Source organism: Streptomyces sp. NPDC046465, assembly GCF_040646035.1.
In the GTDB taxonomy this organism is placed as follows: Bacteria; Actinomycetota; Actinomycetes; order Streptomycetales; family Streptomycetaceae; genus Streptomyces.
The window spans coordinates 55174-105935 of sequence record NZ_JBEYZK010000029.1; the positions used below are offsets into that span (position 1 = coordinate 55174).

48 protein-coding genes and 3 pseudogenes (1 of these 51 running past the window's edge) are annotated in these 50762 nt (G+C 70.3%); 20 read left to right on the forward strand and 31 right to left on the reverse strand.

The window, feature by feature from the left end; translation table 11 throughout:
- Positions 1–653, forward strand: a pseudogene (locus ABZ953_RS33935) (LysR family transcriptional regulator); its annotated part reaches 241 nt to the left of the window's first position; the annotation flags it as partial.
- On the opposite strand, the gene ABZ953_RS33940 reads toward ABZ953_RS33935, so the two are convergent.
- Entirely contained in the window at positions 553–1518 is a 966-nt protein-coding gene (locus tag ABZ953_RS33940; protein WP_361732333.1) for a DMT family transporter, read from the reverse strand. The pseudogene ABZ953_RS33935 and the gene ABZ953_RS33940 sit on opposite strands and share 101 nt — an antisense overlap.
- A gap of 121 nt (positions 1519–1639) precedes the next feature.
- Here ABZ953_RS33940 and ABZ953_RS33945 point away from each other — a divergent pair, with 121 nt between their 5' ends.
- Positions 1640–2572 carry a 2-oxoglutarate and iron-dependent oxygenase domain-containing protein gene (locus ABZ953_RS33945; RefSeq protein ID WP_361732336.1) on the forward strand — a complete coding sequence of 311 codons (933 nt, stop codon included), beginning with the start codon at positions 1640–1642 and terminating at the stop codon, positions 2570–2572.
- A gap of 28 nt (positions 2573–2600) precedes the next feature.
- Here ABZ953_RS33945 and ccsB read toward each other — a convergent pair whose 3' ends face one another.
- From ccsB to hemL, 7 genes are all read right to left on the reverse strand, one after another.
- Entirely contained in the window at positions 2601–3701 is a 1101-nt protein-coding gene (gene ccsB / locus ABZ953_RS33950; protein WP_361732339.1) for a c-type cytochrome biogenesis protein CcsB, read from the reverse strand.
- Positions 3698–5446, reverse strand: coding sequence for a cytochrome c biogenesis protein ResB (locus ABZ953_RS33955; protein ID WP_361732342.1), 1749 nt, complete (start codon positions 5444–5446; stop codon positions 3698–3700). The genes ccsB and ABZ953_RS33955 overlap by 4 nt, the downstream gene beginning before the upstream one ends.
- 4 nt (positions 5447–5450) lie before the next feature.
- Positions 5451–6215, reverse strand: a complete 765-nt coding sequence (locus tag ABZ953_RS33960) for a cytochrome c biogenesis protein CcdA (protein ID WP_361732345.1) — start codon at positions 6213–6215, stop codon at positions 5451–5453.
- Complete coding sequence (locus tag ABZ953_RS33965; protein WP_361732348.1) at positions 6215–6850, reverse strand: TlpA disulfide reductase family protein; 636 nt, start codon at positions 6848–6850, stop codon at positions 6215–6217. The genes ABZ953_RS33960 and ABZ953_RS33965 overlap by 1 nt, the downstream gene beginning before the upstream one ends.
- Positions 6851–7056: 206 nt before the next feature.
- A complete protein-coding gene (locus ABZ953_RS33970) occupies positions 7057–8271 on the reverse strand; it encodes a hypothetical protein (RefSeq protein WP_361732351.1) in 1215 nt (404 codons plus the stop codon).
- Between the two features lie 184 nt (positions 8272–8455).
- A complete protein-coding gene (locus tag ABZ953_RS33975; RefSeq protein WP_361732354.1) occupies positions 8456–9160 on the reverse strand; it encodes a histidine phosphatase family protein in 705 nt (234 codons plus the stop codon).
- A complete protein-coding gene (hemL, locus tag ABZ953_RS33980) occupies positions 9157–10482 on the reverse strand; it encodes a glutamate-1-semialdehyde 2,1-aminomutase (protein ID WP_361732357.1) in 1326 nt (441 codons plus the stop codon). Before hemL ends, ABZ953_RS33975 begins: the two co-directional genes overlap by 4 nt.
- Positions 10483–10646: 164 nt before the next feature.
- Between hemL and ABZ953_RS33985 the strand changes: the two genes are divergently transcribed.
- The 3 genes and pseudogenes from ABZ953_RS33985 to ABZ953_RS33995 form a co-directional block, all read left to right on the forward strand.
- Complete coding sequence (locus ABZ953_RS33985) at positions 10647–11255, forward strand: hypothetical protein (RefSeq protein WP_361732360.1); 609 nt, start codon at positions 10647–10649, stop codon at positions 11253–11255.
- Positions 11256–11488: 233 nt separating this feature from the next.
- Entirely contained in the window at positions 11489–11995 is a 507-nt protein-coding gene (locus ABZ953_RS33990) for a GNAT family N-acetyltransferase (RefSeq protein WP_361732363.1), read from the forward strand.
- Positions 11996–12160: 165 nt separating this feature from the next.
- Positions 12161–12523: pseudogene (locus tag ABZ953_RS33995) on the forward strand (MFS transporter); the annotation flags it as partial.
- 73 nt (positions 12524–12596) lie between these two features.
- Here the strand turns inward: ABZ953_RS33995 and ABZ953_RS34000 are convergent.
- Positions 12597–12668: pseudogene (locus ABZ953_RS34000) on the reverse strand (MarR family transcriptional regulator); the annotation flags it as partial.
- Between the two features lie 69 nt (positions 12669–12737).
- On the opposite strand from ABZ953_RS34000, the gene ABZ953_RS34005 reads away from it, so the two are divergent.
- The 3 genes from ABZ953_RS34005 to ABZ953_RS34015 all read left to right on the forward strand — a co-directional run bounded on the left by ABZ953_RS34005 (position 12738) and on the right by ABZ953_RS34015 (position 14135).
- A complete protein-coding gene (locus ABZ953_RS34005; RefSeq protein WP_361732366.1) occupies positions 12738–13073 on the forward strand; it encodes a YnfA family protein in 336 nt (111 codons plus the stop codon).
- Positions 13074–13158: 85 nt separating this feature from the next.
- Positions 13159–13923 (forward strand): SDR family NAD(P)-dependent oxidoreductase, encoded by a 765-nt coding sequence (locus ABZ953_RS34010; protein WP_361732369.1) that lies wholly within the window; start codon positions 13159–13161, stop codon positions 13921–13923.
- A 2-nt stretch (positions 13924–13925) separates the two neighbouring features.
- On the forward strand, positions 13926–14135 hold the full coding sequence (locus ABZ953_RS34015) for a hypothetical protein (protein WP_361732476.1): 210 nt from the start codon (positions 13926–13928) through the stop codon (positions 14133–14135).
- 47 nt (positions 14136–14182) lie between these two features.
- Here the strand turns inward: ABZ953_RS34015 and ABZ953_RS34020 are convergent, their stop codons facing one another.
- Entirely contained in the window at positions 14183–15376 is a 1194-nt protein-coding gene (locus ABZ953_RS34020; protein ID WP_361732372.1) for an RtcB family protein, read from the reverse strand.
- 185 nt (positions 15377–15561) lie between these two features.
- Here ABZ953_RS34020 and ABZ953_RS34025 point away from each other — a divergent pair, with 185 nt between their 5' ends.
- The 7 genes from ABZ953_RS34025 to ABZ953_RS34055 all read left to right on the forward strand — a co-directional run bounded on the left by ABZ953_RS34025 (position 15562) and on the right by ABZ953_RS34055 (position 22467).
- Positions 15562–16587 (forward strand): DUF3558 domain-containing protein, encoded by a 1026-nt coding sequence (locus tag ABZ953_RS34025; protein ID WP_361732375.1) that lies wholly within the window; start codon positions 15562–15564, stop codon positions 16585–16587.
- A gap of 144 nt (positions 16588–16731) precedes the next feature.
- A complete protein-coding gene (locus ABZ953_RS34030) occupies positions 16732–17652 on the forward strand; it encodes a DUF3558 domain-containing protein (RefSeq protein ID WP_361732378.1) in 921 nt (306 codons plus the stop codon).
- Between the two features lie 185 nt (positions 17653–17837).
- A complete protein-coding gene (locus ABZ953_RS34035; protein ID WP_361732381.1) occupies positions 17838–19277 on the forward strand; it encodes a DUF2637 domain-containing protein in 1440 nt (479 codons plus the stop codon).
- Between the two features lie 271 nt (positions 19278–19548).
- A complete protein-coding gene (locus tag ABZ953_RS34040) occupies positions 19549–19857 on the forward strand; it encodes a hypothetical protein (RefSeq protein ID WP_361732384.1) in 309 nt (102 codons plus the stop codon).
- 9 nt (positions 19858–19866) lie between these two features.
- Positions 19867–20646, forward strand: coding sequence for an ATP-binding cassette domain-containing protein (locus tag ABZ953_RS34045; RefSeq protein WP_361732387.1), 780 nt, complete (start codon positions 19867–19869; stop codon positions 20644–20646).
- The gene (locus tag ABZ953_RS34050; RefSeq protein WP_361732390.1) at positions 20646–21860 is read left to right on the forward strand and encodes a hypothetical protein; all 1215 of its coding nucleotides are present in this window, start codon (positions 20646–20648) and stop codon (positions 21858–21860) included. Before ABZ953_RS34045 ends, ABZ953_RS34050 begins: the two co-directional genes overlap by 1 nt.
- Positions 21841–22467 carry a hypothetical protein gene (locus ABZ953_RS34055; protein ID WP_361732393.1) on the forward strand — a complete coding sequence of 209 codons (627 nt, stop codon included), beginning with the start codon at positions 21841–21843 and terminating at the stop codon, positions 22465–22467. The genes ABZ953_RS34050 and ABZ953_RS34055 overlap by 20 nt, the downstream gene beginning before the upstream one ends.
- A gap of 88 nt (positions 22468–22555) precedes the next feature.
- Here ABZ953_RS34055 and ABZ953_RS34060 read toward each other — a convergent pair whose 3' ends face one another.
- On the reverse strand, positions 22556–22753 hold the full coding sequence (locus ABZ953_RS34060; RefSeq protein ID WP_361732396.1) for a hypothetical protein: 198 nt from the start codon (positions 22751–22753) through the stop codon (positions 22556–22558).
- Positions 22754–22898: 145 nt separating this feature from the next.
- Positions 22899–24686: a lysine--tRNA ligase gene (gene lysS, locus ABZ953_RS34065; protein ID WP_361732399.1), complete on the reverse strand. Its 1788-nt coding sequence runs from the start codon at positions 24684–24686 to the stop codon at positions 22899–22901.
- A 171-nt stretch (positions 24687–24857) separates the two neighbouring features.
- On the opposite strand from lysS, the gene argS reads away from it, so the two are divergent.
- Complete coding sequence (gene argS / locus ABZ953_RS34070) at positions 24858–26627, forward strand: arginine--tRNA ligase (RefSeq protein WP_361732402.1); 1770 nt, start codon at positions 24858–24860, stop codon at positions 26625–26627.
- A 46-nt stretch (positions 26628–26673) separates the two neighbouring features.
- Here argS and ABZ953_RS34075 read toward each other — a convergent pair whose 3' ends face one another.
- The 3 genes from ABZ953_RS34075 to ABZ953_RS34085 all read right to left on the reverse strand — a co-directional run bounded on the left by ABZ953_RS34075 (position 26674) and on the right by ABZ953_RS34085 (position 30466).
- Complete coding sequence (locus tag ABZ953_RS34075) at positions 26674–27603, reverse strand: hypothetical protein (protein ID WP_361732405.1); 930 nt, start codon at positions 27601–27603, stop codon at positions 26674–26676.
- Between the two features lie 126 nt (positions 27604–27729).
- On the reverse strand, positions 27730–28962 hold the full coding sequence (locus ABZ953_RS34080) for a PLP-dependent aminotransferase family protein (RefSeq protein ID WP_361732408.1): 1233 nt from the start codon (positions 28960–28962) through the stop codon (positions 27730–27732).
- Positions 28963–29164: 202 nt separating this feature from the next.
- Positions 29165–30466, reverse strand: a complete 1302-nt coding sequence (locus ABZ953_RS34085) for a helix-turn-helix transcriptional regulator (RefSeq protein WP_361732411.1) — start codon at positions 30464–30466, stop codon at positions 29165–29167.
- A 180-nt stretch (positions 30467–30646) separates the two neighbouring features.
- Between ABZ953_RS34085 and ABZ953_RS34090 the strand changes: the two genes are divergently transcribed.
- Complete coding sequence (locus ABZ953_RS34090; protein WP_361732414.1) at positions 30647–31291, forward strand: DUF4232 domain-containing protein; 645 nt, start codon at positions 30647–30649, stop codon at positions 31289–31291.
- Between the two features lie 41 nt (positions 31292–31332).
- Here ABZ953_RS34090 and ABZ953_RS34095 read toward each other — a convergent pair whose 3' ends face one another.
- The 7 genes from ABZ953_RS34095 to ABZ953_RS34125 all read right to left on the reverse strand — a co-directional run bounded on the left by ABZ953_RS34095 (position 31333) and on the right by ABZ953_RS34125 (position 38985).
- Entirely contained in the window at positions 31333–32307 is a 975-nt protein-coding gene (locus ABZ953_RS34095; RefSeq protein WP_361732417.1) for a zinc-binding dehydrogenase, read from the reverse strand.
- Between the two features lie 115 nt (positions 32308–32422).
- Positions 32423–33412 carry a porphobilinogen synthase gene (gene hemB / locus ABZ953_RS34100; protein WP_361732420.1) on the reverse strand — a complete coding sequence of 330 codons (990 nt, stop codon included), beginning with the start codon at positions 33410–33412 and terminating at the stop codon, positions 32423–32425.
- Positions 33413–33499: 87 nt separating this feature from the next.
- The gene (locus tag ABZ953_RS34105; RefSeq protein WP_361732423.1) at positions 33500–35155 is read right to left on the reverse strand and encodes a uroporphyrinogen-III synthase; all 1656 of its coding nucleotides are present in this window, start codon (positions 35153–35155) and stop codon (positions 33500–33502) included.
- Positions 35152–36111, reverse strand: a complete 960-nt coding sequence (hemC, locus tag ABZ953_RS34110) for a hydroxymethylbilane synthase (RefSeq protein WP_361732426.1) — start codon at positions 36109–36111, stop codon at positions 35152–35154. Before hemC ends, ABZ953_RS34105 begins: the two co-directional genes overlap by 4 nt.
- A complete protein-coding gene (locus ABZ953_RS34115) occupies positions 36108–37637 on the reverse strand; it encodes a glutamyl-tRNA reductase (RefSeq protein ID WP_361732429.1) in 1530 nt (509 codons plus the stop codon). The genes hemC and ABZ953_RS34115 overlap by 4 nt, the downstream gene beginning before the upstream one ends.
- Positions 37634–38389 carry a redox-sensing transcriptional repressor Rex gene (locus ABZ953_RS34120; RefSeq protein ID WP_361732432.1) on the reverse strand — a complete coding sequence of 252 codons (756 nt, stop codon included), beginning with the start codon at positions 38387–38389 and terminating at the stop codon, positions 37634–37636. Before ABZ953_RS34120 ends, ABZ953_RS34115 begins: the two co-directional genes overlap by 4 nt.
- A 305-nt stretch (positions 38390–38694) precedes the next feature.
- A complete protein-coding gene (locus ABZ953_RS34125; RefSeq protein ID WP_361732435.1) occupies positions 38695–38985 on the reverse strand; it encodes a glutaredoxin family protein in 291 nt (96 codons plus the stop codon).
- Between the two features lie 92 nt (positions 38986–39077).
- On the opposite strand from ABZ953_RS34125, the gene ABZ953_RS34130 reads away from it, so the two are divergent.
- From ABZ953_RS34130 to ABZ953_RS34140, 3 genes are all read left to right on the forward strand, one after another.
- Positions 39078–40046, forward strand: a complete 969-nt coding sequence (locus ABZ953_RS34130; RefSeq protein WP_361732438.1) for an HAD-IB family hydrolase — start codon at positions 39078–39080, stop codon at positions 40044–40046.
- A 376-nt stretch (positions 40047–40422) separates the two neighbouring features.
- Positions 40423–41217, forward strand: coding sequence for an ECF subfamily RNA polymerase sigma factor, BldN family (locus tag ABZ953_RS34135; protein ID WP_361732441.1), 795 nt, complete (start codon positions 40423–40425; stop codon positions 41215–41217).
- A 279-nt stretch (positions 41218–41496) separates the two neighbouring features.
- Positions 41497–42759, forward strand: a complete 1263-nt coding sequence (locus ABZ953_RS34140) for a DUF5667 domain-containing protein (protein WP_361732444.1) — start codon at positions 41497–41499, stop codon at positions 42757–42759.
- A gap of 84 nt (positions 42760–42843) precedes the next feature.
- On the opposite strand, the gene ABZ953_RS34145 is transcribed toward ABZ953_RS34140, so the two are convergent.
- From ABZ953_RS34145 to ABZ953_RS34185, 9 genes are all read right to left on the reverse strand, one after another.
- Complete coding sequence (locus ABZ953_RS34145) at positions 42844–43935, reverse strand: lysophospholipid acyltransferase family protein (RefSeq protein ID WP_361732447.1); 1092 nt, start codon at positions 43933–43935, stop codon at positions 42844–42846.
- A gap of 14 nt (positions 43936–43949) precedes the next feature.
- Positions 43950–45005: an NAD-dependent epimerase/dehydratase family protein gene (locus tag ABZ953_RS34150; RefSeq protein WP_361732450.1), complete on the reverse strand. Its 1056-nt coding sequence runs from the start codon at positions 45003–45005 to the stop codon at positions 43950–43952.
- 180 nt (positions 45006–45185) lie between these two features.
- Complete coding sequence (locus ABZ953_RS34155) at positions 45186–45284, reverse strand: AURKAIP1/COX24 domain-containing protein (protein ID WP_003948845.1); 99 nt, start codon at positions 45282–45284, stop codon at positions 45186–45188.
- 147 nt (positions 45285–45431) lie between these two features.
- On the reverse strand, positions 45432–45641 hold the full coding sequence (locus ABZ953_RS34160) for a helix-turn-helix domain-containing protein (RefSeq protein WP_157869005.1): 210 nt from the start codon (positions 45639–45641) through the stop codon (positions 45432–45434).
- Between the two features lie 132 nt (positions 45642–45773).
- A complete protein-coding gene (locus ABZ953_RS34165) occupies positions 45774–46589 on the reverse strand; it encodes a phosphatase (RefSeq protein WP_361732453.1) in 816 nt (271 codons plus the stop codon).
- 133 nt (positions 46590–46722) lie between these two features.
- Positions 46723–47898 (reverse strand): acetoin utilization protein AcuC, encoded by a 1176-nt coding sequence (locus ABZ953_RS34170; RefSeq protein ID WP_361732456.1) that lies wholly within the window; start codon positions 47896–47898, stop codon positions 46723–46725.
- Complete coding sequence (locus ABZ953_RS34175; protein ID WP_361732459.1) at positions 47849–49069, reverse strand: MFS transporter; 1221 nt, start codon at positions 49067–49069, stop codon at positions 47849–47851. The genes ABZ953_RS34170 and ABZ953_RS34175 overlap by 50 nt, the downstream gene beginning before the upstream one ends.
- A 57-nt stretch (positions 49070–49126) precedes the next feature.
- Entirely contained in the window at positions 49127–49846 is a 720-nt protein-coding gene (locus tag ABZ953_RS34180; protein ID WP_361732461.1) for a VC0807 family protein, read from the reverse strand.
- A 146-nt stretch (positions 49847–49992) separates the two neighbouring features.
- Positions 49993–50637 (reverse strand): HAD family hydrolase, encoded by a 645-nt coding sequence (locus ABZ953_RS34185; RefSeq protein WP_361732464.1) that lies wholly within the window; start codon positions 50635–50637, stop codon positions 49993–49995.
- Between the last annotated feature and the right edge of the window lie 125 nt (positions 50638–50762).

The following is a 50762-nucleotide window of genomic DNA, read 5'->3' on the forward strand; positions in this document are numbered from 1 at the left end:
CGGTCGTCGGCGCCGAGGAGCCGTCCGGCACGATCGCGGTCGGCACCATGGAGTCCCTGACCTCCTACCGGCTGCCGCCGCTCCTCGAACTCTTCCACCACCGCTACCCGAAGGTGCGGCTCTCGCTGCGCCCCACGCTGGGCGACGAGACCCGGCAGGCGCTGCGGCAGGGGACGTACGACGTGGGCTTCCTGATGGAGCCGGAGACCGTGCACCAGGGCCTGGAGACCGAGGTCCTCGCCCGGGAGCCGCTGGTCCTGGTCTGCGCCCCGGTCCATCCGCTGGCCGCGGGCGGGACGCGGGAGCTGGCCACGGTGGACCTGGCGTCGGCGCAGCTCGTCGGCACCGAGCCCGGCTGCCCCTACCGTGACCTCTTCGAGGACGAGCTGCGCACCCGGACCGGGGCGCCGCCGCCGTTCATGGAGTTCGGCACCATCGAGGCGACGAAGCAGGGGGTGGCGGGCGGGCTCGGCGTCGCCCTCCTGCCCGCCGTGGCCGTGGCGCGGGAGCTGGCGGAGGGCACGCTCGTGCGGCTTGCGTGGGAGCCGCCGTTCACGCTGTGGACGCAGCTCGCGTGGCGGTCGGGGAAGCGTCTGCCGCCGCAGGTGCGGCTGTTCGTGGAGCAGGCCGTGCGGCTCGTGCGGGAGCAGGGTGCGCCGTCCGGGCCAGCGTGACCTTCAGCCCGGCGAGGACGATCAGCGGGACGCCGAGCGCCTGGACGAGCCCGATGTGGTGGCCGTAGACCGCCCAGTCGGCGACCATCGCGACGGCCGGGTAGGTGAAGGCGAGCACGGCGATCTTGGCGGTGGGCAGCTTCGCGTACGCCGCGTACATCAGGACGTACATCAGGCCGGTGTGGATCACGCCGAGTCCGGCGAGCCAGGCCCAGCCGGTGCCGGTGCCGCTCATCGCGCCGAAGTCGGTGAAGGGCAGCAGGAGCGGGATGCCGACGACGACCTGGACGAGGGCGATGAGGTGCGGGCGGACGCCGGTGACGCGCCTGGTGACGAGCGTGGAGAGGGCGTAGAGGACGGCGGCCAGGAGGGCGAGCCCGATGCCCGCGAGCGAGCCCGCGTCGCCGGGGCGCACCCCCGACACCAGCAGCAGCCCCGTGAACGCGGCGACCAGCCAGCCCAGTTGGGATCGGGAGAGCCGTTCGCGCAGGACGAGGGCGCTCAGCAGCACGAGGAAGAACGGCTGCGTGTGGTAGACGACGGTGGCCAGGGAGATCGAGGTGGCCTCGTACGCCTTGAAGAGGAACACCCAGTTGAAGACGATGAACACACCGCCGAGCGCCGCGAGTCCGAGCTTCTTGGGGGTCAGGCCGTGGTTACGGAAGTAGCCGCGGGTGAAGGCGTACGCGCCGAGGGCGAGGGCGCCGAACAGGACGCGGAAGAAGACGACGTTGAAGGCGCTCGCGCCGGACTCGACGACGAAGACGCCGAGGGTTCCGGAGAGCATCATGGCGGCGGTGAGCTGGGCTGTGCCCCGGTTCTCCAGGGCGTTCCTTGAGGTCATGGAAGGAACGTACGAGCGGACGTATGTGCTGGTCCACGCGCCAGTGGGGCGTCCTCCCGATGGGCCCATCGGTGCTGTCGATGAGGCCTGACCGGGGTGGGGTATGGGCACGATGGCAGACATGAGCAGCGCATCCCGCATTCCGACGGTCGACCTGCGGCCGTGGCTTTCCGGCGACCCCGAGGCCCGCGCGCGGACGGCACAGACCGTCGACGAGGCCCTGCGCACGGCCGGGTTCCTCCTGGTGACCGGGCACGGCGTCGACCCGGCGCTGCGCACGGCCATCCGCTCCTCGGCCCGTGGCTTCTTCCAGCTTCCCGAGCGGGCGAAGCGGCCGTACGCGGTGAAGGTCGGCGGGCGCGGCTGGCTGGGCCCCGGCGCCGAGGCCAACAGCTACGCGGAGGGCACGGCCGCTCCCCCCGACCTGAAGGAGTCGCTGTCCTTCGCCGCCGACGAGCCGACCGGTGACGCGGCCGTCGACGCGGAGTGGTTCGCGGCGAACACCTGGCCGCGGGAGACGCCCGAGCTGCGGGCCCTGGTGACGACGTATCTGCGTCAGATGCGGCTCCTCTCGGACCGCCTCCTCGAACTCCTCGGCGTGGCGCTCGGCGAGGAGGCGGACTTCTTCACCCGCCACACCGGCCACCCCACCTGGGGCTTCAACATCAACTGGTATCCGGGCCGGGAGACGGTGGGCGAGCCGGAACCGGGCCAGTTCCGCATCGGCCCGCACACCGACTTCGGCACGGTGACGGTCCTCGACCGGCAGGCGGGGCGCGGCGGCCTCCAGGTGTTCACGGACGAGGACGGCTGGCAGGACGCCCCGTTCGACCCGGCGGCCCTCACGGTCAACATCGGCGACCTGATGGCACGTTGGACGGGCGGCCGCTGGCAGTCCGGCCGCCACCGCGTACTGCCACCGCCGGCCGAACTGCCCGCCGAGGAGCTGATGTCCCTCGTGTACTTCTACGAGTGCGACCCGGGCACGGACGTCCGGGGCGTGGACTCGCACGTATACCTGCGGGGGCAGTTGGACGCGATCACCGTGGAGTAGCGGGGAGTTGCCCGGCGGTGCGGGCCGCTCAGACCCCGGCGTACGAGTGCTTGCCGGTGACGAAGATGTTCACGCCGTAGTAGTTGAACAGCCAGCAGCCGAAGGCGATCAGGGCCAGGTAGGCGGCCTTGCGGCCCTTCCAGCCGGCCGTGGCGCGGGCGTGCAGGTAGCAGGCGTAGGCGACCCAGGTGATGAAGGACCAGACCTCCTTGGGGTCCCAGCCCCAGTAGCGGCCCCACGCGTCGCCCGCCCAGATCGCGCCCGCGATGATCGTGAACGTCCACAGCGGGAAGATCGCGGCGTTCAGGCGGTACGAGAACTTGTCGAGCGAGGCCGCCGAGGGCAGCCGCTCAAGGACCGACGTGGCGAACTTGCCGGGCTGCCCGCCGTTCTGCAGCTTCGTCTCGTAGCTGTCGCGGAAGAGGTAGAGCAGCGTGCCGACACCGCCGACGTAGAACACGGCGCCGCAGAAGATCGCGGTGGAGACGTGGATCCACAGCCAGTACGAGTGCAGGGCGGGGACCAGCTGGTCGCTGGACGTGTACAGGACGGTGACGGCGAGACCGAGGTCGAGCAGGACCGTCGTGACCAGCGGGAGGCCGAGCCAGGCGATGTTCTTCTTCAGCGCCATCAGCACCAGGTACACGGCGACGGCGACGGTGGAGAAGGTGATGCTGAACTCGTACATGTTGCCCCACGGCGCACGCTGCACCGACAGGGCGCGGGTGAGGACGCCGCCGAACTCCAGGAGGAACGCGAGCACGGTGAGCGAGACGGCGATGCGGCCGTAGAGGTCGCCCTTCTCGTCGCCCGCCGCTGCGCCGGGCCCGTCCGGCACGTCCCGGGTACCGGCCACGGACCGGGTGACGACCTTGGGCCGCTCCAGGGTGGCGGTGCCGCCCGCGGCCTGGGCGGTGACGGCGGGCGCGGCCGCGGCGGCCGCGCCGGTCTTGCCCGGAGTGAGCGCGGCCGCGGTGCGGGCGACCTTGCTGCGGCTGCCGAAGAGCCACTCCGCCATGTGCGCGAAGAAGGCCAGGAGATAGACGGCCATCGCGGAGTAGATCAGCACGTTGCTGATGTGCGCGAGGTTCTCGTTGGGCTCGGCGGCCAGGGTGGCGGCGAGATTCACTTCTCAGCCCCTTCGGCAGGTACGACATCGGGGTCGGCGTCGGAGGAGGCTTCCTCGTCCGGGTCTGGCTGGGGCGCCGTCGGCGCCCGGTCGTGCAGTTGGGCGGCGAGCTGGGAGAGCTCTTCGGGAACCTTGGCGGACTCGCTGCGGCCGAGGCCCGCCATCTCGACGACGGTGACGCCGTCGGCTCCCTTGACCGCCCGTACCCATACGCGGCGGCGCTGGATGAACAGCGACCCCGCGAGACCGGCGACGGCGCCGATGGCGCCGCCGAGCGCCCAGCCGGTGCCGGGCTGCTGGGAGATCTGGAAGGTCGCCCACTCCTTGAGGTTCTTCTCGAAGGTGATCGACCCGGCGCCGTTCGGGAGCTTCATGGTCTCGCCGGGGCGCAGCCGCTGCTTGAACAGCTCGCCGTCGGCACCCTTGAACTTCGTCATCTTGCGGGTGTCCAGCTGGTACACGTTCTGCGGGATGCCCGCGTCGACGCCCAGGCTGCCGTGGTACGCGGACAGCGCGAGCACCGGGTAGTCGGCGGCGGGGAACTGCGAGAACATCTGCCCCTTGCCCACGCCCGCGAAGGTCGGCACGAAGAAGGCGTTGAAGCCGAGCTGCTCGGCCTTGCCGTTCTTGTCGCGGTAGCCGTCCATGACCTTGATGGCGCCGGTGGCCGTGCCGTTCTGGTCGATGGGCAGCACCGGCACGGACGCCTGGTAGACGACCTTGCCCTTGCCGTCGCGGACAGTGACGCCGGGGGCGAAGCCGTGGCCGATGAGGTAGACCTTCGAGCCGTCGACCTCGAGCGGCTCGTTGACCTCGATGGACTTCTTCTTCTCGGCGCCGTCGGGGCCCTCGCTGTAGCTGACGTCCGCGCGGTAGGTGCGGGCGGTGCCGCGGTTGGGGCCCGACTTCTGGTACGTACCGACGAACTTGTCGAGCTTGAAGCTGAACGGCTCCAGGTTCCCGGTGTCGAAGAGGCTGCCGGACTTGAAGTCGTCGTACTGGCTGAGGGTGTTGGAGAAGCCGTCGCCCTCCATGACCAGCTTGCCGCCCTCGGACTTCAGGAGCTGCCCGGCGGCGAACGCGACCAGCATCACGATGAGCGCGATGTGGAACATCAGGTTGCCTGCCTCGCGCAGGTACCCCTTCTCGGCGGCGACCGAGCTGCCCGCGCCGGAGCCCGCGGTGTGCGCGCGGAAGCGGCGCTGCTTGAGCATCGCGAGCGCGGCCTCGTGCACCTGCTCGGGCTCGGCTTCGGTGCGCCACGTCGTGTACGCGGGCAGGCGCGTCAGTTTCTTGGGGGCGCCCGGCGGGCGGCCGCGCAGCTGGCCGACGAACTGCCAGGTGCGGGGCACGATGCAGCCGATGAGGGAGACGAAGAGCAGGATGTAGATCGCGGAGAACCACACGGAGCTGTAGACGTCGAAGAGCTGCAGCTTGTCGTAGAACGGGCCGAGCGTGGTGTGCCGGTCCATGAAGTCCTGGACCTTGAGCTCGTCGACGTTGTTCTGCGGGATCAGCGAGCCGGGGATCGCGCCGAGGGACAGCAGCAGGAGCAGGATCAGCGCGACCCGCATCGAGGTCAGCTGCCGCCAGAACCAGCGCACCCAGCCGATGACGCCGAGGCGGGGCATGTTGGGCGGCTCGTCCCGCTCCTGCGGGGCGGTCGAGAGCCTGGCACCGGCGGCGCCGAGGTCGTTCTCCTCACGGGCCTCGGTGGGGCCTTCGGGAGCTTCGGTCTTGCTCATGGATTCAGATCCCCACCGTGTAGCCGCTGGACCAGACCTGCATCTGCTGCACGATGCTGTCCCACACGCCGGTGACGAGGAGGAGGCCGGTCGCGATCATCATGATGCCGCCGACGCGCATCACCCAGACGTAGTGCCGCTTCACCCAGCCGAACGCGCCGAGCGCCTTACGGAAGGCGACGGCCGCGAGGATGAACGGGACACCGAGTCCCAGACAGTACGCGACGCTCAGCAGCGCGCCGCGACCCGCGCTCGCCTGGTCCAGGGAGAGCACGCTGACGGCGGCGAGCGTCGGGCCGACGCAGGGCGCCCAGCCGACGGCGAACAGGGCACCCAGTATCGGGGCGCCCGCGAGGCCGACCGCGGGCTTCTTGTGGAATCGGAACTCCCGCTGGGAGACCTTGGGCATGAGCCCCATGAAGAAGAACCCGAGCACGATCATCACCCCGCCGAGCACCCGCGTGACGATGCTCTGGTTCTCCTGCAGGGTCCGCCCGAACTCCCCGAACAGCGCCCCGTAGGAGACGAAGACGACGGTGAAGCCGAGCACGAAGAGCCCGGAGCCCGCGACCATCCGGCCCCGCTTGGCCTCGGCCATGTCCTGGCCGCTGACCCCGGTGACGTACGACAGATAGCCCGGCACGAGCGGCAGCACACACGGCGAGAAGAAAGAGACGAGACCGCCGAGCAGGGCGATGGGCAGCGCCAGCAGGAGCGCGCCGCTCATGACGGTCTGGTTCGGTCCGCTGATGGCGGCGAGTGTCGACATCACTTCTCCGCGAGCACGGGGTCGATCATCTTCCGCAGCTTTTCTTCGTTCAGCGGCTGCTGCGAGCGGGCCGCGATCTTCCCTTCCCGGTCGATGACGATCGTGGAGGGGATGAAGTTCGGGTTGAGCGAGCCCCGGGGGAAGCGGAGCATCAGCTTGCCCATCGGGTCGTGCAGGCTCGGATAGGGAATCCCGTGCTGCTTCTCGAACTGGATCGCGGGGCCGCGCTGCGGGTCGCGCGTGTTGATCCCGACGAATTCGACGCCCTTGGCCTTGGTGTCCTCGGCGACCTTCACGAAGTGCGGCGCCTCAAGGCGGCACGGCGCGCACCAGGAGCCCCAGACATTGAGGACCACGACCTTGCCCTTGTAGTCCTCGGCGATGTTCAGGCTCTTGCCGTCGAGGGTTTCACCGTCGAGCGAGGGGGCCGCCTTGCGGTCGCCCTTCTTGACGGTGGCGATGCCGTCGGAACCGGCGATGAAGTTGGTGTTTCCGGAACCACCCGACGTGCCGCCGGAGCTGCAGGCGGACAGCGCCAGCGCGACGACCGCGAGTCCTGCGGTGAGCAGGGCAGCACGGCTGCGGCGTCGACTGCTGCTATCGGTGCGGTGTGGGGCACGGCAGGCAACACTCATGTGAAAAGTTTCGCATGTCCGAATCGGGGATCTTCCGCACCCCCTCCACTCGGGATACAACTCCCGAAACACGCCTCTTCAGACGCTCTTCAGACGCACTTCTGACGCACTTCTGAAGCGCACGTGGCCCCCTCCGAGGTGTCGGAGGGGGCCACGTGTGTGCCGCGCTTCGGTGTGCCGTGCTTCGGCTAGCGCAGGCTCTTCCGCTACAGGCTCTTCCAGCCGCCGGTCGGCTGCTGGCCGACCTCAAGACCCTGGAGCTTGGCGAGGACCTTGGGGTCCTGCACGTCGAGCCAGTCGACGAACTGACGGAAGGAGACGAGGCGTACGTCCTTCTTCCCGGCGATGTGCTTCATGGCCTCCTCGACGGCATCCATATAGATGCCGCCGTTCCACTCCTCGAAGTGGTTGCCGATGAAGAACGGCGCGCGGTTGGACTCGTAAGCGCGCTTGAACCCGGATATGTAGGCGTCGGTGGCCTGCTTGCGCCAGGCCGGGTAGTTGGCCGGCGGCGCCTTCGTGGAGTTCTTCGACTGGTTGGCGAGGATGTTGTAGTCCATCGAGAGGACCTCGAAGGAGTGCCCGGGGAAGGGCACGCCCTGCAGCGGCAGGTCCCAGATGCCCATCTTCTTCTGCGGCCACTTCTGACGGCCGCCGGGCGAGGACGCGTCGTAGCGCCAGCCGAGCTTCTTCGCGGTCGGCAGCAGGTTGTCCTGGCCGAGCAGACAGGGCGTGCGACCGCCGACGAGTTCCTTGTCGTAGTCGAAGGGCAGCGACGGCAGATCGGTCCAGCCGGTGTTGGTGCGCCACTTCTTCACAAAGGACTTGGCCTGGTCGATCTCGTCCTGCCATTGCGCGGGCGTCCACGTGGCGACCGATCCGGTACCCGCGCAGAAGTGCCCGTTGAAGTGCGTGCCGATTTCGTGGCCCTCGAGCCATGCCTGTCGGACGTACTTCAGCGTGGCCTTGATGTGACCGTCGGTGAGATAACCGATGTCGGACGCGCCGACCGCGTTGTTCGGCGGCCGGTACATACGCTTCTTCGATTCGGGCAGCAGATAAAGCCCGGAGAGGAAGAACGTCATGTGCGCGTCGTGTTCCTCGGCGAGCTTGAGGAAACGCGGGAACAGTCCGTTCCCGACCTCGCCCGCACCGTCCCAGGAGAAGATCACGAACTGCGGGGGCGTCTCGCCGGGCTGCAGCGGTACCGGCTTGCCCGGCTGACGAGGCTGCTTACCGGTGTAAGCGGTCGACCCGTCACCGATCGGCTTGGCGGGGCGCTTCGCGCCGTCCTTGCCTTCACCGGCCTTTCCGGCGGGCCCGGACGAATCGCCGCCGCCCGAGCCGCACGCTGCGAGCCCGAAAGCGGCGGCCGCGCCGGCCCCGACTCCGAGCATTCCTCTGCGGCTGATGTCGCGCATTCCCATCCCCATTCGTCGCGCCCCTGGATCCGTTCTCGCTGTGGGTGCCAAGCAAGAGGGACGACCAGTTAGAGGGCGCGACGAACACCGAGGTTCCGGGCAGCCGCATTAAATTGCGCTGATTTACCGGGAAGGGACATACAGTCGCCGCGCGATTACACGCGGTCGATCACGGGCCGGTTTATCAGGCCCCGAATGCCTTGCCGTTGCCCTTATTCTTGCCCTTCACGGGCTTGGCACCGGCAAGGAGATGTGCGGGCACGAGATCCCGGGCGGGCTCGCTGTATCCCACCGAAACGATCTTGTCGCCGCGGTAGGTGAACGACGTGAGCGACGCCAGCGTGCACTGCCGCTTGCGCGGGTCGTGCCACAGCCGCCGCTTCTCCACGAAGCTGCGCACGATCCAGATCGGCAACTGGTGGCTGACGCACACCGCCTCGTGCCCGCGGGCCGCGTCCTTCGCCGCGTCCAGGGCGCCCATCATCCGTACGACCTGCTCGATGTACGGCTCGCCCCAGGACGGCTTGAAGGGGTTGACGAGGTGCTTCCAGTTGTCCGGGTTCTTCAGCGCGCCGTCGCCCACGCCGAAGGTCTTGCCCTCGAAGACGTTGCCCGCCTCGATGAGCCGCCCGTCGGTGGCGAGGTCAAGGCCGTGCACCTTGGCGATCGGCGTGGCCGTCTCCTGGGCGCGGTCGAGGGGCGAGGCCACGACATGCGTGACGTCGCGCCGGGCGAGGTGCTCGGCGACGCGGTCGGCCATCTGCCGGCCCAGCTCGGAGAGGTGGTAGTCGGGCAGCCGCCCGTACAGGATCCCGTCGGGGTTGTGCACCTCACCGTGGCGCATCACGTGGACGACGGTCAGCTCGTCGCCCGCTGCGGTGCCGCTCATGCGGTGGCCTCCGTCGCTTCCGCGGCCGCGCGCGCGGCACCCGGCAGGGCGGCGGCGATGCGCTCGACGGCCTGCGCGTCATGGGTGGTGGACACGAACCAGGACTCGAAGGCCGACGGCGGCAGATAGACGCCCTGCGACAGCATCGAGTGGAAGAACGCGGTGAAGCGGAAGGACTCCTGCGCCTTCGCGCCCTCGTAGTCGCGCACCTCGCGGTCGGTGAAGAAGACGGAGAACATGTTCGACGCGTTCTGCACCCGGTGGGCGACGCCCTCCTTGGTGAGCGCCTCCGTCACCAGGCCGCGGAGCTCCGCGGAGACGGCGTCCACCTTCTCGTACGCCGCGTCGTCCAGAAGCCGCAGCTGGGCGATGCCCGCGGCGGTCGCGACCGGGTTACCGGACAGCGTGCCCGCCTGGTAGACGGGCCCGGCCGGGGCGAGGTGCGCCATGACGTCCGCGCGCCCGCCGAAGGCCGCGGCAGGGAAGCCGCCGCCCATGACCTTGCCGAAGGTCATCAGGTCGGGCCGCACGCCGTCGACGCCGAACCAGCCGGCCTTCGACGTACGGAAGCCGGTCATCACCTCATCGGAGATATAGAGGGCACCGTTCTTCGCGCAGGCGGACTTGAGGCCCTCGTTGAAGCCCGGCCGCGGCGGCACGACGCCCATGTTGCCCGGCGACGCCTCGGTGATGACGCACGCGATCTCACCGGGGTACTTGTGGAAGGCCTCGTGGACGGCCTCGATGTCGTTGTACGGAACGACGATGGTGTCGCCCGCCTGGGCACCGGTGACGCCCGGGGTGTCCGGCAGACCGAAGGTCGCCACGCCCGAACCCGCCGAGGCGAGCAGCGCGTCCACGTGCCCGTGGTAGCAACCGGCGAACTTGATCACCTTGGCGCGGCCGGTGAAGCCGCGCGCCAGACGGATGGCGGACATGGTCGCCTCGGTGCCGCTGGAGACGAGCCGCACCTGCTCGACGGGGTCGATGCGGTCGACGATCTCCTCGGCGAGCGCGACCTCGCCCTCACCCGGCGTACCGAAGGAGGTGCCGCGCGACACGGCCTCCTGGACGGCGGCGATCACCTCGGGGTGGGAGTGCCCGAGGATCATCGGGCCCCATGAACACACGAGGTCGACGTACTCGCGGCCGTCGGCATCAGTCAGGTACGGACCGGAACCGGACACCATGAAACGGGGCGTACCACCCACAGCGCGGAACGCGCGCACGGGAGAGTTCACACCGCCGGGCGTCACGGCCGCCGCACGGTCGAAAAGAGTCTGCGAAACTGGGGCGCTATACGGGAAGCTCACACGAGCCATGGTGTCAGAGGGTCCGGACATCCTGCGGACAGGTGTTTCACTCCACGTTTTAGCGGGTGAACGTGGGGGAGGTCACTGACACGATGATCGGGTTGCGTGGCGGGGGCCGCGAGGCCTAGAAAAGACAGGGCCGTGCCGCCCTGGCAAAGCAGTCGGGTGGAGATATGCATCGCGGTGGCGGACTGGGCGAGGGGACCGACGGCCTGGGCCCGCGGCGTGCCCGGCGGGGCAAGCACCGACGCGAGGCGGAAGCGGAACCGACGCAGGCGCCCGATCAGGCGCTCGGCGGCTCCGGCGAGTCCCGGAGGGACCGGGTGAGCAGCAGGAGTGGCGGGGTCGGGGTGACGTACAAGTACTTCGGGGCCCCGGACGGTGCGACCGCCGCCCGCGTGCCGATCTCGATGCGCCCCGAGGAGCTCGGCGGCGACGAGCTGGGCATGGGCGGAATGTTCACCAAGATCAAGCCGGAGACGATGGCCGCGATGGTCCTCACCGGCATCGAGGGCATACCCCTGCACAAGGTCCCCCCACTGGAACTGGTCGTCCTCCACCCCGACTACGCCGTCGTGAAGCTCCCCATGACCGTCGTCGATCCGCTGCGCGGCGTCGGCGAGGAGTCGGTGGGCGCCGCGGCGTTCATCTGGTCCACCGTCCCGGACCGCGGCGGCCCGCGCGACGCCTTCAACGTGTATCAACTGCTGCACGAATGGCAGGATTTCAGCCACCGTCTGCATGACGCGGGGCATCAGGCCTACTGCCTGGTCTGGCCCTGATCACCTCTTGCCTTCTTTCTGACGTCTCCCCTCTCTCCCCTTTCCCCTTTCCCCTCTCCCCCTTTCCCCCCCCTTTCCTCTGCCGCCCTGACCAGGCCCATCTCGTACGGGACTTCACGGCGACCGTGGGGGTGCCGCCGACGGCGTACGGGTCGCATTGAGGGCTGAGGGCTGAGGGCGAGGACGGAGGGCGGTCTCGGCTCGTTGTCAGACCCTCCGCCTACCGTGGGGGAATGGAGCGATCACAGGCACCGGCGATGCGTCTCGAACCCTGGGTGGACGAAGGCGGGCTCGCCCTGCTGCTGCGCCTCAACACCCCCGGCATGACAGCTCACTTGGGCGGCCCCGAGACGCACGAGAAGGTGGTGGACCGCCACCGCCGCTATCTGGGCCTCGACGACAAGGGCCGGATGTTCCGCATCACGCTGGACGGCGAGACGGCCGGTTCGATCGGGTACTGGGAGACGGTCTGGCAGGGCGAGACGGTCTGGGAGACCGGCTGGGGCGTGCTCCCCGAGTTCCAGGGCAGGGGCGTCGCCGCGGGCGCGGCGCGGCTGGTGACCGCGGAGGCGAGGGCGGCGGGGCGCCACACCTCCCTGCACGCCTTCCCCGCTACGGACCACGGCGCATCGAACGCGGTCTGCCGGAAGGCGGGCTTCACGCTGCGCGGCGAGGCGAACGTCGAGTATCCGAAGGGCAATTGGCATGCCTGCAACGACTGGCGTGTGGGGCTGACGTAACGCTGGGCGCCGTGGGCGTGCGCGTAGGTACGGGCATGGTGCGGGCGCGGTGTAGGTGTAGGTGCGGGCGTGGTGTAGGTGCGGGCCTGCGCATACAGCCGCCGGGCGGCCAAATACCTCGGCGGCGGCCCCGCCCTCGTCCAGTGACTCGGCGCCTCCTACGCGTTGGCCCTCGGCGTCTTCCTCGTCGTCGGCGGCCGCCTCGGCGACAAGTTCGGGCGGCGCCGCCTCTTCCTCCTCGGCCTCACCGGCTTCACGCTCGCCTCGCTCGCCTGCGGCCTTGCCCCCACCCCCGGCACCCTCGTCATCCCGCAGGGGTTCGGCATCCTCGGCGCCACCTGGCCCCGCGAACAGATCGGCAAGGCGTTCAGCCTCTTGGGCCCCGTCATGGGACTCTCCGCCGTCGGCGGGCCCGTCCTCGCCGGGTTCCTCATCGACGCCGACCTCGGCGGCCTCGGCTGGCGCCCCATGTTCCTGATCAACCTCGTACTCGGCGGCGCCGCACTCCTCGCCGCCGTCCGCCTCCTCCGGAAGGACTCCGGCGACCCCGCACCTCCATCGACGGCCTCGGCCTCTCCCCCTCCGACACCGCACTCGGCCTGCGGTCGACGAGCCGCGTCGCAGAGCCCGTCGTCAGACCGGTCAGCTCCGCGATCCGCCCTACCTGCACCGGACAGCAATCGTACGACGCAGGATTCCGCCTCGTACGGCCCGACAGGACCCGCATGCCACCCTGTCGACCATGCTGATCGTCCGCTCCGCCGCCCTGTTCGTGCTCGCCGCGCTCTTCGAGATCGGCGGCGCTTGGCTCGTCTGGCAGGGCGTGCGTGAGCACAAGGGCTGGGCCTGGATCGGCGCGGGCGTCGTCGCGCTCGGCATCTACGGATTCGTGGCCACGCTGCAGCCCGACGCCGAGTTCGGCCGCATCCTCGCCGCGTACGGCGGGGTCTTCGTGGCGGGCTCCATCGCCTGGGGCATGGTTGCGGACGGCTACCGCCCCGACCGGTGGGACGTGGTCGGCGCGCTGGTCTGCCTCGCCGGAATGGCCGTGATCATGTACGCCCCGAGAGGCCGCTGAACCGCGCGCATATCACGCGCATATCCTGGCCGTGGACCCGTCACATCGGCACCGACGCCGAGCCCCGCCTGCCCGAGGAGCGCCCATGACCGCCGCCGCCACCCGCATCGCGATCATCACCGGCGCGAGCAGCGGTATCGGCGCCGCCACCGCCCGCGGCCTCGCCGCCGCCGGTTACCGCGTCGTCCTCACCGCGCGCCGCAAGGACCGCATCGAGGCGCTCGCCGCCGAGCTGACCGACGCCGGGCACGACGCGGTCGCGTACGCGCTCGACGTCACCGACCGCGCCGCGGTCGACACCTTCGCGACGGCCTTCAAGAAGATCGCCGTCCTGGTGAACAACGCGGGCGGCGCGCTGGGCGCGGACTCGATCGCCTCCAGCGACCCGGCGGACTGGCGCCAGATGTACGAGACGAACGTCATCGGCACGCTCAACGTCACGCAGGCCCTGCTGCCCGCGCTCACCGCCAGCGGCGACGGCACGGTGGTCGTCCTCTCGTCCACGGCGGGCCACGGGACGTATGAGGGAGGCGGTGGCTACGTGGCCGCCAAGCACGCCGAGCACGTCCTCGCCGAGACCCTCCGCCTGGAGATCGTCGGCACCCCGGTCCGCGTCATCGAGGTCGCCCCCGGCATGGTCAAGACGGACGAGTTCGCACTGACCCGCTTCGGCGGCGACACGGACAAGGCCGCGAAGGTCTACGCGGGCGTCGCCGAGCCGCTCACCGCCGACGACGTGGCGGACACGATCACCTGGGCGGTCACGCGCCCGGCCCACGTCAACATCGACCTCCTGGTGGTCCGCCCGCGCGCCCAGGCGTCCAACACCAAGGTCCACAGGGAGTCGTGACGATGCCGCTCCCGGGCGACGACCCCGGCAGACCCGCCTACTCCGCGGACTCCCCCGACCCGCTCGAACGCCTCACCCACGAGCACGAGTCCCGCCGCCTCGCCGAGGAGAAGAAGAACGAACGGATGATGTGGTGGTACCTCGCGTACTTCCTCTTCGGCATCCACATCGTCGCGTTCGTCATGATCTACGCGGTCACCCACGCGAAGTAGAAGTAGGCGCGCGGAGTGAGGGCGTGAAGGGCTGAGGGCGCACCCCTTCAGCCCTTCACGCAGACGACCTGCTTCAGCTTCGCGACGACCTGCACGAGGTCGCGCTGCTGGTCGATGACCTGCTCGATCGGCTTGTACGCGCCCGGGATCTCGTCCACGACGCCCGAGTCCTTGCGGCACTCGACGCCCCGCGTCTGTTCCTCCAGATCCTGCGTCGAGAAGCGGCGCTTCGCCGCGCCCCGGCTCATGCGCCGACCGGCGCCGTGCGACGCCGAGTTGAAGGACGCCTCGTTGCCGAGGCCCTTCACGATGTACGAGCCGGTGCCCATGGAGCCCGGGATGATGCCGTAGTCCCCGCTGCCCGCGCGGATCGCGCCCTTGCGGGTGACCAGCAGGTCCATCCCTTCGTAACGCTCCTCGCTGACGTAGTTGTGGTGGCAGGAGATCTCCTGCTCGAACGTCGGCTTGGCCTTCTTGAACTCCTTGCGGACCACGTCCTTGAAGAGCGCCATCATGATCGCGCGGTTGTACTTCGCGTACTCCTGGGCCCAGAACAGGTCGTTGCGGTACGCCGCCATCTGCGGAGTGTCCGCGATGAAGACCGCGAGGTCGCGGTCGACCAGGCCCTGATTGTGCGCAAGGTGCTGGGCCACGCCCATGTGGTGGTCGGCGAGTTCCTTGCCGATATTGCGGGAGTCGGAGTGCAGCATGAGCCAAACCGAATCGGACATATCAATACAAAACTCTACAAAGTGGTTGCCCGCCCCGAGCGTTCCCATCTGCTTGACCGCTCGCCCCTCCCGGAACTTCACCGCCTCCGCGACCCCCTCGAACCGCCCCCAGAAGTCATCCCACCCAGCCGTCCCCATCCCATGGAAACCCCCCGGCCCCACGGGGTCCTCATGCATGCCCCGCCCCACCGGAATCGCCTGCTCGATCTTGGAGCGCAGGCGGGAAAGGTCACCCGGAAGGTCGTTCGCGGTCAGCGATGTCCTGACCGCCGACATGCCGCAGCCGATGTCGACGCCGACCGCCGCCGGACACACCGCGCCCTGCATGGCGATCACCGAGCCGACCGTCGCACCCTTGCCGTAGTGGACGTCCGGCATGACGGCCAGGCCCTTGATCCAGGGCAGCGTCGCCACGTTCTGCAGCTGCCGCATCGCCGCGTCCTCGACCGACCGCGGGTCCGTCCACATCCGGATCGGTACCTTCGCACCCGGAACCTCTACATATGACATTTCGCCCTCAATCCCCCGTAATCAACTACAAGCCAGGAAGCGCAAATACCGGCGCCAAGGTCAACGAAAGGGGTGACGGACCGGCGTCCACGGCAGTGCGTGCGATACACATTGTCTCCATCGGTCGCCCACCAGCGGCAACCCAATATCCAGGCAGAGACAGCCAGGCGAGAGGAGCCACCACGGTGCAGCGGAAGGCCAAGGCCTGTGTCCCCGGTGTCGCCGCACTCCTCGCGGCGATCCTGACCGGCTGCTCCGGCGGGTCCGGCCTCGGCGACGAGAGCGACGACGCGAAGCCCGGCGGCAGCGGCAGTTCCACCGCCGTGGCGCAGCCCGGCAAGTACCGCACGCTTCCCGAGCCGTGCGGCGAGGTGGATCACGGCACCCTCGACGCGATGCTGCCCGGCATCGTGGAGATGGAGGACACCGAGCAGCGCGAGAAGGCGTACGAGGGCACGCCCACGGTGACGTACGACACCGACCGGCGCGTGGGCTGCAACTGGAAGATCGAGTCCTCCGGCGCCACCCACCATCTCCTCGTCGACTTCGAGCGCGTCGTGTCGTACGACGGCACGGTCAGCGACGACGCCCGCGCCGCGGAGATCTACGCGTCGAAGCTGCGCGAGGCGGGGCTCACCCCACCCTCCGCATCCGCGTCAGAGGACGAGGGCGAGGGCGAGGGCGAGGGGAACGGTGAGGACGACGGCGACGGCGACGGGACCGAGTCCGGCGAGTCCGGCGAGTCCGGCAAGACCGGCAAGACCGATGCCCCCGAGTCGGGCGACAAGGCCCAGGGCGGCAAGAAGGGCAAGAGCGAGGGCAAGAACGAGGACGAGGAGCAGGGCAAGAACGGGGGCGAGGACGGGAAGGGCGGCGAGGGGAAGGCGGACGGTGGCTCACAGGACGATGGCTCGCAGGACGGTGGCTCGCAGGACGGCGCCACCTCCCACCCCGCCACCCCGCCCCCCGGCCTGGAGCCCCGCACCCTCCCCGACCTCGGCGACGAGGCCTTCCTCGACGACGCCCTGACCACCGCCGCCTCGGCCTCCCGTCACCGCACCGTGACTGTGGTGTTCCGCACGTCAAACGTCATCGTGACCATCGAGTACGACGAGCAGCCCGGCCGCCGCACGGATGTCCCCGACAGCAAGGAAATGCAGGACAAGGCGCAGGACCTGGCCGACCGGCTGGCCGGAGAGTTCAACGAGTAGAGGCCGGACGGGGCGGGTACGGAAGGCCGTCCGGCTCGCCCGAACCGGAGCCGTCCGCTGTCCCATGCGCGTACCGTGGCCCCTCGGACCCGACGACGTCACGAGACGAACTGGACGTCACGAGACGAACAGAGTGAAGGAACCATGCACCGACCTGCACAGCGAAAGCGACAGCTCCGCAGCCGCCTCCTCGTCTGCGCGGCCGCCGTACCGGTGATCCTCGTCGCCGGCTGCTCCTCCGACTCCGATTCCGGCTCCGGCTCCGACGGGGCCAAGAAGGACTCCGGCGGTAAGGCCTCGGCCCCGGCCAAGGGCGGCGACAAGGCCGCGAGCGTGGAGAAGGCCGCGTACGCCAAGCTCCCCGAGCCCTGCGACGTCCTGTCGAAGAAGACGCTCGGGGACCTGGTGCCGAAGGCGAAGGACAAGTCGGGCAAGACCGGCACGTCCAGCGACACGGCGCTGCGCGGCAGCTGCTCCTGGGACAGCCTCGACAACAACGGCGTGGACGGCTCCCAGTTCCGCTGGCTGCGCGTCTCGCTGCTGCGTTTCGAGTCCGACGCGTCCCTCGGCAGCGGTGCGAAGCGCGCGCAGGACAGCTTCGCCAAGCAGGTCGAGGACGCCAAGGCGACCAAGGACGCCAAGGGCGTCAAGACGGAGCCGGTGCAGGGCGTCGGCCAGCAGGCGACGCTCGTGCGGTACGACCTGAAGAAGGACAAGGACACCTTCAAGCAGCAGACCTTCGTCACGCGCATGGAGAACGCGGTCATCGTCGTCGATCTCAACGGCGCGGGTCTCGCGGGCGACAAGGCCCCCGACGCGGGCAAGCTGTCGAAGGACGCGCAGCAGGCGGCGAAGGAGGCCGTGGCAGCGGTCGTCTCCGCCAACGGCAGCGGCAAGGCGTCCTCCGGTGCGGGCGAGAAGCCGAAGGGCGACGACTCGAAGTCCGACGCCCCCAAGAAGGACGAGCCGAAGAAGGACGGGGCCAAGGACGAGCCCAAGAAGGACGACACCAAGTCCAAGGAGTCGGACAAGCCCAAGGGCAAGGGCGACGACAGCAAGTCCTGACACAGCGCGTCCAGCGCCAACGCGCGCCAACGCCCGCCCTGAACAGGCGAGTTGACGGAGCCCGGCCCCTCGCGGGCCGGGCTCCCGGCGTACCGGCACACGGCCTCCCGCACACATGTGCCAGGCTGTCGCTCGCAACAAGCCGACACAGGCCTTGAACAGGGAGGGGTTCGCGGGTGGCCGCGATGCAGCTGACACGCACGCACCGGATACTCATCGGAGTGGTCGTCGCCGGAGCGGTCGTCATCGCCGGGATCGGCTTCGCGGGGTCGTACGCGGCCGTGCGCGAGCTCGCCGAGGAGAAGGGTTTCGGCAGCTTCTCGGCGGTCTTCCCCATCGGCGTCGACGCGGGCATCTGCGTCCTGCTCGCCCTCGACCTCCTGCTGACCTGGCTGCGCATCCCCTTCCCGCTGCTTCGCCAGACCGCATGGCTGCTCACGGCCGGGACGATCCTCTTCAACGCGGCCTCCAGCTGGGGCGATCCGCTCGGCGTCGCCATGCACGCGGTCATCCCGGTGCTCTTCGTGGTGGCCGTCGAGGCGGCCCGGCACGCGGTGGGCCGGATCGCGGACATCACCGCCGACAAGCACATGGAAGGCGTGCGCCTCACCCGCTGGCTGCTCTCCCCCATCCCCACCTTCAAGCTGTGGCGCCGCATGAAGCTGTGGGAGCTGCGCAGCTACGAGCAGGTCATCAAGCTCGAACAGGAACGCCTCGTCTACCAGGCGCGCCTGCAGGCCCGGTTCGGCCGCGCCTGGCGCCGCAAGGCCCCCGTCGAGTCGCTGATGCCGCTGCGCCTCGCGCGCTACGGCGTCCCGCTCGCGGAGACCGCCCCGGCGGGCCTCGCCGCGGCGGGCATCGAGCCGGTGCTGCTGCCGCCCGCCCCGGCGGCCACGACGACCCCCGCGGTCCCGGCGTCCCGGGCGTCCGACGGGCCCCGCCAGCCGCAACTGACCGCCGCGCCAGCCGAGTCCGAGCCGGAGCACGAGTCCCAGCCCGAGCGTGAGCCCCAGCCCGAGCCCGCGCAGGGCGCGGCGTCCGAGGCCCCCGCGGAGAAACTCCCGGTGGCCAACCACGCGAGCCCCTGGTTCGCGGAGCACAACGCCTCGTACGCGCCGGTCGCTCCGTACGACGAGTGGTACGCCGAGCAGGAGCGGCAGCAGGGCACGGGCGAGGGCGGGGGCCACGGGGGCCACGAGGGCCAACAGGCGTACGAGCAGCAGGCATACGAGCAGCAGGTGTACGCCGCCCAGCAAGCCCAGCAGGCCCAACAGGCCCAACAAGCCCAGCAGGCCCAGCCCCCGCAGCCCCACCCCGCCGAGCACGGACCGGAGTTCCCCGTGCCGAACGGCGCAGGCGGCACGCGCCCGCTCGGCGACGGCACCACGCAGCCGGGCGCAGCACCTGGCGCAGCACCCGGCGCCGGTCCCGGCCCCACCGACGACGACCTGTACCAGGTGTTCCGGCACTCGATAGAGGGCGAGGGCATGCCGACCCCCGGCGCGTTCGCGGCCAATGCCGAGGCGGCCTTCGGACTGCGCCTCCAGTCGCGTGAACTCAACCATTACATGGACCAGTTCACGGCCCGCCTGGACAACGAACTCATGGAAGACCACATCGCCTGACAAGTCTTCCGCACGGCAAAGGGCGCTTCGCGATCTCCGCGAGGCGCCCTTTGCCGTTGCCCGAGTAACCGCCCGCTCGAGTAATCGCCCGCCCGAGTAACCGCCCGAGTAACCGCCCGAGTAACCGATGGCTGCTACACCAACCTTGACGTCATAGCAAATTTTGGCACTCGCTTTACTTGATTCATACTCTCGTAGTCCCTGGCGCTGCCCTACATGTGTTGTCGGGAATTGTTTGGCCAGGGGGGGAATCAAGTCGAAGGAGACTTACATGTCAATCACCCGTCGCATCATGTCCGGTGTGGTCACCGTTGCCGTCGGTGGAGGCCTCATCGCGATTACGGCTCCGGTCGCGCAGGCCGCTCCGAAGGTGTCGTGCACCAAGAAGGTATTCAACACTTCCGGTTGGGGAAGCTGCGCGAACTACGGGCCGGGGAGCATTCGCGTCAGGCACATATTCGACTGTTCCATGCAGGCCGACATGCGCTCCGAGTGGAGCAACGTCAGCGCCAACCGCAAGGTGACGCACCACAACGAGTGCCGTTTCTCCATGCGTGACGTCACCGCTCAGCTGAAGTAGGCGAGCCGGATGACTTCGTCACACACCACGAGCACGGCGACGACGGCCTGGATCACGGTCGACGGTCTGGTCCAGGGGTACCCCGGGCGGACCGTCGTCGACGGCCTCGACCTCGCGATCGGCAAGGGGGTCTTCGGCCTCCTGGGGCCGAACGGCGCCGGCAAGACGACCCTGCTCAAAACCCTCGCAACCGTCGACGCCCCGGCGGCGGGCACGGTGAAACTGCTCGGCCACGATGTGAGCGACCGGCGTGCGCGACGGCTCGCCCGACGTGAACTGGGTTTCCTGCCACAGGAATTCGGATACTTTCCGTCGTTCACCGTCCTTGACTTCGTGCGCTACTGCGCGTGGCTGCGCGAAGTGCCGCGAGCACGAATAGAAGGGGCCTCCCGCGAAGCCGTTCGGCGGGTGGGACTCGATGGTGTGCGGCGAAGCAAGCTGCAGCAGCTCTCGGGCGGCATGCTGCGCCGTTGCGGAATCGCCCAGGCGATTGTGGCCGACCCGAAAGTGATCGTGCTCGACGAACCCACGATCGGTCTCGACCCCGAACAACGGCTGGAGTTCAGGGAGCTGCTGCGCGAATTGGCGGAGTCCTCCGCTGTCGTGTTCAGTACACATCTGGTGGAGGACATCGCCGCCGCCGCGGACACCGTCGCGGTCTTTACCGCGGGTTCCGTCCTTTTCCGGGGAACGCCGGACGGTCTCGCGTCGCTGGCCGACGCGGACGACCGAGGGGATTCCCCCATTGAGCGTGGCTATATGAAACTGCTCGCGCGGGAGGCCGTGTGATGGGCGTTCTACGTCTGGAACTGCGCCGCTCTCCGCTGCCCTGGTGGCTGCTCGGCATGACGGCGGTCGGCCTGGGCTGGCTGGCCGCCCAGTCCGGTGACTGGACCCTGGTGTGGCCACGCGCCGCGGCCGCCGCCCAGGCCACGGTGGTCTTCCTCGGCCCCATGGCCGCGACGGCGGCAGCTGTGGCGGCGGGGCGGGTCCACGAGAACACCGCGTACGGCCTCACCCACGGTGCGGCGCGCCCCGGCTGGCAGCAGTCTCTTGCCCAGCTGGCGTCGACATGCCTGTACGTCGTGGTCCCGTATCTGATCGTGGCTCTGGTCGCCCTGTCCAGGCCGCTGTTCGGCGGGATCGCGCCGGGCGGCCCGTGGCCCTCGTATCTGCTGCTCGGCGCCGTCGCACTGCTGGTGTGCACGGGTGCCGGGCACGCCGTCGGACGCCTTGTGGCAGGTCCGGCCGGGCCCGCGGCCGTCGCTGTCGCCACTTTCCTCGGCCTGGGCGTGCTGGCCTCCGACAGCCCCTTCAACCTCACCGTGGTCTCCGGGGCCCCCGACCGCGAGCTGAGCCCGGGTGCGGTGGGCGTCCGCCTGCTCCTTGCCGCGGCGGTCCTGTGCTTCGCGGTCGTCGCCGCGCGCCCGGCGGCCCGTGCGGCAGTCGGCCGGTTCCGGTTCCTCTTGCCGGGCGCGTCCTGCGCGGTCGCGCTGCTCGCCGTCGTGGGCATGGGGCAGCTCGGCTTCCCGCAGGTCGACCGCGACCCGGTCGCCCCGGTCTGCGCGAAGGGCGCGCCGCAGGTCTGCGTATGGCCCGAGAACGAGGCACACCTCGACCACACGGCCCGCCTCGCGCGGAAGGTGTCGAAGGCGGCGGGCGGGGCGGTCCCCGTTCCCCGGCGCTTCTACGAGCACGGGCTCCACACGTCCGACGACGGCGAGTCGTACGGTTTCCGGCTCGGCGTCGGGGACGCGGGAGCCATGGACGGCATGATCGGCGAGACCATGCCGACACCGCCCGCGTGCCGGGTGACCGACGCGGGCATCGACCGCCTCGCCTCGGCCGGCGAGTCCCTTGAGGAGTGGCTGTTTGCCCGCGCCCTCGGTGAGCACAGCGAGATGCCCGCCGTGAGCGAGGTGCTGCACAAGTCCGAGAAGGAGCAGCGGCGGTGGGCCCGTACCCAGGTCGAGGCGATCACCGATGCTCCCTGCCGCGACTGACGCCCTCGCCCGGGAATGGGCCGGGTACCTCCGGGCGAGAGGCCTCGCGCGCATCGCCACCGGCCTCGCGCTGCTGCTCGCTCTGACCTGGTTCGCGGGTGGCCGGGTGCTCGACCTGCCGAGCTGGCCGGGGGTCTCCGCGCCGCTGAGGGCGAGCGCCCTGCTCCCGGTCCTCTACGGCCTCTGGGCGGCGTCCTGCCTCCAGAGCCGCATGGCCGGGCTCGAACTGCACGCCGCTCGTCGGCTCCACCACTGGGACGTGGCCCTGGCCGCGGCGGCCGTCGTGGTCGCCCTCACGCCGAGTCTGCTCGTCCTGGCCGAGGAGGGCGGGCGGCAGGCCGGTGTCACCGCCCGCAACACCCTGTTGTGGGCGGGGCTGGCGCTGGTGCTCTCGCGGTTCGTGGGGCAGCGGCGGATCTGGCTCGTCGTCCTGGCGGCGGCCTGCGCGCTGACCGTCACGGGCTGGGACCGGGCCGCGTCCCCCCGCGCCTGGGCCTTTCCCCTCCACCCGTACGACAGCGGCCGCGCGCTCGCCTCCGCGGCGCTCGCCACGGCGCTCGGCCTGCTGTGTGTCGCCGCTCCCTGGCGCCGCAGAGCCGATCGCTGACGACAGTTACAGCTACAACTACAGCTACAACTACAACTACAGCTACAGCTACAGCTACGGAAGGGCCGCGTCCGGCTCAGACGCGGCCCTACTCGCGCTTGCGCGCGGCCTCCCCGTAGAACGCGACGCCCGTGCCCGCCAGGAAGAGCACGACGTACAGCGGCGTGGGCACGTGCCACCAGTTCTGCAGCACGCCCCAGGCCTCGTCGTCGAAGACGCGCCCGGCGACGCCCAGCGCGCCCTGGACTCCGAGGATCCATCCGGCGATGGCGATGAGTTCCTTCATACGTCCATGATCGATGCCGTGCGCGGGGCGCGCGTCATGCCTCCGGCGGAGCTCCCGGTAGTCCGAAGGATGCACCACCGGGAAGCTCACCACAGGGAAGCCCACCACCGAGAAACTCACCACCGAGCTGCTGGGCGCCCAGCTGCTAGGCGCCCAGCAGCTTGCGCACCCGGTCGGCGCCGACGGCGAGCAGCAGGGTGGGCAGGCGCGGCCCGGTCTCGCGGGTGACGAGGAGGCGGTAGAGCAGCGCGAAGAACGAGCGCTGCGCCACCTTGATCTCCGCCGGGAGCTCCTTGGCGGTCGCGTCCGCCGGGAAGCCCGCCTGCACCTTCGGCACGCCGTACACGAGGTGCGTGAGGCCGTCCAGGGACCAGTGCGAGTCGAGGCCTTCGAGGAGCAGCCGCAGCGACTCGCGACCCGCGTCGTCCAGGGACGACAGGAGTTCCGCGTCCGGCTCCGCGCGCACGATGGTGCGTGCGTCGGCCGGGACCTGGGTGGTGATCCAGTTCTCGGCGCGGTCCAGGCGCGGCCGCGTCTCGTCGAGCGACGTGATCGGGTCGGACGGGTCGAGGTCGCGCAGGATGCGCAGCGTCTGGTCCTCGGCGCCCGCGGTGACGTCCGCGACAGACGCGAGCGTCCGGTACGGCAGGGGGCGCGGCGTCTTCGGCAGCTCACGCGCGGCCGTGCGCACCGCACGGGAGTGCGCGGCCGCGTCGGCGGGCAGCACCGAGCCGTCGGCGACCTTGGACTCCAGCTTGTCCCACTCGTCGTAGAGCCGCTGGATCTCCTGGTCGAAGGCGATCTTGAAGGACTGGTTGGGCCTGCGGCGGGCGTAGAGCCAGCGCAGGAGCGGCGCCTCCATGATCTTCAGCGCGTCGCCGGGGGTCGGCACGCCGCCCTTGGAGGACGACATCTTCGCCATGCCGGAGATGCCCACGAAGGCGTACATCGGGCCGATGGGCTGCACGCCGCCGAAGATCTGGCGCACGATCTGGCCGCCGACGACGAAGGAGGAGCCGGGGGACGAGTGGTCGACGCCGGACGGCTCGAAGACGACGCCCTCGTACGCCCAGCGCATCGGCCAGTCGACCTTCCAGACCAGCTTGCCGCGGTTGAACTCGCTGAGCCGGACGGTCTCGCCGAAGCCGCACGCCGTGCAGGTGTAGACGAGCTCGGTGGTCGCGTCGTCGTAGGAGACGACGGTGGTGAGGTCCTTCTCGCACTGGCCGCAGTACGGCTTGTACGGGAAGTACCCGCTGGAGCCGCCGCTGCCGTCGTCCTCGCTCGCGGCGCCGGAGCCCTCGGCGGCCTCCAGCTCGGCCTCGTCGACGGGCTTCTGCGACTGCTTGCCGCCCTTGCCCGCCTTGGCCGGGTCCTTCTTGGTGCGGTACTGGTCGAGGATCGCGTCGATGTCACCGCGGTGCTTCATCGCGTGCAGGACCTGCTCGCGGTAGACGCCCGAGGTGTACTGCTCGGTCTGGCTGATCCCGTCGTACTCCACGCCGAGCTCGTCGAGCGCCGCGGTCATGGCCGCCTTGAAGTGCTCGGCCCAGTTCGGATACGCGGAACCGGCCGGGGCGGGCACGGAGGTCAGCGGCTTGCCGATGTGCTCGGCCCAGGACTCGTCGACGCCGGGGACACCGGCCGGGACCTTGCGGTACCGGTCGTAGTCGTCCCAGGAGATGAGGTGGCGGACCTCGTGCCCGCGCCGCCGCATCTCGTCGGCGACCAGGTGCGGGGTCATGACCTCGCGGAGGTTGCCCAGGTGGATCGGTCCCGAGGGGGAGAGTCCGGAGGCGACGACGATCACCTGCGCGGCGGCGCCCTCGTGTTTCGCGCCCTGGGCACGACGCTCCGACTCGGCGATGACCTCGTCCGCATAGCGGGCGACCCAGTCGGTGGTATCTGTGCTCTGAGCTGCCACGATCGGCACGTCCCCTTTTTTTCCTCGACACTCTCGGAATCCGGCGTCAGCCATTGTCCCAGACGGAACGAGTCCGTCCGGGGTTGCTCTTATCCAGGAGAAACGGCGTCCACGCTCATGGGACACTTGACGCTCACCTTGACGCACCTCATTTACGGCACCTTACGAGAACGGAAGCTCATGGCCCCGGTCACGTCCCTCACCGCCTCCGTCCACCAGCGCCTCGCGGACGCCCTCTCGGCTGCCCTGCCGGAGGCCGGCACCGCGGACCCGCTGCTGCGACGTAGCGACCGGGCCGACTTCCAGGCCAACGGCATCCTGGCGCTCGCGAAGAAGGCCAAGGCGAACCCGCGGGAGCTGGCGACCCAGGTCGTCGAGCGGATCACCCACGGCGACCTGCTGGCCGAGGTCGAGGTGTCCGGGCCCGGCTTCCTGAACGTCACGGTCACCGACAAGGCGATCACCGAGACGCTCGCGGCGCGCGCCGCCGACGGCGACCGGCTCGGCGTCCCGCTGAACCCGGCCGCGGGCACGACGGTCATCGACTACGCGCAGCCGAACGTGGCGAAGGAAATGCACGTAGGCCACCTGCGCTCCGCCGTGATCGGCGACGCCCTGCGCCACATGCTGGACTTCACCGGCGAGAAGACGATCGGCCGCCACCACATCGGCGACTGGGGCACCCAGTTCGGCATGCTCATCCAGTACCTGATCGAGAACCCCGGCCAGCTGGCCCCGGCCGACGAGGTCGACGGCGAGCAGGCGATGAGCAATTTGAACCGCGTCTACAAGGCGTCGCGTGCCGTCTTCGACACGGACGAGGAGTTCAAGGAGCGGGCCCGCAAGCGGGTCGTCGCCCTGCAGTCCGGCGACAAGGAGACGCTCGACCTGTGGCAGCGCTTCGTCGACGAGTCGAAGGTCTACTTCTACTCGGTCTTCGAGAAGCTGGACATGGAGGTCCGCGACGAGGAGATCGTCGGCGAGTCCGCGTACAACGACATGATGCCGGAGACGGCCCGTCTGCTTGAGGAGTCGGGCGTGGCCGTCCGCTCCGAGGGGGCCCTCGTCGTCTTCTTCGACGAGATCCGCGGCAAGGACGACCAGCCGGTCCCGCTGATCGTGCAGAAGGCCGACGGCGGCTTCGGGTACGCGGCGTCCGACCTCTCCGCGATCCGCGACCGCGTCCTGGACCTGACCGCGTCGACGCTGCTCTACGTGGTGGACGTGCGTCAGTCGCTGCACTTCAAGATGGTCTTCGAGGCGGCCCGCCGGATGGGCTGGCTGAGCGACGACGTCACCGCGCACAACATGGGCTACGGCACGGTGCTCGGCGCGGACGGCAAGCCGTTCAAGACCCGTGAGGGCGAGACGGTGCGCCTGGAGGACCTGCTCGACGAGGCGGTCGAGCGGGCGACGGCGGTCGTGCGGGAGAAGGCCGAGAAGATCGGCCTCTCCGAGGAGGAGATCGTCGAGAACGGCCGGTACGTGGGCATCGGCGCCGTGAAGTACGCGGACCTGTCGACGTCGGCGAGCCGCGACTACAAGTTCGACCTGGACCAGATGGTGTCCCTCAACGGCGACACGTCGGTCTATCTCCAGTACGCGTTCGCGCGGATCCAGTCGATCCTGCGCAAGGCGGGCTCGGAGACGGCCCCCGCGGCGCACCCGGAGCTCGAACTCGCCCCGGCCGAGCGCGCGTTGGGCCTGCACCTGGACGCGTTCGGCGCCACGGTCACAGAGGCCGCCGCCGAGTACGCGCCGCACAAGCTGGCCGCGTACCTGTACCAACTGGCGTCGCTGTACACGACGTTCTACGACCAGTGCCCGGTCATCAGGCCGCGTCCGGCGGAGGAAGTCGTCGAGAACCGTCTGTTCCTGTGCGACCTCACGGCGCGGACGCTGCACAAGGGCATGGCGCTCCTCGGCATCAGGACGCCCGAGCGCCTCTGACGCCCGAGCGCCTCTGACGCTCGGGCGGTCCTGACGGGGGGGTGGGTCAGGCGTAGTAGTGGACGGTGCCGTTCAGCGCGTCCGTGATGCCGCTGCCGCAGAACTGCTTGAACGTCGCGGCGAACGCCGTCAGTTGACCGGCCTCGTCCAGAGCCAGCTTGGTCACCTTGAACTCGCCCGACGTGGTGTTGCAGCCGCGGCCGTTGCCGTGGACGTCGAGCTCCGCGAGGCCGTCGTCGCCGAAGCGGTTGGCCTGGTAGGTCTTGCCGACCTCGAAGGCCTGCCCCTTCGGCGCGCCGATGTCGGCGGACCAGTCGTCGCGCTTCCCGGAGGCCGAGTAGTGCACCCGGGATGCGTCACCGGTCGCCCTGAAGGTGCTGGTGGAGCCGGTGTAGCCGACGGTGCGGCCGCCGCCGATGTAGTCGCCGGGGTCGCTCTGGAAGCGGTACGAGAGCGGGTACGCCCGGTACTTGACGACGCCCTTGAGGGCGGGGGCCGTGGCACTCTCGCAGTTCTGGGTGAACGACGCGTCCAGGAGGGTGACCGTACCGTCCGCGTCCGTCTCGATCTGGTTGACCGAGAACTGCCCGAACACCTCGTTGCAGCCGCGGCTGCCGCCGCTGACGTCGAGGCCGGGCGAGCGTCCGGTACGGAACGCGGCGCGCTCGGCGCCGCGGTAGACGCCGGGGCGCAGCTTCTCGCCCCTGGGCGCCGCGATGTCGATGCTCCACTGCGCGTCGGGCAGCGACACCGTCAGGGACTCGGCAGTCCCCCTGATCTGCATCGGGCTCTGCGGGTCCTTGTACGTGCCGGACCCGCCCTGGCCGATGTGGTCACCCTGGGCGCTCGTGTACGCGTACGAGCTGACGGCGACCGGGTCACCGGCGGCGGCCTGCGCGGGAGCGGCCTGCGCGGGAGCGGCGACGGCGAGCAGGCCGCCGGCCACCGCGACGCCGACCAGGGCTGAACTGCGCATGCGCATGGAAGATCCCCTCTGTATGAAGTGTGTGCAGCATCCGCACTCCCCAGGCGGATGAACTCTCAACAGTGGTCACCCTAGACGCGAGGACCGACAACTCTCCCCGGCGTCCCGCGAGTTCGCTCAGTTTTCACCAAACGCCCGGCCCAGGCGCCGCAGCCCCTCCGCGACCTCCTCCGGCGTCTGCGTCACGAAGCACATCCGCAGCGTCGCCCGGTCCGGTTCGCCCGCGAAGAACGGGGCGCCGGGGACGTACGCCACCTGGTGCGTGATGACCGTCCGCAGCAGCTCCGTCGTGTCATACCCCTCGGGAAGCCGCGCCCACACGAACATGCCGCCCTCAGGCCGGAGCCAACTGGACCCCTCGGGCAGGGCGTTGCCCAGACCGGCCAGCATCGCGTCGCGGCGGTCGCGGTAGACGCCCGCGACGCGGGCGACGTGCGCGTCCAGGTCCCGGTCGGCGAGGTAGCGCGCCGCGGCGAGCTGGTTGACGGTGGGCGTGTGCAGGTCCGCGGCCTGCTTGGCGACGGTGCAGGCGCGCAGCAGCGCGGCGGGCGCGCGCAGCCAGCCGAGCCGCAGCCCCGGCGCCATGACCTTGGAGAAGCTGCCGAGGAGGACGGTGCGGTCCGCGGCCCCGGGGTACGTGGCGATCCACGGCGCGCGCTCGCCCTCGAAGCGCAGCTCGCCGTACGGGTCGTCCTCGACGATCCACAGCCCGCGCCGCTCGGCGACCCGGGCGAGCGCCGCGCGCCGCTCGGCCGGCAGCGTGCGGCCGGTCGGGTTCTGGAAGGTGGGGACGGTGTAGAGCAGCTTGGGGCGGTGCAGGGCGACGAGTCCGTCGAGGGCGGCGGGGTCGATGCCGGACGCGTCGCAGGGCACGGGGACCACGCGCGCGCCCGCGAAGGCGAAGGCCTGAAGTGCCGCCAGATAGCAGGGGTTTTCGACGAGGACGGTGTCCCCGGGCTCGATCAGCGCGGTCGCGAGCAGCGAGAGCGCCTGCTGCGATCCGGTGGTGACGAGCACGTCGTCGGCGCCGGTCGGCAGCCCGCGGACGGCCGTGCGCCCCGCTATCGCGGCACGCAGCGCGGGTTCGCCCTCGGTGGTCGAGTACTGCAGGGCCCGCTCGGGCATCTCGTCGAGCACCGCACGGAACGCGGCCGCGATGCCCTCGCCGTCGAAGAGGCCGGGCGCGGGCAACCCGCCCGCGAAGTTGATGACTTCGGGCCGTGCGGTGACCGCGAGGATGTCGCGTACCGGCGAGCCGCCCACCGTCGCGGCGCGCGCGGCGAGCGGCGGGGTGGGGGCGACGGCGGTGGCGGTGGCGGTGGCGGTACGGGACGGCTCGGTGCGGCTCACGGCGAGGCTCCTTCGGCTCGGACGGCACCGCCCGCACCCTGGGTCGGACGGCGTCGCCCGCACCCTAAGCACGTGAATGCCCTCTACACGCGCCATTCCGGGATGCGGACGCGGCCGTACCGGGGCAGCTGAACCGAGGCAGCCGAACCGGAGTTCAGCCGAACCGGAGTTCAGCCGTACCGGAGTTCAGCCGTACCGGAGTTCAGCCGTCCTGCAGCTGCCTCTCCCACTTGTCGGCGTTCGGCGGCCAGCCGTACGTGGGCCTGCCCGCACTGCTGCTGGTGCGGAACGGCTTCTGCTGGTCGTCGACCCGGGCCACGCCGTGCCGCTTGCCGCTCGACCACCGCAGTTCCAGATACCAGCGCACGTCGTGCGACGCGACGTCGGCGTTGATGTAGAAGACCTCGGGGTCGCTCTCGCTGACCTTGTACGGGAAGCCGCGCTGGCCGTTCTTGGGCGTGACGCGCGGCGCCGCGTCGTCGAGGTCGACGTGGAAGGACTTGGTGGACACGTTGCCGCCGCAGCCGGTCGCCATCTGGTAGTTGTTCCAGGTCAGCGGCGCGCTGGTGCTCTGCACGCGGACGTCCATGCCCTCCAGGACCACGGTCTCCTTGCCCAGGCCCTGCACGGTCACCTCAATGAACTGGTTGCCGGACGCGACAGCGCCGAGGTCGCCGACCCAGCCCGGGGTGTCCTGCGCGGCGGGCTGCTGCGGCACCTCGTCGGGCTTCCGGTTGACCAGGAAGTCCATGCCGCAGGGGTCGTCGTAGGCGTACGGCTTGGTGCGCGTCGTCACCAAGTCGCTGTCGCTCTGCACGCCGCCGGAGTCGGTCCCCTTGCCCGCGCCCCGGGGCGTCTCGGGCGACGGGCCGCCCTTCTTGGAGGGCGGTGCGGAGGGACCGCCCTTGTTCTCCTTGCCGCCGTCCTTGTCCTTGTTCTTGTCCTCGTCCTTGCCGCTGTCCTTGCTGGGGGCGTCGGAGTGGTCGGCGCTCGGGCCCGACGATGCGGTGGTCCCCGGCTGCCGCTTGTGCCCGTCGTCGTCGCGGCCGTTCAGCGCGAGGGCGACGGAGCCGACGCCGACGACCGCGGCGACGGCGGCCGCCAGGACGATGGTGCTCCGCCTGCGCGAGCGACTGGGCGAGCGACCGGGCGAGGCGCCGGGCTCGGACCGCTCCGACGCGGTGTCCGCTCGTGCGTCCGACTCCGTTTCCGGCCCGGGGGCAGTGGGGGATTGCTGAGCGGCAGCGGGCGGCGACGGCTCCGGCTTACGCCGCCGGTCCGCGTCCGCGAGGATCCACCGCCGGTGGGCCTCCACCAGTTCGTCCGGCGTCGCCTTGCAGAGGCGGGCGAACCGCTCCACGGGCGCGAACTCGGTGGGCACCGCATCTCCGTTGCAGTACCTGTGCAACGTCGACGTGCTCATGTGAAGCCGCTTGGCCAGCGCTCCGTAGCTGAGCCCGGACCGCTCCTTGAGCTCCCGGAGCAACTCCGCGAGCGATGCCATCTCTGCCCTCCCCCATCCCAGACCGTCGTTCCAGGGCAGTCACGTTTTCCCTGGTCAGAGTCAGTATGAACGTTCCAGCGTCCCCAACTCCCCCGTGCCTGTGGCGAGGGGGACGCACCACCCCACAAGCTTTCGTCATCCAAGCATGTCGGCTCCGGCACACATCACGAAGGATCAGCCATGTTCCGCACCAGTACCGTTACGAACACCCGTCCCCCACTCGCCGTCCGAGCCTTCGCCGCCGCAGCCATCACCGTCGGCAGCCTCGCCCTGACAGCTTGCGCGGACGGCACCGGAACCCGGGACGAGGGCGCGGCCACCTTCACCGCACAGGCAGCTGCCAAGCACAGCACGGAGTCGCAGCCCGCCACCAACCGGCGCACCGCGCGAGGCAAGGATCCGGTCACCTGCACGGGCTCCGCCGTCGAGGTGCGGGTCACCGAGGTCGCCCGCCCCGTGAACCACCTCCTGATCACCGCCACCAACACCGGCCCCAGGTCCTGCTCCGCCTACGGCGCCCCCTACCTCCGCTTCGACGACGCGCAGGCCCCCGCCGACACCGGCACCGGTTCCGTCCCGCAGGCGGTCGTCACCCTGAAGCCGGGGCAGTCGGCGTACGCGGGTGTCATGACCTCGGCGGCCGACGGCAGCGGGGCGCACGGCCGCACCGCCCACCGCCTCGGCGTCCGGTTCGCGGGCCGGTCGACGCACGGCAGCGTCGGCAAGGAAGTGTCCGTCGAACTCCCCGCGGGCGGCGTGCACGTGGACAGCACGGCCACGACCACGTACTGGCAGACGACCCCGGAGGCCGCCCTGGCCGGGTGACGCGGAGCCTCATGCACAGGCAGCCGCCCGCAAGGGCACGGCTACGGGACCAGCACCACTTTCCCCGTGGTCTCCCGACGCTCGATGGCGGCGTGCGCCTCGGCCGCCCGCTCCAGCGGGAACGTCTGAATGGTGGGCACCAACTGCCCCTTGGCCGCGGCCTCCAGGGCCGCGCGTTCGCGCGCGGGGCCGCCCCCGGGGTTCTCGATCAGCTGCAGCAGCGCATTGGTGAAGGTGATGCCGCGCTCCGCGAGCAGCGCCGGGTCGGGATCGAAGGTGTCCTGCGACGACCAGCCGATGACGAGGTACCGGCCACCGTCGGCGATCAACTCGAAGGCCGCCGCGCCCTTTTCGCCGCTCACGCCGTCGAGTACGGCGGTGACGCGCCGCCCGCCGAGCCGCTCGGCGACCAGGTGCTGCCAGCCGGGCTCGTTGTAGTCGACGGCGATATCGGCGCCGAGCTCCCGTACGGCCTCGGCCTTGGCAGGGCCCCCGGCCGCGCCGACCACCGTGGCGCCGAGTGCGTGCGCGTACTGGACGACGAGCCGGCCCACGCCACCCGCGGCCGAGGTCACCAACACCACGTCGTCGGAGAGGAGTTCGGCCATCCCGAGGAGCCCCATGGTGGTGGCCCCGGTCATCACCATGGTCACCGCGGCCTCGAAGCCGAGCCCGTCCGGGATCACATGCAGGGTTCCGGTGTCGGCGACCGTCAGCTCGGCGTATCCGCCGGGGGACGAGCGCGGGACGACGACGGGCCGCCCGAGCCACTCGGGGCCGACGCCCGGCCCCACCGACTCCACCGTCCCGGCGGCCTCACCGCCGAAGACCGACGGCAGTTCGGGCAGCGGGGGCGCCATGTCGGCCTCGCCCCGGCGCATGAGGGTCTCGACGAAGTGAACTCCCGCCGCCCGCACGGCGATCCGCACCTGCCCCGGCCCCGGCACGGGGTCGGGAAGGGTCTCGATGCGCAGGTTCTCGGCGGGACCGAACTCGTGCAGGACGACAGCGCGCATGGTGTGCTCCTCGGAACGCGGGGAAGAACGTTGATGCACACCACCCTCCGACTTCAACCGAGGTTGAGGTCAAGGGCCTCCCACCAGGACTTCAGACAGGGCTTCAGACAGGGCTTCAGAGCTTTCGCGCGACCTCGGTCGCCCAGTACGTCAGGATCATGTTCGCGCCCGCACGCTTGATCCCCGTCAAGGACTCCATGATCGCCTTGTCCCGGTCGATCCAGCCCCGCTCGGCGGCGGCCTCGATCATCGAGTACTCGCCACTGATCTGGTACGCCGCCACCGGCACGTCCACCGCGTCGGCGACCTTCGCCAGGACGTCGAGGTAGGGGCCCGCGGGCTTCACCATCACCATGTCGGCGCCCTCTTCGAGGTCGAGCGCGAGCTCCCGCAGGGACTCCCGGGTGTTGGCCGGGTCCTGCTGGTAGGTCTTGCGGTCACCCTTGAGGGACGAGCCGACGGCCTCGCGGAAGGGGCCGTAGAAGGCCGACGAGTACTTCGCGGTGTACGCGAGGATGGCCACGTCGTCATGGCCGGTCTGGTCCAACGCGTCGCGTACGACGCCGATCTGACCGTCCATCATGCCGCTCGGGCCCACCACGTGGGCGCCCGCGTCGGCCTGCACCTGCGCCATCTCCGCGTACCGCTCCAGGGTCGCGTCGTTGTCGACCCGGCCCTCGGCGTCCAGGACACCGCAGTGCCCGTGGTCGGTCGTCTCGTCGAGGCACAGGTCCGACATGACGATGAGGTCGTCGCCGACCTCGGACCGCACGTCACGGAGCGCCACCTGCAAGATGCCGTCCGGGTCCGTGCCCGCCGTGCCCACGGCGTCCTTCTTCGACTCCTCCGGCACGCCGAACAGCATGATCCCGGCGACCCCGGCCTCCAGCGCGTCGACCGCGGCCTTCTTCAGGCTGTCGCGGGTGTGCTGGAAGACGCCGGGCATGGCCCCGATCTCCACCGGCGCACCGGCCCCCTCGCGCACGAACGCGGGCAGGATCAGATCGGCGGGATGCAGCCGCGTCTCCGCGACCATCCGCCGCATGGCGGGCGTGGTGCGCAGCCGCCGCGGCCGCGCCCCGGGGAAAGACCCGTACTTAGTCACTGAAACCCTCACCTCTTACCGCTTGGCACCCGGTGGGCACACCCCCGGTGCAGAGCACCAAGTGGGGAGGCGCCCACCCAAAGGTACCTACGGAGCAGTACGGCGCCGACGAGACCCCGGCCGACGCTCACTTGGACGGGTAACGGGGTCCCCCGCCTCCAGCGCAGCCGCACGCCGTGCGGAGCCGAACTCCGCCAGCGCCGCCGCGAGCTTGTGGACCGAGGGCTCGGGAGCCATCACGTCCACCCGGAGCCCGTGCTCCTCCGCGGTCTTCGCGGTGGCGGGACCGATGCACGCGATCACGGTCACGTTGTGCGGCTTCCCGGCGATGCCGACGAGGTTCCGCACGGTCGACGACGAGGTGAACAGGACCGCGTCGAAGCCGCCGCCCTTGATCGCCTCGCGCGTCTCCGCCGGCGGCGGCGACGCCCGCACCGTCCGGTAGGCGGTGACGTCGTCGACCTCCCACCCGAGATCGATGAGACCGGCGACCAGCGTCTCCGTGGCGATGTCGGCCCGCGGCAGGAACACCCGGTCGATCGGGTCGAAGACCGGGTCGTACGGCGGCCAGTCCTCCAGGAGACCGGCGGCCGACTGCTCACCGCTCGGCACCAGGTCCGGCTTCACACCGAAGGCGATCAGCGCGGCGGCGGTCTGCTCACCGACGGCCGCGACCTTGATCCCGGCGAACGCGCGCGCGTCGAGCCCGTACTCCTCGAACTTCTCCCGCACCGCCTTGACGGCGTTGACGGACGTGAAGGCGATCCACTCGTACCGTCCTGTCACCAGGCCCTTGACCGCGCGCTCCATCTGCTGGGGCGTGCGCGGCGGCTCCACCGCGATGGTCGGCACCTCGTGCGGCACGGCGCCGTACGAACGCAGCTGGTCGGAGAGCGAGGCCGCCTGCTCCTTCGTGCGCGGCACGAGCACGCGCCACCCGAAGAGCGGCTTCGACTCGAACCACGAAAGCTGGTCGCGCTGGGCGGCGGAGGAACGCTCGCCGACCACGGCTATGACGGGCTGGCCCCCGTCGGGCGAGGGCAGCACCTTCGCCTGCTTCAGGACCTGCGCGATGGTGCCGAGCGTCGCGTTCCAGGTGCGCTGGCGCGTCGTCGTACCCGCCACGGTCACGGTCATCGGGGTGTCCGGCTTGCGGCCCGCGGCCACCAGCTCACCGGCCGCGGCCGCCACGGAGTCCAGCGCCGTCGAGACCACGACGGTCCCGTCGGACACGCCGACCTCGCTCCAGCAGCGGTCGGAGGCGGTACGGGCGTCGACGAAGCGGACGTCCGTGCCCTGCGCGTCCCGCAGCGGCACACCGGCGTACGCGGGCACACCGACCGCGGCCGCGATGCCCGGCACGACCTCGAAGGGGATGCCCTCGGCGGCGCAGGCGAGCATCTCCTCGGCCGCGTACGTGTCGAGGCCGGGGTCGCCGCTCACCGCACGCACGACCCGCCTGCCGCCCTTCGCGGCCGCCATGACAAGATTGGCGGCAGCTCGGAACGGCGTCGCGTCGGCGGTCATTGACGTGTCGTCAGCTGTCGGCTGGGGTGTGTCCACACCTCCCCTGGCATGCACGCGGACGACGTCGAGCACATCAGGCTCGGCGATCAGCACATCCGCTCGGGCCAGCGCCTCGACGGCGCGCAGGGTCAGCAGTCCCGGATCTCCGGGACCGGCACCGAGAAAGGTGACGTGCCCGTGTGCGGGAAGGCCTGGAAGGTTCGAGGTGGGGCTCAAAGTGCTCGCTCCCCCATCAGACCGGCCGCGCCCTTGGCAAGCATCTCGGCAGCGAGTTCGCGGCCCAGCGCCGTGGCGTGGGACTCCGTCTCGGGCACGGGACCGGTGGTGGACAGCTGCACCAGCGTCGAGCCGTCGGTCGTACCGACGACGCCGCGCAGGCGCATTTCCTTGACAATCTGCCCGTCGGCCAAGAGGTCGGCCAGCGCGCCGACGGGCGCGCTGCAACCGGCTTCCAGGGCGGCGAGCAGGGACCGCTCGGCGGTCACGGCGGCCCGGGTGTACGGGTCGTCGAGCTCGGCGAGCGCGGCGGCGAGTGACGCGTTGTGCGCGGCACACTCGATCGCCAGTGCCCCCTGGCCGGGGGCGGGCAGAACAGTGTCGACCGACAGGAGCTCGGTCACCTCGTCGGACCTGCCGACGCGGTTGAGTCCGGCGGCGGCGAGCACGACGGCGTCGAGCTCCCCCTTGTGCACGTATCCGATGCGGGTGTCGACGTTCCCGCGGATCGGCACGGTCTGGATGGTCATGCCGTGGCTACGCGCGTAAGCGTTCAGCTGCGCCATGCGGCGCGGCGAACCGGTACCCACGCGGGCGCCGTCGGGCAGCTCGGCGAAGGTCCGCCCGTCGCGCGCGATCAGCGCGTCGCGCGGGTCCTCGCGCGGCGGCACCGCGGCGAGGGTCAGCTCGGCGGGCTGCGCGGTGGGCAGGTCCTTGAGGGAGTGGACGGCGAAGTCCACCTCGTCGCGGGCCAGGGCCTCGCGCAGGGCGGCCACGAAGACACCGGTGCCACCGATCTGCGCGAGGTGCTCGCGCGAGGTGTCGCCGTACGTCGTGATCTCCACGAGCTCGACGGGTCGCCCCGTCAACTCCTGCACCGCCTCGGCCACTTGGCCGGACTGGGCCATGGCCAGCCTGCTGCGCCTGGTCCCGAGCCTGAGGGCCTTCTCGGTCATGCCCGGCCTCGATTCGGGTCGTCGTTCTCGTTGTTCATGTGGTCAGCCCGGCTGACCGCCGCGACCGTCTGCGGGTCGAGGTCGAAGAGCGTGCGCAGCGCGTCCGCGTACCCGGCGCCGCCGGGCTCGCTCGCCAGCTGCTTGATCCGCACCGTCGGCGCGTGCAGCAGCTTGTCGACGACGCGGCGCACGGTCTGCGTGATCTCCGCGCGCTGCTTGTCCGCGAGGCCCGGCAGCCGGCCCTCCAGACGCGCCATCTCACCGGCCACCACATCGGCGGCCATGGTGCGCAGGGCGACCACGGTCGGCGTGATGTGCGCGGCGCGCTGCGCCGCGCCGAAGGCGGCGACCTCGTCGGAGACGATGCCGCGGACCTTCTCCACATCGTCGGCCATCGGGGCGTCCGCGGACGCCTCGGCGAGCGACTCGATGTCGACGAGGCGCACCCCGTCGATGCGGTGCACGGCCGCGTCGATGTCGCGCGGCATGGCCAGGTCGAGCAGGGCCAGCGACGTCGTACGGACGTCGAAGGCGTCGCCGTCCGGCGCGTCGGCCCGCGCCGGGCCTCGGCCCCGCGCCTTCTCCAGCCACTCGGCGTGCTGTGCGAACGCGGTGGCGTCGCCGCCGGTGGCGGGAGCCGCCGGGTCCGCGGACGGCGCGAGGGCGTCGCGCACGGCGGGCGGCGGCGTCGCCCCGCCCACCGCGGCGGCGACGGCCTCGGCCGTAAGGACGAGACCGGTCGCACCGGTGCAGGACACCGCCACGTCGGCACGTGTCAGTTCATCGGCCACGTCGCCCATGGGAACGGCGCGCGCCGTCACTCCGGTACCGGACTCCGCCAGGATCTGCGCGAGGCGCAGCGCCCGCTCAAGGGTGCGGTTGGCGACGACGATCTCCTCGACACCGGCGCGCGCGAGCGTCGCCGCGGCCAGCGAGGACATGGAGCCCGCGCCGATCACCAGGACCCGCTTGCCCTTGGCCCAGGCCTCCACGGGGCCGCGCGCGGCGAGCTGCTCGAGCCCGAACGTCACGAGCGACTGCCCGGCCCGGTCGATGCCGGTCTCGGAGTGGGCGCGCTTGCCGACCCGGAGGGCCTGCTGGAAGAGATCGTTGAGGAGCTTGCCCGCGGTGTGCAGCTCCTGCGAGCGCGCCAGGGCGTCCTTGATCTGTCCGAGGATCTGCCCCTCGCCGACGACCATCGAGTCCAGCCCGCAGGCCACCGAGAAGAGGTGGTGGACGGCGCGGTCCTCGTAGTGGACGTACAGATAGGGGGTGAGCTCCTCCAGACCGACACCGCTGTGCTGTGCGAGCAGCGTGGAGAGCTCGGCGACGCCCGCGTGGAACTTGTCCACGTCGGCGTAGAGCTCGATGCGGTTGCAGGTGGCGAGCACGGCCGCCTCGGCGGCGGGCTCGGCGGCGAGGGTGTCCTGCAGGAGCTTGGCCTGCGCGTCCGCGGACAGCGCGGCCCGCTCAAGGACGCTCACCGGAGCACTGCGGTGGCTCAGCCCCACGACCAGGAGACTCATGCCGGCATCACGGCGGGGACGTCCCCGTCGGGTCCCTTGCGCTGCTGCTTGGCCGGTACGGGCGGTACGGGACCCTCGTGGGCCGCGTCCTCACCGGCCTTGCGCTGCTCGTGGAAGGCGAGGATCTGCAGCTCGATGGAGAGATCGACCTTGCGCACGTCGACGCCGTCCGGCACGGAAAGGACCGTCGGCGCGAAGTTCAGGATGGAGGTCACACCGGCGGCGACGAGCCGCTCGCAGACCTGCTGGGCGGCCCCGGCGGGCGTCGAGATGACGCCGATCGAGACGCCGTTGTCCTCGATGATCTTCTCGAGTTCATCGGAGTGCTGGACCGGCATGCCCGCGACGGGCGTGCCCGCCATGGCCGGGTCGGCGTCGATCAGCGCGGCGACCCGGAAACCACGGGACGCGAAGCCGCCGTAATTGGCGAGCGCGGCGCCGAGGTTACCGATGCCGACGATGACAACCGGCCAGTCCTGGGTAAGACCGAGTTCACGGGAAATCTGATAGACGAGATACTCGACGTCATAGCCGACGCCGCGCGTCCCGTAGGAACCGAGATACGAGAAGTCCTTGCGCAGCTTCGCGGAGTTGACCCCGGCGGCGGCCGCGAGCTCCTCGGAGGAGACCGTGGGCACCGAGCGCTCCGACAGTGCGGTGAGGGCTCGGAGGTACAGCGGAAGCCTGGCGACGGTGGCCTCGGGAATTCCTCGGCTGCGGGTCGCCGGTCGGTGAGTTCGGCCAGTTGCCACGGTGCTCCTGCGGGTAGAGCGGGGCTGCAGGCGGTCACTCGTCCCCAGACCGCCCCGTCGAATGCAGGCTATGTCTTTGTGAACGCGTGCACAAAGATGGTGTCCGATTTGCCCGGCCAACGTGACCGGGGTCACGCGCCCCCGGCGCGCATGCGTGGAACCGGCGCGCGGGCGACATCGTTGCTCATTTGATGGGGGCAAAACCGCACACTCTCCTCACGATCATCGCCCCCGAGACCAAAACCGCCCCAAAGCGTAATCCAATTTGCGGGCACTTTGGACTGGTCGGTCAGTAGGTGCCGGGGCTACCCGGTCAGTTCACGCCGCAACCGGTTCTCGTCGACGCGCCAGAAAGTGTGCTGCTCCCCGTCCACGAGGACCACGGGGATCTGCTCCCAGTAGGCCCGGTGCAGCTCCTCGTCCCGCGTGATGTCCTTCTTCTCCCACGGAGTGCCGAGCTCCCCGCAGACCTTTTCGATCACCGACTGTGCGTCATCGCACAGATGGCACCCCGGCTTCCCGATCAAGGTGACCAGCCGCTCCTGCGGCTTCTTCTTCTCCGTACGACCGCCGCTACGACGAAAAATCGGGCTCATGCCCCCTATTCTCGCCCGGCCGACGCGGAGAGTTCACGGGCCCGAATCCTCCCAACTCCGGAACCGCCGAACAGACTGGCTATGCTCACGACATGGCCGCTCTCGGATGGCTCACCCCCCGTAGGCGCTCCGCCACGGCGCGGAGCGTGTTGGCAGGCGAGGCCTCGGCTGAGGCAGCGCGCAAGACCTCCCAGGAGCAGGAGGAGCTCGAAAGCCTGGCGGCGCAGGCCGCGGCTGACGAGGCCCCGGTGGACGAGACCCCGGCGGAACCGGAGTTCCCCGTCGTCGGCGACGACAAGGCCGCCGCCTTCTTCGACCTCGACAACACCGTGATGCAGGGCGCCGCGATCTTCCACTTCGGCCGCGGCCTGTACAAGCGGAAGTTCTTCGAGCGCCAGGAACTGGCCCGGTTCGCCTGGCAGCAGGCCTGGTTCAGGCTCGCCGGCGTCGAGGACCCCGAGCACATGCAGGACGCCCGCGACAGCGCCCTCTCCATCGTCAAGGGCCACCGCGTCGCCGAGCTGATGTCCATCGGCGAGGAGATCTACGACGAGTACATGGCCGAGCGCATCTGGCCGGGCACCCGTGCCCTGGCCCAGGCCCACCTCGACGCGGGCCAGAAGGTCTGGCTGGTCACCGCGGCCCCGGTGGAGATCGCCACGGTCATCGCCCGCCGCCTCGGCCTGACCGGCGCGCTCGGCACCGTCGCCGAGTCCATCGGCGGCGTCTACACCGGCAAACTCGTCGGCGAGCCCCTGCACGGCCCCGCGAAGGCCGAGGCCGTCCGCGCCCTGGCCGCCGCCGAAGGCGTCGACCTCGGCCGCTGCGCCGCGTACAGCGACTCGCACAACGACATCCCGATGCTCTCGCTCGTCGGGCACCCCTACGCGATCAACCCCGACGCCAAACTGCGCAAGCACGCGCGGGAACGGGACTGGCGGCTGCGGGACTACCGCACGGGCCGCAAGGCCGCGAAGGTCGGCATCCCGGCCGCCGCCGGCGTCGGCGCGCTCGCGGGCGGCGCCGCCGCGGCCATCGCCCTGCACCGCCGCCGTCACTGACGCCAGCCGCCACTGACGCCAGCCGCCACCGCCGCCGGCCGCCACTGCCGCCCCGCTCCGCGTCGCGCGGCCCGAGCATTCCGTCGGTTCTACCCCGCCCCGGCTCCCGCCAGTCACGCCGGTAGCACTCGGCCACAACACGCCTCACGCCGACACGGAATGTGAACCCAATCGATCAATAAACGGTCACTCTCCGGTACTTGAGCGGGCGTCAATCGGTTACAGAAGCGACGTAATCGATGATTTGAGCAACTGGGTGTAGCGCTGCCTGTACGAAGCGTTATTCTCCTCAGACGCATAAGGGACCCCACACGTCGCTACGACGGGTGAACGGTCCCGTACTGCACGTGATGGAAGCTCTGCCTCTGGGAGTCCCGTGTACCCACACGTCGGGGTTGACGCCTCGGGCCTGGCTACGCTGCGCGCAACGGTCATCGACCGCTTGCGCGGCTTCGTCCCCACCGCGTACGCCGTCCCCGCCGTCCCCGCCCTCGCCGTCCCCGCACCCGCCGGGCCGTGCTATGCCCTGGCGAACGGCGGTGCGGCAGTCAGCAGACGGTCCCGCTCCGGCGCCGCTGCCGCCACTTCTGCCCCCACCCCACGCCGTCCCGCCGCGGACAGCGACAGCGCCCGCATGATGGACCTCGTCGAACGCGCGCAGGCCGGCGAGTCCGACGCCTTCGGCCGCCTCTACGACCAGTACAGCGACACGGTCTACCGCTACATCTACTACCGCGTGGGCGGTAAGGCGACCGCCGAGGACCTCACCAGTGAGACCTTTCTGCGCGCCCTCCGCCGCATCGGCACCTTCACCTGGCAGGGCCGCGACTTCGGCGCCTGGCTGGTCACGATCGCTCGCAACCTGGTCGCCGACCACTTCAAATCAAGCCGTTTCCGCCTCGAAGTGACCACCGGCGAAATGCTCGACGCCAACGAGGTCGAGCGCAGCCCCGAGGACTCCGTCCTGGAGTCCCTCTCGAACGCGGCACTGCTCGAAGCCGTCCGCCGCCTCAACCCCCAGCAGCAGGAGTGCGTGACCCTGCGCTTCCTCCAAGGCCTCTCCGTCGCCGAGACCGCGCGGGTCATGGGGAAGAACGAAGGTGCGATCAAGACCCTCCAGTACCGCGCGGTACGCACCCTCGCACGCCTCCTGCCCGACGACGTCCGCTAGTCCCGCCGACGACGCCAACACCTCTCCGTCATGCCCTGTCATGCTCCGTGATCCCCAACTCACCTTCCGTGGCGGCCAGATGGCCGCCGCGGACTTGTCGCGGTCCGATCATCCTCCGTCCGTAACCCAAGTGCCGCGACGCTCGTTGTGCGGGATGCAGGCTCCCTGTGGTCGCTACCTGACTGGCTCCGCTCACTCGATCGTGTGGAAATGGTCAGGACATGCAACCCTCAGGACCCCCTGGGGAGTCGACCGTCTTGACGAGAGGAGGTGCCGCCAGTGATCGCGAACGTATCGGCCCACCGGCGGGCGAACGCCTTCGCCCAGGCCCTGGAGGATCATTCCGACCAGGGTCCGGCGGCCGAGCAGTCCGAGGACTCCGCGCCCACATCCGCACCCGCGGCCGCATCCGTGGAGTCCCCCGAAACCACCGCGGCCCGTTCCGAACCGACCGGGCAGGGCCACATGCTGGCCCTGACGGAAGGTCTAGACGCGCTGCCCAAGCCCGCCCTCGACCCCGAGGTAAAGGTCGTCCAGCGCGCCCAGCTCGTGGCCGCGATGGAAGCCATGCTTCTCGAGGGCAACAGTCCATCGGTGCCCGAGCAGCGGTCCCGCAAGGGTGCTCATCGAGCGGGCGCCCTACGGAAGTTGCGGCCGCGCTCCCGTCTCTCCAAGGGCATCGCGGCAGGCGGCCTCACCGTCGGCGTCGCCGCGGGCGCGTTCGGCGGAGTTGCGGCCGCCAGCTCCGACGCCCTGCCCGGCGACTCGTTGTACGGCCTCAAGCGCGGTATGGAGGACTTCAAACTGGGCCTGGCCGACGACGACACCGACCGCGGCCAGCTCTACCTCGACCATGCGTCCACCCGGCTGAACGAAGCCCGCAGACTCATGGAACGGGGCCGCACAAGCACCCTCGACCACGAGTCCCTCGGCGAGGTCAGACGAGCCCTCTCCGGCATGCGACACGATGCCACCGAGGGCCACCGCCTGCTCCTCGAGGCCTACGAACGCGACGGCTCCCTGGGCCCCATCCAGGCACTGTCCGCGTTCTCCCGCTCGCACCGCGAGGCGTGGAGCGACCTCCAGGGCCGCCTCCCCGTCCAGCTGGGCGACGTGGGCCAAGAGGTCAGCTCGGTCTTCGACGCCATAGACGAAGAGGTCGACCCGCTGCGCTCCCTGCTGCCCCGCGCCCCGGAGAGGGGCGGCACGTCCGGCCGGACACCTCAGAGCCCCAGCGGCTCCGACACGTCCGACGGACGTCCCTCCCACCCCTCGGGCAGCGGCAGTTCGCACAGCGGTGACACCCGCCACGACAGCAAGCCCAAGCCGACCACCTCGCACAGCAAGGACGACGGTCTCCTCGGCGGCACGACGGGCGGCCTTCTCGACCCACCGGACGAGAAGAAGACGACCCCGCCCCCGGCGGACGGCAAGAGCAAACCCGGCCTGGGCGGCTTCCCGGCCAAGCCGGACGTCACCCTGCCCCCGCTCCTGCCCGGCCTGCTCCCCGAGCTGGGTGTCGACGGAGAGGACGCGAAATAGTCCTCGTCGGTACGAGATCGGGGCGCCCTCCTGGCGGGGAGGGCGCCCCGATGCGTAAAGGACTCCTGGATGCGTGCGGGACGCCTAGAAGAACACCGACCGCCGCTGCACGAGCAGCTTGTACAGCGAATGCTGGATCTGCTCCCGCACCTGATCCGTCAGATTGAACATCAGCATCGGATCCTCCGCCGCCTCCGGCGGATAGCCGTCCGTCGGGATCGGCTCCCCGAACTGGATCGTCCACTTCGTCGGCAGCGGCACCGCGCCCAGCGGACCGAGCCACGGGAACGTAGGCGTGATCGGGAAGTACGGAAAGCCGAGCACCCGCGCCAGCGTCTTCGCGTTGCCGACCATCGGGTAGATCTCCTCCGCCCCGACGATCGAGCACGGCACGATCGGCGACCCCGTGCGCAGCGCCGTCGACACGAACCCGCCGCGGCCGAACCGCTGCAGCTTGTACCGCTCGCTGAACGGCTTCCCTATCCCCTTGAAGCCCTCCGGCATCACGCCCACCAGCTCGCCCCGCTCGAGCAGCCGCTCCGCGTCCTCGGCACAGGCCAGGGTGTGCCCGGCCTTGCGGGCCAGTTCGTTGATCACCGGCAGCATGAAGACGAGGTCGGCGGCGAGGAGCCGCAGATGCCGACCCTGCGGATGGTTGTCGTGCACCGCGACCTGCATCATCAGGCCGTCCAGCGGCAGCGTCCCGGAGTGATTGGCGACGATCAACGCCCCACCGTCGGCGGGGATGTTCTCGATGCCCTTCACCTCCACCCGGAAGTACTTCTCGTAGAAGGGGCGGAGGAGCGACATCAGGACCTGGTCGGTGAGCTCCTCGTCGTAACCGAAGTCGTCGACCTCGTACTCACCGGTCAGCCGCCGCCGCAGAAAGGCCAGGCCCCCCGCGACGCGCCGGTCCCACTTGCCACCGCCGCGCGGCTCCGGCGCCCGGCCCGCCGGTTCCGATCGGGCCGCCTGCGGCTCACCGCCCTGCTGCCCGTCCTGGGGCTGCCCGTCCTGGAGCTGCCCGTTCCGGGGCGCGTCCTGCTGGCCGGGCAGCGCCTGCACACCGGCCACGGGATCACCCGCGCGCCGGGGCGCCGACCTGCGGCGCGCCGCACGCTGCGCGCTCCCGCGCGACCGGTCGTCGTCGAACGGAATGACCTTGGCGTCCGCCATCGTTGACGCTCTCCTCAGTTGGCGCTCTGGTTGCCGCCCGCGAGGGGCAGCGCGGCGATCCGGTCGACTGCCCCCGCGAGGGCACTTGGCGGCAGCAGCCCGGGGCCCCGGCTGCGTACGAAGTCCGCGAAGGCCTCCGCGGTCGTGTACTTCGGCCTGAACCCCAGTGTCTCGCGCATCTGCCGGGTGGCCACGACCCTGCCGTGCGTGAGCAGCCTGATCTGCTCCGGCGAGAAGTCCGACATGCCGACCGTGCGCAGCGCCGAGCCGACCCAGGTGACGGCCGGCAGGAGCACCGGCACGGTGGGGCGGCCGAGCCGCCGCGAGCACTGGGACAGGAGCAGCTGGCCGTCTCCGGCGATGTTGAACGTGCCGCTGTTGAGCGTGGAGCGCTCGGGCTCGTGCGAGCCGAGCCGCAGCACCTCGACCGCGTCGTCCTCATGGACGAACTGCAGGCGGGGGTCGTAGCCGAACACGGTCGGCAGGACCGGGAGCGAGAAGTACTCGGCGAGCGGGGACTCGGCGGCGGGGCCGAGGATGTTCGCGAAGCGCAGCACGCACACCGCGACGTCCGGGCGGCGCCGTGCGAAGCCCCGCACATAGCCCTCGACCTCGACGATGTCCTTGGCGAAGCCACCGCTGGGCAGCGATTTGGGCGGCGTGGACTCGGTGAACACCGCGGGATCCTTGGGCGCGGAGCCGTACACGCTGGTGCTCGACTTCACCACGAGCCGCTTCACCGTCGGCGACTTCTGGCAGGCCCCGAGGAGCTGCATGGTGCCGATGACGTTGGTCTCCTTGACCGCGCCGCGCCCGCCCCCACGGCCGCCGAGCGCGGTGGCCGTGACGTCCATGTGCACGACCGTGTCCACGCTGTGCTCGGCGAGCACCCGGGCGATCGTGGCCTGCCGGATGTCGGCCTGGACGAAATCGGCGCCGCCGAGATGGTGCTCGGGCGGGACCGCGTCGACGGCGACCACCCGGTCGACATCGGGGTCACGCTGGATGCGCCGGACGAACCGTCCGCCCAGTTGCCGGGCCACTCCGGTCACGAGCACGACCTTGCCCAAGATCAGCGCCTGCCTTTCCCCAACCCTCAGCCCTCGCCGCGCGGTGTCGGCTGTGTTGCGGCCCACGCTAGCGGGTGGACGTTGCGGTGTGATGTCCGTGCACCCAGAGACGGCCGAAAACACCGAAGCCCTCCCGTCGGATGACGGGAGGGCTTCGGTACACGCTGTTGCAGCGGCCGCTTACTTCTTGTTGCGACGCTGAACGCGAGTGCGCTTCAGCAGCTTGCGGTGCTTCTTCTTGGCCATCCGCTTACGCCGCTTCTTGATAACAGAGCCCACGACTACCCTCGCTCACTTCTCTTCACTCGGTGCGGGGCAGCAGACTGGGCCCACACGACCTACGTCGGCCTAGCCTACCCGTCCCCGCGTGAGGGACGTAATCGAGGGGCCATGCCCCCTGCCGCGACGGGCCCTGAGGCCCCTCGCTCAACCTGCTTCGACCCCCACATAGGACTCGCGGAGGTACTCGTGAACCGCCTGCTCCGGAACCCGGAAGGACCTTCCGACCCGGATGGCGGGCAGATGACCGCTGTGCACCAACCGGTACACGGTCATCTTGGACACTCGCATCACCGAGGCGACTTCCGCCACGGTCAGAAACTGAACCTCGTTCAGCGGCCTCTGGTCTGCAGCCATGACACCCCACCTGAACCTTCCGCACATGACGGGCACCGGCTTCCCCTTCCGGTGACTCTTCGTCGCTATGCGCTCACTCCCCAGACTAGGGGCGGATGATGCGAGTGGGGAAGAGGAGCAGCCATCGGCCGCCTACTGTGACAGACACGCTCGATTGAGTACATAGCGAGTAAGCGGTCGGTAGTAATCAGACCGCACAGCGTCATCAAGCGGAACGACGACGGACACCCGCCCCTCAGCCTCTCCGACGAACAGCGCGGGATCATCCGTATCCGCCAGGCCGATCGCCTCGAACCCCAGCTGACCTGCCCCGCAGACCCATCCGTGGTCCCCTACGACCAACCCTGGAAGCGGTCCGCCGGCCTCCGCGGCGGCATCCAGAGCGGCCCGAACCGGCAGTGGTGAGTGGGTGTGTGCGCCGGTCTCACTCCCGGCGGGACGCGCGCCGGGTTCGCGCACCAGCGCGACTCCTTGTACGTAGTCAAGGTTGTACGTGCGTAGGCCGAACCGGGTCGTTATGTCGACACTGCTGCCCTGCGCGGGGGTGAGGACGGGGCATCCCGCCGCCGACAAAGCGTCCGCCAACGCGGCGTAGAAGCCGAGCAGACGGTGCGGATGACCCGTCCCGAGGAGGACCGGGAGCCGCTGCCGCGCCGCGTCCGCGAGCCGTTCCGCGAAGGCGTCGAGCGCCGCCAGCGTCCGCTCCGGATCGATGACATCGGCCCCCGTGGTGAGCGCCGGATCAGCGGACACCCCGCACTTGTCCGCCATCAGCCCGAGCAGGTCACCGGGGCCCCAACTCCACTCGGGGTCGAGCCCGAGCAGTATCCGCGGGTCGCGGGCCGCGAAGAGCCGATAGCTCCGCAGGCTCTGCTCCCGCGAGGTGGCCACGGGCCCGGCCAGCCGGGCCGCCAACAGATGCGCACGCAGGGCGCCGGTGCTCAACACGCTGCCGATGCTGGCCCATCGACCACCCCCGAACCCACAAAACCCCGGAAAACCCCCACAGTTGGGCTAACGCGGGCACAATACGCCCCGAACTTCGGCCGGGGATAGCCCCCTGCCGACCCCTACGCCCGCGCTATGCCAGCAGGCCCCGCAAGGGAAACGCCGCCCGCCGAGCGGCTATCACCGCCTGGTCGAGCCGGTCCGCGGGGTCGTACCCCGACTCCCACCCCCGCCAGTCCACGGGCCACCGCCCGTCCGTCATCCGCCCCGGCGCCACCTGCTGTGTCCGCGCGAAGGCTTCCTGCCGCCATGCCTCGGGCACGGCCGTCGCGGGCTCGACCGGCCGCCCCGCGGCGATCCCGACCAGATGCGTCCACGACCGCGGCACCACATCCACCACGGCGTACCCACCGCCCCCCAGAGCCACCCAGCGCCCGTCGGCGTACTGGTGGGCCAGCTCGTGACAGGCGACCTGCACGGCCCGCTGCGCGTCAAGCGATACGGCGAGGTGGGCGAGCGGATCCTCGAAGTGCGTGTCGGCACCGTGCTGCGTCACCAGAACCTGCGGCCGGAACTCGGCGAGCAACTCGGGCACCACGGAGTGGAAGGCCCGCACCCATCCCGCGTCACCGGTACCGGCCGGCAGCGCGACGTTCACCGCGGACCCCTCCGCCGCGCCGTCCGCACCCGTCTCCTCGGGCCACCCCGTCTGCGGGAACAGCGTGCGCGGATGCTCGTGGAGCGAGATCGTCAGGACCCGCGGGTCCTCCCAGAAGGCGGCCTGGACGCCGTCGCCGTGGTGCACGTCGACATCCACGTACGCCACCCGCTCGGCGCCCAGCTCAAGGAGGCGGGCGACGGCAAGAGCGGCGTCGTTGTAGATGCAGAACCCGGAGGCACCCCCGGGCATCGCATGGTGCAGCCCGCCCGCGAAGTTCACCGCGTGCAGCGCTTCCCCGCGCCACACCGCCTCGGCCGCGCCGACGGACTGCCCGGCGATGAGCGCGGACACCTCGTGCATCCCGGCGAAGGCGGGGTCGTCCTCCGTACCGAGGCCGTACTCCCCGAGCGCGGACCCCGGGTCGGCGGAGGCCGCCTTGACCGCGTCCACGTAATCCCCGCGGTGCACGAGCCGCAGCGTCGAGTCACCGGCGCGCTTGGCCGCGACCACATCCAGCTCCTGGTCGAGCCCGAAGGCGCCGATGAGGCTCCGGGTCAGCCCGAGCCTGACCGGGTCCATCGGGTGACCCGGGCCGAAGTCATAGCCCGTTACTGCCTCGTCCCACATCAGCTGTGCGCGGCCACTCATGCCCGTCACCGTACCGGTCCGCTCCCGGGGCGAAGGAACGGGCGTACAGCAAGGTCAGGAGGACCAACACCAGAGGAACGACCATGGCGCCCCGGTAGTTCCACGCATCCCCGAGCCCGCCCACCAACGGCGAACCGATCAAAAATCCCACATAGTTGAAGATATTCAGTCGCGCGACGGCCGCATCCGAAGCCCCCGGGAACAGCCGCCCCGCCGCGGCGAACGTCTGCGGAACAACCACGCACAGACCGAGCCCCAGCACCGTGAACCCCGCGATCCCGACCCACGCCCCGGGCGCCACCGCCACGACCGCGAACCCCAGCGCGGCCACCACCGACCCGGCCCGCACCACCGCCACGGCCCCGAACCGCCGCACACTCAGATCCCCGAGCCCACGCCCCACCAGCGTCATCACCATGTAGACGTTGTACGGAACCGTCGAGACGTCCTCGGAACTCCCCAGGACGTCCTGCAGATACTTGGCGCTCCAGTTGGAGACGGTCGAGTCCCCGATGTACGCGAAGGTCATCACCAGGCAGAGCGGCAACAGCACCTTGAAGACGACCGTCCCGCCCTCCTTGCCCGCCCCGGCACCCGCACCGTCCTTCTCCGCCGCCGCATCGACGTACCACCGGCTCCCGATCAGCGCGGCCGGCAGCAACACCACCACGACCGGCAGATAGGAGACGAGGAGCGGAAGATCCCAGTGCGCCCCGACCCAGGCCAGCGAGGCCCCGACGATCCCGCCCAGGCTGTACGCGGCGTGAAACCCGAGCATGATGCTGCGCCCATAGGCCCGTTGCAGACTCACCCCGAGCATGTTCATGGACGCGTCGAGCGCACCCACCGCAAGCCCGAACGCCCCGAGCGCCGCAGCCGCCTGCCAGAGCGCGTCCCCCGCGCCCACCCCCAGCAGCGCAAGCAGCACCACAGGCTGCGACCACCGCAGCACCGCACTCGGCGGCACCCTCTTGACCAGCTGCTCGGTGGCCACACTCGCGGCACCCGCCAGGATCGGCACCGCCGCGAGAAAGACGGGCAGCAGCCCGTCGGATATCCCGTAGCGATCCTGGATCGCCGGAATCCGCGTCACCAGCAGGGCAAAGGTCGCTCCCTGCACCAGGAACGCGAACGCCAGCGAGGCCCTGCCGCGCCGCAGCTCATCGGTCATGGCTGCAGAGCGTAGGGCCCCGGACTACCCGTGGGTAGATGGATCACTCAACCAATTTCAGCAGGCCCCGGCGGCCTTGCGGACCATCTTCTCCATCGGCTCGACGGCCAGGCGGCCACTGACGACGACCGTCAGCGTGATCGTCACCGCCGCGATCACCCCGCCCAGCCACACCATGGTGTCGACGGACAACGTATAGGCCCCCACGACCCGCAGCAGCGCCTCCCCGAGGAGCGCCGCGCCCCACACCACGGAGAACATCCGCTCAAGGCGCGCGAACCGCCCCCGCTCCGCACTCAGCCGCTCCCAGGCCGCGGTCCGCCCGGCATCCCCCTTGGTCACCCAGGGCTTGAGGGCAGCGGTCATCAGCGGCCGCCCGGCCGCCACCGACAGCAGCACGGCGATCCCCACGGTCGCGGTGATCCCGCTGTCCTTGGCGAGCATCAGCCGCGGATCACCGGCGATCAGGCTCATCAGCAGCCCCACGACATTGGCCGTCAGGATGAGCGCCGCGAGCCCGTTGACCCGCCGCTCCTTGACCAGCCCCCACGCCGTCCGCCCGGCAGGCACCACACTGCTCCAACCGAGCGCCGCCATGGTGCCGAACCCGAACCCCTTGCTGAGCAGGTAGTACGAGGCGGTGGGCACGACCGCGTCCAGCACGAGCGGTTTCAGCGACTCGATCCGCGCCTTACGGGCCTTCGCGCCCGCGCCCGCGGCGGAGGCGGAGGCGGCCGGGGTGACCGTGGCGGGGGCTTCGGCAGCGAGCTGGCTCATGATCGGGTTCCTCCGTCGTAGCTGTGTACGTGCCGTTCGCGACTCCTTCGCGACACACACAGCTTCGCCGTCGGCCCCTGTCCCCCGACAGAAACGATCGTCCGGACCTGGCAGTGACAATTGTCAGCCCCGCCCCGCTGCCCGCGTCATACGAGCAGGTCAGCCAAGTCCCGCAGGTCCGCGAAGAGTCCGGTGGCGCCCACGAGCCGCTCCGCGGGCGTCATGGCCGTGAACCCGTAGACATCCATCCCGGCGGCCACGGCAGCACGCACCCCGAGCGGACTGTCCTCCACGACCACGCACTTCTCCGGCGCGACGCCCATGCGCTCGGCGGCATACAGAAAGAGATCGGGCGCGGGCTTCCCCCGCCCCACGTCCTGCGAACTGAAGACCCGGGACTCGTCGAACCACCTGTCGAGCCCAGTCTTCCGATGCCCGACCCGAATCCGCTCATGGCTCCCGGACGAGGCCAGACAGTAGGGCACCCCGTCGGCGGCGAGCTTCTCAAGGACCTCCACGGCCCCTTCCACGGGCCGCAGCTCCCGCTCGAAGGCGGCGAACACCCGCCCGTGTAAGACCTCGTCGAAGTCGGCGGGCAGCCGCTCACCACTCCGCTCAAGAATCAGGTCGTGTACGCGATGCATGGCAGCGCCCATGTAGTCACGCAAGGAGTCTTCGTACGCGGTGGGATACCCGAGCTCGGTCAGATAGCCGGCCAGGATGGTGTTGGAGATCGGCTCACTGTCCACCAGGACGCCGTCGTTGTCGAAGATGACCAGGTCGTATCGCATATCCCGACCCTAAGTCTTCGCCACGACCCCAGAACGCAGAAAACCCCCGCACCATAAGGTGCGGGGGTTTCCCGATCAAAATTAGTTCGGCGGCGTCCTACTCTCCCACAGGGTCCCCCCTGCAG

What these genes read in the sequence shown, in the direction of transcription:
- ABZ953_RS33940 (WP_361732333.1), bottom strand. Translation starts at nt 1,518, where the DNA reads ATGACCTCAAGGAACGCCCTGGAGAACCGGGGCACAGCCCAGCTCACC.
- ABZ953_RS33945 (WP_361732336.1), top strand. Translation starts at nt 1,640, where the DNA reads ATGAGCAGCGCATCCCGCATTCCGACGGTCGACCTGCGGCCGTGGCTT.
- ABZ953_RS33955 (WP_361732342.1), bottom strand. Translation starts at nt 5,446, where the DNA reads ATGAGCAAGACCGAAGCTCCCGAAGGCCCCACCGAGGCCCGTGAGGAG.
- ABZ953_RS33960 (WP_361732345.1), bottom strand. Translation starts at nt 6,215, where the DNA reads ATGTCGACACTCGCCGCCATCAGCGGACCGAACCAGACCGTCATGAGC.
- ABZ953_RS33965 (WP_361732348.1), bottom strand. Translation starts at nt 6,850, where the DNA reads ATGAGTGTTGCCTGCCGTGCCCCACACCGCACCGATAGCAGCAGTCGA.
- ABZ953_RS33970 (WP_361732351.1), bottom strand. Translation starts at nt 8,271, where the DNA reads ATGCGCGACATCAGCCGCAGAGGAATGCTCGGAGTCGGGGCCGGCGCG.
- ABZ953_RS33975 (WP_361732354.1), bottom strand. Translation starts at nt 9,160, where the DNA reads ATGAGCGGCACCGCAGCGGGCGACGAGCTGACCGTCGTCCACGTGATG.
- hemL (WP_361732357.1), bottom strand. Translation starts at nt 10,482, where the DNA reads ATGGCTCGTGTGAGCTTCCCGTATAGCGCCCCAGTTTCGCAGACTCTT.
- ABZ953_RS33985 (WP_361732360.1), top strand. Translation starts at nt 10,647, where the DNA reads ATGCATCGCGGTGGCGGACTGGGCGAGGGGACCGACGGCCTGGGCCCG.
- ABZ953_RS33990 (WP_361732363.1), top strand. Translation starts at nt 11,489, where the DNA reads ATGGAGCGATCACAGGCACCGGCGATGCGTCTCGAACCCTGGGTGGAC.
- ABZ953_RS34005 (WP_361732366.1), top strand. Translation starts at nt 12,738, where the DNA reads ATGCTGATCGTCCGCTCCGCCGCCCTGTTCGTGCTCGCCGCGCTCTTC.
- ABZ953_RS34010 (WP_361732369.1), top strand. Translation starts at nt 13,159, where the DNA reads ATGACCGCCGCCGCCACCCGCATCGCGATCATCACCGGCGCGAGCAGC.
- ABZ953_RS34015 (WP_361732476.1), top strand. Translation starts at nt 13,926, where the DNA reads ATGCCGCTCCCGGGCGACGACCCCGGCAGACCCGCCTACTCCGCGGAC.
- ABZ953_RS34020 (WP_361732372.1), bottom strand. Translation starts at nt 15,376, where the DNA reads ATGTCATATGTAGAGGTTCCGGGTGCGAAGGTACCGATCCGGATGTGG.
- ABZ953_RS34030 (WP_361732378.1), top strand. Translation starts at nt 16,732, where the DNA reads ATGCACCGACCTGCACAGCGAAAGCGACAGCTCCGCAGCCGCCTCCTC.
- ABZ953_RS34035 (WP_361732381.1), top strand. Translation starts at nt 17,838, where the DNA reads ATGCAGCTGACACGCACGCACCGGATACTCATCGGAGTGGTCGTCGCC.
- ABZ953_RS34040 (WP_361732384.1), top strand. Translation starts at nt 19,549, where the DNA reads ATGTCAATCACCCGTCGCATCATGTCCGGTGTGGTCACCGTTGCCGTC.
- ABZ953_RS34045 (WP_361732387.1), top strand. Translation starts at nt 19,867, where the DNA reads ATGACTTCGTCACACACCACGAGCACGGCGACGACGGCCTGGATCACG.
- ABZ953_RS34050 (WP_361732390.1), top strand. Translation starts at nt 20,646, where the DNA reads ATGGGCGTTCTACGTCTGGAACTGCGCCGCTCTCCGCTGCCCTGGTGG.
- ABZ953_RS34055 (WP_361732393.1), top strand. Translation starts at nt 21,841, where the DNA reads ATGCTCCCTGCCGCGACTGACGCCCTCGCCCGGGAATGGGCCGGGTAC.
- ABZ953_RS34060 (WP_361732396.1), bottom strand. Translation starts at nt 22,753, where the DNA reads ATGAAGGAACTCATCGCCATCGCCGGATGGATCCTCGGAGTCCAGGGC.
- argS (WP_361732402.1), top strand. Translation starts at nt 24,858, where the DNA reads ATGGCCCCGGTCACGTCCCTCACCGCCTCCGTCCACCAGCGCCTCGCG.
- ABZ953_RS34075 (WP_361732405.1), bottom strand. Translation starts at nt 27,603, where the DNA reads ATGCGCAGTTCAGCCCTGGTCGGCGTCGCGGTGGCCGGCGGCCTGCTC.
- ABZ953_RS34085 (WP_361732411.1), bottom strand. Translation starts at nt 30,466, where the DNA reads ATGGCATCGCTCGCGGAGTTGCTCCGGGAGCTCAAGGAGCGGTCCGGG.
- ABZ953_RS34090 (WP_361732414.1), top strand. Translation starts at nt 30,647, where the DNA reads ATGTTCCGCACCAGTACCGTTACGAACACCCGTCCCCCACTCGCCGTC.
- ABZ953_RS34095 (WP_361732417.1), bottom strand. Translation starts at nt 32,307, where the DNA reads ATGCGCGCTGTCGTCCTGCACGAGTTCGGTCCCGCCGAGAACCTGCGC.
- hemC (WP_361732426.1), bottom strand. Translation starts at nt 36,111, where the DNA reads ATGACCGAGAAGGCCCTCAGGCTCGGGACCAGGCGCAGCAGGCTGGCC.
- ABZ953_RS34115 (WP_361732429.1), bottom strand. Translation starts at nt 37,637, where the DNA reads ATGAGTCTCCTGGTCGTGGGGCTGAGCCACCGCAGTGCTCCGGTGAGC.
- ABZ953_RS34125 (WP_361732435.1), bottom strand. Translation starts at nt 38,985, where the DNA reads ATGAGCCCGATTTTTCGTCGTAGCGGCGGTCGTACGGAGAAGAAGAAG.
- ABZ953_RS34130 (WP_361732438.1), top strand. Translation starts at nt 39,078, where the DNA reads ATGGCCGCTCTCGGATGGCTCACCCCCCGTAGGCGCTCCGCCACGGCG.
- ABZ953_RS34145 (WP_361732447.1), bottom strand. Translation starts at nt 43,935, where the DNA reads ATGGCGGACGCCAAGGTCATTCCGTTCGACGACGACCGGTCGCGCGGG.
- ABZ953_RS34160 (WP_157869005.1), bottom strand. Translation starts at nt 45,641, where the DNA reads ATGGCTGCAGACCAGAGGCCGCTGAACGAGGTTCAGTTTCTGACCGTG.
- ABZ953_RS34170 (WP_361732456.1), bottom strand. Translation starts at nt 47,898, where the DNA reads ATGAGTGGCCGCGCACAGCTGATGTGGGACGAGGCAGTAACGGGCTAT.
- ABZ953_RS34175 (WP_361732459.1), bottom strand. Translation starts at nt 49,069, where the DNA reads ATGACCGATGAGCTGCGGCGCGGCAGGGCCTCGCTGGCGTTCGCGTTC.
- ABZ953_RS34180 (WP_361732461.1), bottom strand. Translation starts at nt 49,846, where the DNA reads ATGAGCCAGCTCGCTGCCGAAGCCCCCGCCACGGTCACCCCGGCCGCC.
- ABZ953_RS34185 (WP_361732464.1), bottom strand. Translation starts at nt 50,637, where the DNA reads ATGCGATACGACCTGGTCATCTTCGACAACGACGGCGTCCTGGTGGAC.